Origin of the sequence: Thermoleptolyngbya sp. PKUAC-SCTB121 (genome assembly GCF_016919485.1) — a bacterium.
Taxonomy (GTDB): domain Bacteria; phylum Cyanobacteriota; class Cyanobacteriia; order Elainellales; family Elainellaceae; genus Thermoleptolyngbya; species Thermoleptolyngbya sichuanensis.
In genome coordinates, this window is sequence record NZ_CP070366.1 from 1783287 (window position 1) to 1840957 (window position 57671).

General features: G+C 56.7%; 49 protein-coding genes (1 of these 49 only partly in view). 23 read left to right on the forward strand and 26 right to left on the reverse strand.

Annotated elements, in window-relative coordinates; translation table 11 throughout:
* The 3 genes in view from JTM80_RS07490 to bcsA are tightly spaced (at most 41 nt apart) and all read left to right on the forward strand, a layout consistent with a single transcriptional unit that may run on beyond the window.
* On the forward strand, positions 1-971 hold the 3' portion of the coding sequence (locus JTM80_RS07490) for a glycosyl hydrolase family 8 (RefSeq protein ID WP_205370890.1). The gene continues 331 nt to the left of window position 1, outside the view; the window shows 971 of its 1302 coding nt (coding positions 332-1302); its start codon lies beyond the left edge, outside the window; its stop codon occupies positions 969-971.
* Between the two features lie 41 nt (positions 972-1012).
* The gene (locus JTM80_RS07495) at positions 1013-3565 is read left to right on the forward strand and encodes a cellulose biosynthesis cyclic di-GMP-binding regulatory protein BcsB (protein WP_205370891.1); all 2553 of its coding nucleotides are present in this window, start codon (positions 1013-1015) and stop codon (positions 3563-3565) included.
* 8 nt (positions 3566-3573) lie between these two features.
* Positions 3574-6162: a UDP-forming cellulose synthase catalytic subunit gene (bcsA, locus tag JTM80_RS07500; protein ID WP_205370892.1), complete on the forward strand. Its 2589-nt coding sequence runs from the start codon at positions 3574-3576 to the stop codon at positions 6160-6162.
* A 240-nt stretch (positions 6163-6402) separates the two neighbouring features.
* Here bcsA and JTM80_RS07505 read toward each other — a convergent pair whose 3' ends face one another.
* From JTM80_RS07505 to JTM80_RS07525, 5 genes are all read right to left on the reverse strand, one after another.
* Positions 6403-7068, reverse strand: a complete 666-nt coding sequence (locus JTM80_RS07505; RefSeq protein ID WP_172358644.1) for a ferritin-like domain-containing protein — start codon at positions 7066-7068, stop codon at positions 6403-6405.
* A 351-nt stretch (positions 7069-7419) separates the two neighbouring features.
* Complete coding sequence (locus JTM80_RS07510) at positions 7420-7632, reverse strand: DUF2839 domain-containing protein (RefSeq protein ID WP_172358643.1); 213 nt, start codon at positions 7630-7632, stop codon at positions 7420-7422.
* Positions 7633-7837: 205 nt separating this feature from the next.
* Positions 7838-8929, reverse strand: coding sequence for a redox-regulated ATPase YchF (gene ychF, locus JTM80_RS07515; RefSeq protein WP_172358642.1), 1092 nt, complete (start codon positions 8927-8929; stop codon positions 7838-7840).
* A 165-nt stretch (positions 8930-9094) separates the two neighbouring features.
* Complete coding sequence (locus JTM80_RS07520) at positions 9095-9805, reverse strand: Uma2 family endonuclease (RefSeq protein ID WP_172358641.1); 711 nt, start codon at positions 9803-9805, stop codon at positions 9095-9097.
* A 248-nt stretch (positions 9806-10053) separates the two neighbouring features.
* Positions 10054-10443 (reverse strand): hypothetical protein, encoded by a 390-nt coding sequence (locus tag JTM80_RS07525; RefSeq protein WP_172358640.1) that lies wholly within the window; start codon positions 10441-10443, stop codon positions 10054-10056.
* Between the two features lie 137 nt (positions 10444-10580).
* Between JTM80_RS07525 and queA the strand changes: the two genes are divergently transcribed.
* Positions 10581-11780, forward strand: a complete 1200-nt coding sequence (gene queA / locus JTM80_RS07530; RefSeq protein ID WP_205370893.1) for a tRNA preQ1(34) S-adenosylmethionine ribosyltransferase-isomerase QueA — start codon at positions 10581-10583, stop codon at positions 11778-11780.
* Positions 11781-11800: 20 nt separating this feature from the next.
* On the opposite strand, the gene JTM80_RS07535 is transcribed toward queA, so the two are convergent.
* Positions 11801-12187 (reverse strand): hypothetical protein, encoded by a 387-nt coding sequence (locus JTM80_RS07535; RefSeq protein WP_172358638.1) that lies wholly within the window; start codon positions 12185-12187, stop codon positions 11801-11803.
* A 101-nt stretch (positions 12188-12288) separates the two neighbouring features.
* On the opposite strand from JTM80_RS07535, the gene JTM80_RS07540 reads away from it, so the two are divergent.
* Entirely contained in the window at positions 12289-13170 is an 882-nt protein-coding gene (locus tag JTM80_RS07540; RefSeq protein ID WP_172358637.1) for a Cof-type HAD-IIB family hydrolase, read from the forward strand.
* A 408-nt stretch (positions 13171-13578) separates the two neighbouring features.
* On the opposite strand, the gene JTM80_RS07545 is transcribed toward JTM80_RS07540, so the two are convergent.
* Both JTM80_RS07545 and JTM80_RS07550 read right to left on the reverse strand, forming a co-directional pair.
* Positions 13579-14571 (reverse strand): hypothetical protein, encoded by a 993-nt coding sequence (locus tag JTM80_RS07545; protein WP_172358636.1) that lies wholly within the window; start codon positions 14569-14571, stop codon positions 13579-13581.
* Between the two features lie 55 nt (positions 14572-14626).
* The gene (locus tag JTM80_RS07550; protein ID WP_172358635.1) at positions 14627-15223 is read right to left on the reverse strand and encodes a DUF4126 domain-containing protein; all 597 of its coding nucleotides are present in this window, start codon (positions 15221-15223) and stop codon (positions 14627-14629) included.
* 1140 nt (positions 15224-16363) lie between these two features.
* On the opposite strand from JTM80_RS07550, the gene JTM80_RS07555 reads away from it, so the two are divergent.
* The 5 genes from JTM80_RS07555 (at position 16364) to JTM80_RS07575 (ending at position 23294) form a co-directional block, all read left to right on the forward strand.
* Positions 16364-17965, forward strand: coding sequence for an alkaline phosphatase family protein (locus JTM80_RS07555; RefSeq protein WP_255548891.1), 1602 nt, complete (start codon positions 16364-16366; stop codon positions 17963-17965).
* Between the two features lie 128 nt (positions 17966-18093).
* On the forward strand, positions 18094-19086 hold the full coding sequence (locus tag JTM80_RS07560; protein WP_172358633.1) for a glycosyltransferase family 2 protein: 993 nt from the start codon (positions 18094-18096) through the stop codon (positions 19084-19086).
* Between the two features lie 146 nt (positions 19087-19232).
* Complete coding sequence (locus JTM80_RS07565) at positions 19233-20663, forward strand: oligosaccharide flippase family protein (protein ID WP_205370895.1); 1431 nt, start codon at positions 19233-19235, stop codon at positions 20661-20663.
* A 12-nt stretch (positions 20664-20675) separates the two neighbouring features.
* Positions 20676-21770 (forward strand): glycosyltransferase family 4 protein, encoded by a 1095-nt coding sequence (locus tag JTM80_RS07570; RefSeq protein WP_172358632.1) that lies wholly within the window; start codon positions 20676-20678, stop codon positions 21768-21770.
* 150 nt (positions 21771-21920) lie between these two features.
* A complete protein-coding gene (locus JTM80_RS07575) occupies positions 21921-23294 on the forward strand; it encodes a metallophosphoesterase family protein (RefSeq protein WP_172358631.1) in 1374 nt (457 codons plus the stop codon).
* A gap of 176 nt (positions 23295-23470) precedes the next feature.
* Here JTM80_RS07575 and JTM80_RS07580 read toward each other — a convergent pair whose 3' ends face one another.
* The 6 genes from JTM80_RS07580 to JTM80_RS07605 form a co-directional block, all read right to left on the reverse strand.
* A complete protein-coding gene (locus JTM80_RS07580; protein ID WP_205370896.1) occupies positions 23471-23998 on the reverse strand; it encodes a PEP-CTERM sorting domain-containing protein in 528 nt (175 codons plus the stop codon).
* A gap of 70 nt (positions 23999-24068) precedes the next feature.
* On the reverse strand, positions 24069-26441 hold the full coding sequence (locus tag JTM80_RS07585; protein WP_205370898.1) for a GAF domain-containing protein: 2373 nt from the start codon (positions 26439-26441) through the stop codon (positions 24069-24071).
* Between the two features lie 437 nt (positions 26442-26878).
* Positions 26879-27958, reverse strand: a complete 1080-nt coding sequence (locus tag JTM80_RS07590) for an ABC transporter ATP-binding protein (protein ID WP_172358628.1) — start codon at positions 27956-27958, stop codon at positions 26879-26881.
* A gap of 112 nt (positions 27959-28070) precedes the next feature.
* Positions 28071-28901 carry an ABC transporter permease gene (locus JTM80_RS07595; RefSeq protein ID WP_205370900.1) on the reverse strand — a complete coding sequence of 277 codons (831 nt, stop codon included), beginning with the start codon at positions 28899-28901 and terminating at the stop codon, positions 28071-28073.
* A 293-nt stretch (positions 28902-29194) separates the two neighbouring features.
* Complete coding sequence (locus JTM80_RS07600; RefSeq protein WP_172358627.1) at positions 29195-30109, reverse strand: glycosyltransferase family 2 protein; 915 nt, start codon at positions 30107-30109, stop codon at positions 29195-29197.
* Positions 30110-30293: 184 nt separating this feature from the next.
* Positions 30294-30833 carry a Tfp pilus assembly protein FimT/FimU gene (locus JTM80_RS07605; RefSeq protein ID WP_172358626.1) on the reverse strand — a complete coding sequence of 180 codons (540 nt, stop codon included), beginning with the start codon at positions 30831-30833 and terminating at the stop codon, positions 30294-30296.
* 39 nt (positions 30834-30872) lie between these two features.
* Here JTM80_RS07605 and JTM80_RS22985 point away from each other — a divergent pair, with 39 nt between their 5' ends.
* From JTM80_RS22985 to JTM80_RS07635, 7 genes are all read left to right on the forward strand, one after another.
* The gene (locus JTM80_RS22985) at positions 30873-30995 is read left to right on the forward strand and encodes a hypothetical protein (RefSeq protein WP_255548892.1); all 123 of its coding nucleotides are present in this window, start codon (positions 30873-30875) and stop codon (positions 30993-30995) included.
* A 15-nt stretch (positions 30996-31010) separates the two neighbouring features.
* Positions 31011-31781: a WecB/TagA/CpsF family glycosyltransferase gene (locus JTM80_RS07610; RefSeq protein WP_205371310.1), complete on the forward strand. Its 771-nt coding sequence runs from the start codon at positions 31011-31013 to the stop codon at positions 31779-31781.
* A gap of 321 nt (positions 31782-32102) precedes the next feature.
* Complete coding sequence (locus tag JTM80_RS07615) at positions 32103-33350, forward strand: Zn-dependent hydrolase (RefSeq protein ID WP_172358625.1); 1248 nt, start codon at positions 32103-32105, stop codon at positions 33348-33350.
* Between the two features lie 463 nt (positions 33351-33813).
* The gene (locus tag JTM80_RS07620; RefSeq protein ID WP_172358624.1) at positions 33814-35007 is read left to right on the forward strand and encodes an ABC transporter ATP-binding protein; all 1194 of its coding nucleotides are present in this window, start codon (positions 33814-33816) and stop codon (positions 35005-35007) included.
* Positions 35008-35075: 68 nt separating this feature from the next.
* Positions 35076-36389 (forward strand): PotD/PotF family extracellular solute-binding protein, encoded by a 1314-nt coding sequence (locus tag JTM80_RS07625; protein WP_172358623.1) that lies wholly within the window; start codon positions 35076-35078, stop codon positions 36387-36389.
* Positions 36390-36492: 103 nt separating this feature from the next.
* The gene (locus tag JTM80_RS07630) at positions 36493-37350 is read left to right on the forward strand and encodes an ABC transporter permease (RefSeq protein ID WP_172358622.1); all 858 of its coding nucleotides are present in this window, start codon (positions 36493-36495) and stop codon (positions 37348-37350) included.
* Positions 37347-38162, forward strand: coding sequence for an ABC transporter permease (locus JTM80_RS07635; protein WP_390819705.1), 816 nt, complete (start codon positions 37347-37349; stop codon positions 38160-38162). Before JTM80_RS07630 ends, JTM80_RS07635 begins: the two co-directional genes overlap by 4 nt.
* 4 nt (positions 38163-38166) lie before the next feature.
* Here the strand turns inward: JTM80_RS07635 and JTM80_RS07640 are convergent, their stop codons facing one another.
* Positions 38167-38904, reverse strand: coding sequence for a dienelactone hydrolase family protein (locus JTM80_RS07640; RefSeq protein ID WP_172358620.1), 738 nt, complete (start codon positions 38902-38904; stop codon positions 38167-38169).
* Between the two features lie 139 nt (positions 38905-39043).
* Here JTM80_RS07640 and JTM80_RS07645 point away from each other — a divergent pair, with 139 nt between their 5' ends.
* Positions 39044-42064, forward strand: coding sequence for a CAAX protease (locus JTM80_RS07645; protein ID WP_205370902.1), 3021 nt, complete (start codon positions 39044-39046; stop codon positions 42062-42064).
* Between the two features lie 50 nt (positions 42065-42114).
* Here JTM80_RS07645 and JTM80_RS07650 read toward each other — a convergent pair whose 3' ends face one another.
* On the reverse strand, positions 42115-42564 hold the full coding sequence (locus JTM80_RS07650; protein ID WP_172359127.1) for a cupin domain-containing protein: 450 nt from the start codon (positions 42562-42564) through the stop codon (positions 42115-42117).
* Positions 42565-42795: 231 nt separating this feature from the next.
* On the opposite strand from JTM80_RS07650, the gene JTM80_RS07655 reads away from it, so the two are divergent.
* Positions 42796-43305 (forward strand): hypothetical protein, encoded by a 510-nt coding sequence (locus JTM80_RS07655; protein ID WP_172358619.1) that lies wholly within the window; start codon positions 42796-42798, stop codon positions 43303-43305.
* Between the two features lie 322 nt (positions 43306-43627).
* On the forward strand, positions 43628-44167 hold the full coding sequence (locus JTM80_RS07660) for a late competence development ComFB family protein (protein WP_172358618.1): 540 nt from the start codon (positions 43628-43630) through the stop codon (positions 44165-44167).
* 208 nt (positions 44168-44375) lie between these two features.
* Here JTM80_RS07660 and JTM80_RS07665 read toward each other — a convergent pair whose 3' ends face one another.
* The 4 genes from JTM80_RS07665 to JTM80_RS07680 form a co-directional block, all read right to left on the reverse strand.
* Positions 44376-45023 carry an NUDIX hydrolase gene (locus JTM80_RS07665; RefSeq protein ID WP_172358617.1) on the reverse strand — a complete coding sequence of 216 codons (648 nt, stop codon included), beginning with the start codon at positions 45021-45023 and terminating at the stop codon, positions 44376-44378.
* A 302-nt stretch (positions 45024-45325) separates the two neighbouring features.
* On the reverse strand, positions 45326-46402 hold the full coding sequence (locus JTM80_RS07670) for a DMT family transporter (RefSeq protein ID WP_172358616.1): 1077 nt from the start codon (positions 46400-46402) through the stop codon (positions 45326-45328).
* A 54-nt stretch (positions 46403-46456) separates the two neighbouring features.
* Positions 46457-47479, reverse strand: coding sequence for an XdhC family protein (locus JTM80_RS07675; RefSeq protein ID WP_205370903.1), 1023 nt, complete (start codon positions 47477-47479; stop codon positions 46457-46459).
* Positions 47480-47590: 111 nt separating this feature from the next.
* Positions 47591-49024 carry an NCS2 family permease gene (locus JTM80_RS07680; RefSeq protein ID WP_172358614.1) on the reverse strand — a complete coding sequence of 478 codons (1434 nt, stop codon included), beginning with the start codon at positions 49022-49024 and terminating at the stop codon, positions 47591-47593.
* 727 nt (positions 49025-49751) lie between these two features.
* On the opposite strand from JTM80_RS07680, the gene ebsA reads away from it, so the two are divergent.
* From ebsA to msrB, 3 genes are all read left to right on the forward strand, one after another.
* A complete protein-coding gene (gene ebsA / locus JTM80_RS07685; protein ID WP_068508424.1) occupies positions 49752-50126 on the forward strand; it encodes a type IV pilus biogenesis protein EbsA in 375 nt (124 codons plus the stop codon).
* 119 nt (positions 50127-50245) lie between these two features.
* A complete protein-coding gene (locus JTM80_RS07690) occupies positions 50246-51334 on the forward strand; it encodes a phosphotransacetylase family protein (protein WP_172359126.1) in 1089 nt (362 codons plus the stop codon).
* A 100-nt stretch (positions 51335-51434) separates the two neighbouring features.
* Entirely contained in the window at positions 51435-51836 is a 402-nt protein-coding gene (gene msrB, locus JTM80_RS07695) for a peptide-methionine (R)-S-oxide reductase MsrB (protein ID WP_172358613.1), read from the forward strand.
* A gap of 46 nt (positions 51837-51882) precedes the next feature.
* Here msrB and fni read toward each other — a convergent pair whose 3' ends face one another.
* From fni to der, 6 genes are all read right to left on the reverse strand, one after another.
* A complete protein-coding gene (gene fni, locus JTM80_RS07700; protein ID WP_205370904.1) occupies positions 51883-52986 on the reverse strand; it encodes a type 2 isopentenyl-diphosphate Delta-isomerase in 1104 nt (367 codons plus the stop codon).
* 336 nt (positions 52987-53322) lie between these two features.
* Complete coding sequence (locus tag JTM80_RS07705; protein WP_225906792.1) at positions 53323-54009, reverse strand: YggS family pyridoxal phosphate-dependent enzyme; 687 nt, start codon at positions 54007-54009, stop codon at positions 53323-53325.
* An 81-nt stretch (positions 54010-54090) separates the two neighbouring features.
* Positions 54091-54360 carry a transcriptional coactivator PipX gene (gene pipX / locus JTM80_RS07710; protein WP_068508416.1) on the reverse strand — a complete coding sequence of 90 codons (270 nt, stop codon included), beginning with the start codon at positions 54358-54360 and terminating at the stop codon, positions 54091-54093.
* 379 nt (positions 54361-54739) lie between these two features.
* Positions 54740-55159: a holo-ACP synthase gene (acpS, locus tag JTM80_RS07715; protein WP_228721673.1), complete on the reverse strand. Its 420-nt coding sequence runs from the start codon at positions 55157-55159 to the stop codon at positions 54740-54742.
* 173 nt (positions 55160-55332) lie between these two features.
* The gene (locus tag JTM80_RS07720; protein ID WP_205370906.1) at positions 55333-56268 is read right to left on the reverse strand and encodes an energy-coupling factor transporter transmembrane protein EcfT; all 936 of its coding nucleotides are present in this window, start codon (positions 56266-56268) and stop codon (positions 55333-55335) included.
* A gap of 11 nt (positions 56269-56279) precedes the next feature.
* Positions 56280-57641, reverse strand: a complete 1362-nt coding sequence (gene der / locus JTM80_RS07725; RefSeq protein ID WP_172358608.1) for a ribosome biogenesis GTPase Der — start codon at positions 57639-57641, stop codon at positions 56280-56282.
* Positions 57642-57671 lie beyond the last annotated feature (30 nt).

Sequence of the window (57671 nt, forward strand, 5' to 3'; positions counted from 1 at the left end):
CAGAAACCTTCGCTCAAACCCTGAACTGGGCCGAGGAAAATCTCCAGCGGATGGATGCAAACGGCAAGCGCCGAGACAACCTCTGGGCCTGGAAGTGGGGAAAAGACGCAGACGGCAATTGGACGATTCTGGACGAGAATTTCGCCAGCGATGCCGATATCGACGCAGTAACCGCCCTCATCCTCGCCGCCCGCCGCTGGAACCGTCCGGATTATCTCCAGCTAGCGCGTATAAAGCTGAGAGATCTTTGGACTCTCTCAACAGTGGCTGTCCCTCCCCACTCCGCTCGTGCCTCCGATTCCCAGTCAGCCAGCGAGCAGCGCTATCTGCTGCCGGGGCCCAAGGAAGCGTTTCAGCCCCAGCCAGACCTGCTTCACCTCAATCCCTCCTATCTCGCACCCTACGCCTTCCGCCTGTTTGCCCAGATAGATGGCGATCGCAACTGGCTGAGCCTAGTAGACAGCAGCTACAAGATCCTGCGCGAATCCTCCCAGCTTTCATCCGCCAAACTGCCCAGCGATTGGGTCGCCCTCAACACCACCACAAACAGCTATATTCCGTTGCGTACCCCCAGCCCGATCCGCAGCATCTATGGATTCGATGCGTATCGAGTTTGGTGGCGGGTTGGAATTGATGCCCAGTGGTTTAACGAGCCTGCCGCCTGGGAATACTTGCAGCAGCACTTGCCGTCGCTGGAATCCAAATGGAAAGCCCAGCAAAAGATTCCAGCACAGATTGACCTGCAAGGTCAGCCGCTCGTGCCCTACGAATCTACATCCCAATACGGCATGTTGTTTGCGGCATTTCAATTAACAAACCCTCAAATTGCTGAGCAAATTTATCAGCAAAAGCTTCTTCCTGCTTATCAAAACGGCTTTTGGGATAACGACTCTGCGTACTACGCACAAAATCTGGCTTGGTTTGGGCTACTTGCATCTACTGATGTGGCTGTGAATTGGCTTCAGCCTTAGACCGACCCGTAAACCCCCTTTACTAGTAGAGAGACAGGTCTATGTTTCGTTCGCTGCGTCAATGGTTTCTTACGTTTAATCGAGACCACTCGCCCAACGCCTCTCCCGCTGGTCGGACACGCCGGAAGCGTGTCAAACGAAACCAAATCCTGGCAATTCTGCTCGTTCTATTGGGTCTAGGAGCGGGCCTGAGCCTGCTGCCCAGCGCATCCGCGCAAACCAGCGTGCAGCAGCGAGAAAACACGCTGATCCGGGAGTTGTCCTTGCCAAATCGGCCAGCGACTCCGCCAAACTTTCAGCCTGCGCCCCGCCCCGCCCCTGCCGTGCGCCGGGCCGCGCCTGCCCAGCCGCCCAGCCAGCCGTCTCGTCCGGCCGCTCGTCCTGCGGCCCCGGCCAGCCCAACCCGGCCAGCCGCCACCCCCCAGCCAGCGAACCCGCCCGCTGCCACCGCGTCGCCCGCCGCGCCCAAGCCAGAACCCACCTACCAGCATGTGATTGAGTTCAACCGCAGCCCGGTGGTGGGCAATCGCCTCCGCATGGAAGGCGTATACCCAACGGCTCGACTTGGGTTTAACCGTCCCCGTCAGTGGGATGTCAAAACTGCCAAGCTCGTACTGCGGTTCCAGCACTCGCCGTCGCTGCTGTCTGATCGCTCAAGCCTGACGGTTCGGGTAAACGATACCAGCGTGGGCAGCGTGCCGCTGAATCGTCCCAATTCTCAGATTGGTCAGGTGGTCTTCGAGGTGCCGTCCAATCTAATTCAGGACTACAACGAGATTTCAATTCTGGCAGAGCAGCAGACGAATGAAGACTGCACCGTTGCCACCGACCCGACCTTGTGGACCGAGATTCTACCCGATTCCAAGGTCATTCTGGACTATGCGTTAGAGTCTGTTCCGCTGGATTTCAGCCGCTATCCGTTCCCGTTCATTGACACCCTCAGTCTCGATACCAATCAGATTACGTATCTACGGCCTCGCGCTTACAGCGACACCTGGCTTAATGCAGCAGCCATCTTTCAGGCTGAGGCGGGGCGGCTCGTGGACTTTCGCCCACTCAACACTCGGCTAGTGGGCAGTTTGGATAACCTCCAGTGGAACGATCGCGTGGTCATTCTGGGGACTCCAGCAGAGCAGCCTGTTCTGTCAGACTTATCGCTGCCGCTGCCGATTCGCAACGGTCAGTTGTTGGACGGCAACAACACGCCGCTGCCCGGCGATACAGGCGTTTTAATGTTGACCACACTGGAAGACAACGGTTTACCCGTTCTCGTAGCAACGGGAAATTCAGCAGCAGGTGTGCAGAAGGCGGTGCAGTTCCTAGTGCAGACCAAAGAGGCGCAGATTGGTACGGGTCAGGTGTTGACGGTGACCAATCTGGTGAATGAGCCGTCGCCTGCGCCCCGCGAGTGGCCGGGCTATCTGCCCACGCGCAATAGCTTTACCCTGCGTGATTTAACCACGCTCGGCGGACAGAACTTTGAAGACATTACAGTGCATGGCACGAATGCACCACCCATTGAAATTCCGTTCCGGGCGCTGCCCGATGACCGCTTTTCGCGGGGCAGCCGCATGAGGGTGGATTATAGCTACAGCGCTCAGGTTGATCCACGCACTTCGACGGTGGAGGTACGGCTGGATGATGTGACGATTGGCTCTAAGCGGCTGAATTCTGCAAGGGGCGGTCGCGATTCGCTGGATGTGGATTTGCCCGCAGCGCTGATTCAGCCAGATTCGCAGTTGAATGTGGTGTTTAACCTAAATCCGCGCTCTGCTGAGGTCTGTGGTTTATCCAGAGATCAATCCCTCTGGGGAACGCTGCATGGCGACACGGACTTTAATCTGAAGCGAGACATTTTCACTCGGATGCCGGATTTGAGGCTATTGCAATTTGGCTATCCGTTTACCGCACCGCAGGATTTGTCGGAGACGGCGTTTGTGGTGCCGAGTGCCCCACGGGATGCAGATGTGCGAACCATGCTGGCGGTGAGTGAGCGGCTGGGTCGGCTGAGCCGCGCCAATTCGGTGAACCTGCAAGTTTACACGGGTGGCAATCTGCCTGCTGAGGCGCGGGGTATGAACTTGGTGGGAATTGGGACGCGCGATCGCTTCCCATTGCCCGAAGTGATGGAGTCTGGTGGTTTTGAACTCCGCAATCTGTTTTCGCGGGGCTGGCGCGGTAGCCGGGTGCAGGCTTTGCCCGATGGTCAGGGTGTGGTGAAGCTGATGGTGTCGCCGAATAATGGCGATCGCGCGGTGCTGGCCATCACCGGACAGAGCGAACAGGGCCTCACCGACGCGGCAGAGGTGTTCAAGCGCGACCCGCTGTTTTCTCAACTCAACGGCGACACGGTGCTGATTAGCCGAAACAAGCCCAATCCATCGCCCAATGACCCCTACGCCTACAAGCTCGATATCCTGCGGGAGGAACCGCTCCAGCAGGTGCAAAGAACCGGCTTCCTGAGCCGAATCTCCATCTTTATTCAAGACAACTGGTTCCTGCTGCCGACGGGCATTCTGTTAATCTCACTGCTGCTGTATGGCATTTCTCAGCTCTACGTTAATCGGCTCGCCAAGTCAGGAGAGGTAAAATGACGAGTTCCATGTCTCAAGCCCCCGTCGAACCCGTCTCTCGTCAGCAGCCGTGGATTGCGCGGTGGCTGCTGCGAGTGCCGAACTGGTTTGACCGCTTTTTTCCTAGGGCACGCAGCACGCAGCTCTTTTGGCTGGTCATTGGTCTGATGGTGCTGTCTGCGCCGCTAATCGTTACGCCGCTAAAAATCTGGCAGCAGGGCGTTGTGGCAGTATTCTTGATCTTGCTGGGCTGGGCTGTGGTGAAGCTAGAGCAGTGGCAAACCCAGCGCCAAGCAAGCGAGTATCTGCATTTGTTCCTGGCCTGGCTGAGTATCGTCACGACGATGCGGTACCTCTATTACCGCACGAGCTATACGCTGAACCTGGATGGCTGGCTCAATGCAACCTTCAGTATTGTGTTGTTCATGGCGGAGCTATATGCGATCGCCACGCTGTTTCTGTCCTATTTTCAGACGCTAAAACTGCGCGATCGCCAGCCCGTTGATCTGTCCGGCATTCCCCAAAGTCAATGGTTCAACGTTGACGTATACATTCCCACCTACAACGAGGATGTCGAGATCGTCCGCAAGACGGCCCTCGCGGCTCTGGCGCTGGACTACCCCGAAGAGAAAAAGCGAGTCTATGTGCTAGACGACGGACGGAAATTTCCCGATCGTCGGGAAAAGCTGCGCCGCATGTGCGAAGAGATTGGCTGCACCATGCTGACGCGGGACAACAACGACCACGCCAAAGCAGGCAATATCAATACTGCCATGCGCCGCACGCGAGGCGACCTAGTGCTAATCCTCGACTGCGACCACATTCCATCGCGGCAGTTTCTTCAGGAAACGGTCGGCTTTTTCTACAACGCCAAGGTCGCACTCGTCCAAACCCCGCACTGGTTTTACAACCCCGATCCCTTCGAGCGCAACCTGCTGACTCAGGGGCGAGTCCCCGTCGGCAACGAGCTGTTCTACAAGGTGGTGCAAAAGGGCAACGACTTTTGGAACGCCACCTTCTTCTGCGGTTCTGCGGCAGTGATTCGACGGGACTACGTACTGCGGATCGGCGGCATCGCGGTGGAAACCGTGACCGAAGACTGCCACACCTCGCTGCGGCTACACTCCCTGGGCTATGAGTCGGTCTACTACGACAAAATCATGGTGGCGGGGTTGGCACCAGAGAAATTCTCCTCCTACGTAGGGCAGCAGGTGCGCTGGGCACGAGGCATGGCACAAATCCTGCGGCTAGAGAATCCACTGTTTAACCGCAAACTCAAGCTCACGCTGCCGCAGCGGTTGTGCTACACCTCCGCCACCACCCACTTTTTCTTTGGGTTTCCGCGCATCATGTATGCACTATCGCCAGTGCTGTACCTGCTGTTTGGTATTAACCTGATTCGCGGTCTGGGTGTGGAAACGCTGGTGTATGCATTACCTCACATTGCCCTGGCGCTAAATGCCAACTACATCACCGCCAAAGAAGTCCGCTTTTCGTTCTGGAACGAAGTGTTTGAGTACGCGATGGCGTTTCAGGATGGCATTGTGACCTTTATGGCGCTGATTAACCCCAAGCTAGGCAGCTTCAACGTGACCGACAAGGGCGTAAAGGTCACAAAACGCAGCTTCGATTACGAATCTGCCAAAGCCTCCCTGATTGTTGTGTCGCTACTGGTGCTGTCGCTGCTGGCCGTCCCTTTCTGGCTGGTGCTTCAGCCCGAAGCAAAAGAAGCCGTCATCATCAACGCTGCTTGGTGTGTGTTTAACCTAGTGCTGCTGGTGGCGGCGCTGCTGGTAGCCTATGAACAGCCGCAACTGCGGCGGGCACACCGTCTGGAACGCAAGCTGGGTGCAGTCATCTACGGCAACAACAACGAAACCCTGTCTGGCAAGACGCTGGATGTCAGCGAGAACGGGGCGCGGATTGTGCTGGATAGCTGGCCGAACCTGCCCGATGCGGTTGAAATCGAACTCACTGGCGACTTTGGCAAGCGAGCGTTTTTGGATGCGCGGGTGATTCGAGTTGACCCGATTAGCGAAGACCAAGTCGTTGTGGCAGTGGACTTTGTGAACCTGTCGCAGTCTCAAAATGATGCGCTGGTGCTGGTGCTGTATTCCGACGTGGAGGAATGGTACGCGCAGAAGCGTACCGAAATCGACCGTCCATTCCAATCGCTGGCGTTTTTGGCGACGGGCTTGCTGCGGGCCTTCCGCGATCCCAAACCCGCCGTACCGACTGAAATTCGCAAGCAAATCCACGCTGCTGCTCAGATTTATTGGGAGGGACAGTTTTATCCTGGCATTGCCAAGGAGATTAGTTCGCGCAGCCTGCGGATTGAAATGGACGGCAACCTGCTGCCCAACATCGAGATGTTGCAGCAAGCTCAGCCGCCTGTGGGTTTGCTGCTGAGCCAGCATACGACAGATGACAATCCGAAGCGTCTGGTGGGGCAGATCGAAGACGTGCGGGTTTCCAATGCCCAGTCATCTGACGGTGTGGTGTTTTTGGTGAATCGCTCGGCAGGCGGCGTGACGGCGGATGTCGAGGTCTCTTTTCCTGCACACCTGGATGCACGGCAAGGTTCCAAGATTCGCCAACTGCTGCGCGATTTGGAGTAGGCGTTCTCGCATCAGCCCTGTCTAGAGTTTAGGTTCTAAGAGACTGGCAGAGTTTACGAGTAGGATTTACGCCCTTGCGATAAGCTCTTTGGGTTTTAGACCATTTCTTGCGGGCGCAGCCCGCGAGAAATGGTCTAACTGCGTAAGTCCTAACGAGTTTGAAAACGTTTGAAGACGTTTGAAGACAAAGATGCGCTCCGAACTGCTTCGGGGCGCATCTTTTTGAGGGTATAAATCTACCTAAACCGTTAGAATCCAGGCATTTCGGGTTTCGGCACTGACAAAGGAAGCGGGGACAGGCTGAATATCTACGCCGAGAGATTGAATTGCTGCCCGAATCAGGGTCGCGTGGCTGGCCTCGGTCGAGCCGATGCTGGCTCCAGCGGTGATCAGCGCGGGCGTTTTGAGCATAGCGATTTCCTGGCTATAGGCGATCGCCGCGTCGGTTTCCAGCGCCAGCGCCAGCTTTGCAATATTCACGTCCGAATCCAGGTTTCCTTCGCCCCGCTGGAGATAGGAGGACAAATCGTAGCTGGTCTCTGCCTGAACGGGCGTGCCGCCCAGACTGCGGATGACATTCGCCAGGGCATCGCGGTGCTGCATGTGATCTGCCTGGTTCGCGAGGGCGATCGCCTTTACGGCATTACCCACGTTAGAACCCGTCAGCTTGCCCGCAGCGGCACCGTAGGCCCAGATAGCAGCGTGTTCATAAAACAGGGCCTTGTTGAGGATCTCAATATCATTGCGGCGATCGCTCTCCGTCGAGGCATCGGCCGTTCCTGCAATGAGCGGCACGCTCAGCACACTCGCCGCACCCACGATAGCCCCACCTGTCAGCATTTGGCGACGAGACAAGCCCTGCGCCCGTCGAGCGCGACCCAGCCATTCAGATTTGCGTCGGTTCATTGTTCGAGTTCTCCTACAAAAGTTCTGCAAAAAGGCACCACAAAGCAGCGACCCGTGCCAGTTCAGTCCCAGCCAACTCTGTGCCAAACACCGCACCAGAGTTGCGAGTCCTGAAACTTGCTCAAATCGCCGGATGACTCCAATTCAACCCAAGCACTCCAATGCTTTGGAGCGCAAATTAATGGATGAACTGCGCCCGTCTAGAGGAATATACGGACGTGCCCATTCGCCGGATTTTCATAGGGGAAAAGTTTTTTAGAGAAATCGGTCGCCTCTAGCATCCAACTGGGCCTGCTGCCAGGTCTGCAACTGGGACTGAAACTGGGACGCACAGAGCGCAACCAGAGCCGACTAGCTCAATTCCCACCAGCCCAGACTGGGACCAATAAACCGAACCACGACCCAATACACCACCAACAGGGCGATCCCAATCCACGCGCCCCGCGTTGTGATTTGCGAAAACAGCTTTGCCTGGCTGGGCTTGATGGGAATACCCGGCAGAATGTTGTCTTCCTGCCCGTATTTTTCGCCCAGAGATTCCTTGCGTCGCTTCGAGTCTCCCATTGCGCTTTCCCTCATCAAAATCAAGTCTCAAGACCAAATCAGGACTGACGCACTTTCAATAAGCTTTCTGAGCTTTGGACAATTTCTCGCGGACTGCGCCCGCGAGAAATTGTCCAAATGCGTCAGTCCTACAAATATCAAGATCAAAGACTACAGTCACGGGGCCTAAAAAGCTGATTAACCGTTCCCAACCTGCACGTTAAAACTACACGTTAAAGCGGAACAGCATGACATCCCCTTCCTGCACCAAGTATTCCTTGCCTTCGCTGCGAACCAATCCCTTTTCCTTCGCCGCCGCCATAGAACCTGTGGCTACCAAATCATCATAGGCCACCGTTTCTGCGCGAATGAAGCCGCGCTCGAAGTCAGTGTGAATCACACCTGCTGCCTGGGGAGCCAGCATCCCAGCACGAATCGTCCAGGCGCGAGTTTCCTTGGGGCCCGTGGTGAAGTAGGTGCGGAGTCCCAGCAGATCGTAGGTTGCGCGAATCAGGGATTTCAGCCCGCCTTCTTGCACCCCCAGCGATTCCAGAAAATCGGCCCGCTCCTCCTCCGAAAGTTCGATGAGTTCCGATTCGACCTGGGCTGATACTACGACGACTTGGGCATTTTCTGCGGCGGCGATCGCCCGCACCTGTTCCACCCACTCATTGCCCGTCGCCAGGTCATCTTCCGACACGTTTGCCGCATAGATTACGGGCTTGCGCGTCAGCAGCCCTAGCGGTTTTATAATGGCCTCCTCCTCATCCGTCAGTTCCACCAGTCGCGCCGACTTGCCCTCGTTCAGCACCACCAGCAGTTTGTCTAACACGGCCAACTCTGCCTGAGCATCTTTGCTAGTTTTTGCCTGCTTGCGAGTGCGATCGGCCCGCTTTTCGAGTTGCGACAAATCCGCCAGCGCCAGTTCCAGGTTGATTACCTCAATGTCGCGCACCGGATCGACCGATCCGGCAACATGAATAATATCGTCGTTTTCAAAACAGCGCACGACATGGACGATCGCATCCACCTCGCGGATATTTGCCAGAAACTGATTGCCCAGCCCCTCGCCCTTGCTAGCCCCTTTGACTAGCCCAGCAATATCCACAAACTCTACCCGCGCCGGAATGATTTCGGCAGAGTTGGAAATCTTTGCCAGCACTGCCAGCCGTTCGTCGGGCACGGCGACGACCCCCGTATTAGGTTCAATCGTACAAAAGGGAAAGTTGGCCGCCTGCGCTTTGGCATTGGCCACCACCGCGTTAAAGAGGGTCGATTTGCCCACGTTGGGCAGTCCGACAATTCCAGCTTGAAGCATAGAGCGATTGGGTAAAGGAGGAGAGATAAGCAGGCAGATCTGGGCGCTGGGGCGTGGCGATCGCCAACGGCCGCGCGTTGCGGGAAGCTGACCATCTATCAGCCTATCAACATTCCGCAATATATCAGCGTAGCAGACCAGCCGCGCCGCCGACCGACCTAGCCGCTAGCCTTCCTCTGCGCCTAGCTCTCTCAGGCGCGATCGCAGTCTTTCGACCTCAGCTTCTAGCGCCTGCGCTCGTAGTTCAGATTCCGCCGCCCGCGCTTCAGCGTCCTGGCGGGCCTGGGCCTCGGTTCTCAGGGCTTGCGCCAGTTCGCCGGGAATCAGCAACTTTTCACCCGTATCTTCGCGATAAAAGGCGATCAGGTGTCCATCTACTTCCAGCCGCAGTTTGAGCGGGTCGCTGCGGCCGTCGGTGATGGGTTCGTAGGTATCGTTGTGCAGCCGATAGCCCTGGAGTTGCCCGTCGATCCATTCCCCACGCGGGTCAAACAGCCAATATTCACGCACACCCAGTTGCTCATATAGTGTTCGTTTGAAGACCTGATCCTGAGCCTGCGTGCTTTTCGAGGTCATCTCAAAAATGACAGCTGGCACCTGCCCTTCTTCCCAAATTTTGTAATAGTCGCGCCCGCCCGGAGCTACGTCAAAAATCACCATCACATCTGGGGCAACTCGCAGCCTGGGGTAGCCCTGGGCGTAGTAGAGAAATTGGTTAGACAGCACGGTTGCCTGCTGACCTTCTAGATATTGGCGCAGCACTTCCAAGGTGACGAGCATGGCGTAGAGATGAACATAGGTTTCTGCCACGGGTTCACCATCAGAAGAGGGGTAGAAAATTTCGGTAGGCGAGGCCGTGGGGAGGAGGGAGGTCATGGGTGGCGGAGGGCTGGAAGATTCGAAGGGTTGGGTGCATTTTAGCGCGATCGCCCCTTGCCAATTTTCCGCAATCCGGGACAGGAGTTTGGATCGTTCATCAAAGCTGCCCAACAAAAAACGCCAGCTCATGCCAATGCGGTCTGAGATGGCGTAATAGAGTTCAAGCTGCGTTCAAACTTGGAGGGACGATAAACTTGAGTGGGGCGATCAAGCAGGTCACCTAGCATTGCAATGCGGGTGGCGCACTAGGCCAGAGTTTCGGGGCAATAGCCCAGCCCTTGCACAAACTGCTGACGAAACGCTTCGATTTCTTCGCCATCAGGGCTGCCGTGAGACACCACTGCCACTTGGTAGCGGCGCATCACATCCACGGGCGACTGGCCAGTTTCCAGCCCCCACAGCGCCATCCGTACTCGGATATCCGGTTCGTAGGCAATGCCCAACTCATTCAAAAAAGCGCGAAAGTCACCGTCTCGATCGGCATCCAGGCAGCGCTCCAGTTTAACCTTCACTACCCAACCGTCGATCTGATGAATGACCGTCATGAAGCGAACGGGGAGCCAGGGCGTGTTGTGAAGATATTCAACCACCCGAAGCGTTAAACTGGCATTCGCGAGGTAATAGATGTATTCCATGCGTCCAACCCCAGCAAATGCAATTTCAACTATAGTTTTATTTTCGTAATAAACTCTGACGTTTCATAGGGGAAAGACCCCCTACCTTGGAGGGTGTTTCTCCCCAATCTGCCTGGATTTAGTGGATTTAGTTGAGCATGTCTTTGAATCCGTTGCCGCATGATCACCCTGAGCCATCCCCCTTCCCTCAGGACTCTCCGCCAAGCTCAGAAGAGCCAACTTCCCTCGACCTGCGGCTGGCATCCTATGACTATTATTTGCCTGCTGAGCGCATTGCTCAAAATCCGGTCGTACCGCGCGATCGCGCTCGGCTGCTGGTGGTGGATTCGCCAAGCTCCCATCAGCACTGCATCTTTCGGGATTTGCCTGCGCTGCTGCGGACGGGCGATTTGCTGGTGTTAAACAATACCCGCGTGCTGCCTGCGCGACTGTTTGGGCGCAAGGTAGGCGGCGCAAAGGTAGAGGTGCTGCTGCTGGAAGAGCAGTCGGAAAATCGCTGGCTGGCGCTGGTGCGACCTGGGCGACGGCTGAAGGTGGGCGCAATGATTGAATTTTTTCAGCCGGATCAGCCGGAAGGCGGGAAACCCCTGCTGACGGCGACTGTGCTGGCGGTGGATGCAGCCACTTCTGGCAGGATTCTGGAATTTCAGGTTGCAGAAAACAAGCCCTTTTTGTCGGTGCTGCACCTGTTGGGTCAGGTGCCCCTGCCGCCCTATATCGAGAATTCCCACGCCGATCCAGAGCAGTATCAAACGGTGTATGGCGATCGCCCCGGGTCGGCTGCTGCCCCCACTGCCGGACTGCACTTTACCCCAGAGTTGCTCGATCGCTTGGAAGAGCAGGGCATCCGACGCACCTTTATTACGCTGCATGTAGGCGTAGGCACCTTTCGCCCGGTCGAGGCGGAAACCATCACCGATCACAAAATGCACGGCGAATGGCTAGAAGTGTCGTCGGAAACCGTCGAGGCAATCGCCACAACCCAAGCCAGCGGCGGCCGAGTAATTGCCGTCGGCACCACCGTAACCCGCGCCCTCGAAGGCGCATCCCACAGCGGGCAACTCCAGCCCTACTGCGGCAAAACAGAGCTATTTATTTATCCCGGCTATCGGTGGCGCGTGGTGGATGGGCTGATCACCAACTTCCATTTGCCCAGGTCCAGCCTAATGATGCTGGTCAGCGCCCTCACGGGACGAGAACGGCTGCTGGCGCTGTATCAAGAGGCGATCGCCCAGGGATATCGCTTCTATTCCTTCGGCGATGCCATGCTGATTTTGCCGGAGGCAAAGGTTGAGGCGACAGCAGGGGAGAAGGAGCAGGTTGCTGCTGATTTGTAATCCCTACTGATTGGTGATCCCTACTTCAGATCAATTCCCAGATAGGTTTTGCTGAGAAACTGGGCCAGACGCTTCACCTGAGACTGCACTTTGCCGGGGCTGTTGGTAAACGAGGTTCCCAAAATCCGGGCAAACTCTTCGTCCGACAGGGTGCCATCTTGGTGTTGCTGAAAGGCGCTGACCACAGCGATTAGCTCATCGGCAGAGAACTGGAAGCCGTTTTGAGCCGCGAAGGCCGCCACATCTGGAGCGCGATCGCCCGTCAGAGCCGCAGTTTCGGCGGGGTCTAGCTCCGCTTCGCTGCTGATGTTGCCATCGCCCACACCGAGCAGGGCTTCTAGCTGTTGCCGCAGGGTATCGTCGGCGGCAGTGCGATGCATAAATTCCAGCACAGTTGCAGTAGTCATGGTCGGATGAACTCAACTCGCCACTTCGGCTCAAATCATAACAAGCGCTAATTGCTGACCCGGCTTGGCTTAATGAAAACTGAAGCTTGCGGTAAGCTGGGATGGGAAATTTAGCGCCAGGGACAGCGCAAGGGGCATTTGTGGAAAACTCGGCAGCCCAAGCGGGAGAGATTCGCCTGCTAGTAGTGGATCTGGACGGGACGGTGGTGGGTGTATCGAACCAAATTTCGGCACGAGTAAAGCAGGCCGTGCAGGCGGTGCAGGCGCAGGGCATTCCCGTGGCGATCGCCACCGGGCGGATGTATCAATCAGCCCGCCGGTTTCATGCCGATCTTGGCTCTACCCTGCCGCTGATGAGCTATCAGGGCGCACTGATCAAAGACCCCGCCGATGACACGCTGCATCGCCACTGGCACCTACCCAGGGTCTACGCGCAGCAACTTCTGGAGTTTTACGAACAGCCTTCAATCCGGGGCGAAGTATCGGTGCATTTCTACATCAATGACCAGCTCTACGTCCGCGAGATCACTGCTGAAACCGAAGCCTATGCAGAACGCTCCAGCATTGAGCCGATTGCCGTTGGCGACCTGCGAACCCTGCTCGATGCCGACCTGACCAAAATCCTCGCCCAAAGCAGCAACGTGGCACTGATTGACGATCTGCTAGAAAAACTGCGGCAACGCTACGCCCCAACCGAGCTATACCTGACCAAATCCGTGGATATTTTCCTGGAAGCAACCCATCCAGAGGTGAATAAGGGCAACGCGGTTCGCTACCTAGCAGAGAACATTTTGGGACTCCGCGCCGACCAAGTGATGGCAATCGGCGATAACTTCAATGACTTTGAGATGCTGCAATATGCAGGTATTGGCGTGGCCATGGGCAACGCGCCGGAGGGCGTGCAGGCGATCGCCAATTGGGTTGCCCCTTCCGTAGAAGAAGACGGAGCGGCGATCGCCATCGAAAAGTTCATCCTGGGATAGGGCGCGATCTCCGCAGCATGGGGTAATACAGGCCGCCTATCCTTACCCCAAGCACCAGCGCAACGCAGCGCGACCCACAAGTCACAAATTACAAGCAAAAATCACCAAGCTGAGATTGCCTCTGAGAAGAGAGATAACAAGAGGCATCGCTCGGTGATATCCAAACTATTCAAAATTCCAAAAGCCTTAGCAGGTAATATCGAGCTTCTCATCTAGAGAAGCTGAAGCTTAGAAATCAGGAAGGGCACCGGCGACTGACCGTGTTTCGTCTCGATGCCCTTGCTGGTTCGCTCCTCACACTGAAGAAAATATATCAGACCCTTCCCGGTCTTGTCAGCGCCTCAGTGCCAATGATTAACAATTCCTATGATTGTCACAGTCTACACTTTCCTTTCTACAAAAAAATCCCTACAGGGAGGGTGGAGCCGCTACCTGCAACGGCCTTTCCAGCAGCCAGCGCAACGTCTGCTGTGCGGCTCGCACCAGCCCCAGCCGCGCCTGCGCCAGTTCTAGTTGGTGAACCGCTACGTCGCCAAAGATGCGGCAGCTTGCATCAAAGTCATACACGCAGCGGCTGAGGGACTGAGCCAGGGCGATCGCCGAACCATGCTGGATTGAACCCAGCGCATCTACGCTGTCCAGCAAGTGCCCGATTAGCCGCTGCTCGGCGGGCGCTTGGGTGCGGAGCGTTCCTTCCGCCGTGAGCCAGGGCATGGACATGGGCCACGCCAGTTCACCCTCGATTGCTCCTGACACCTCAAAGCGAACCAGTCCGACCCGCTCTGCCAGGGCCAAGAGGTTGCAGCATCGGGCATGGGCCGCCTGCATTTCAAAACATTGGTCTTGAGGCAATTTGTCTTGAAGAAATTGGGCTTGAGGCCTTTCGTCTTGAAGTCTTTCGTCTTGAAACCGTCCTGGAGACCGTTGGACATGGGTCAGCGGGGCTGAGTTCCAGATAGCGAGGTCTGCCTCAGGCTCAGGGAAAGGCTTGGGCGGCTGGCACTCGGCAGGTCTAGTAAATTGCTGCAACCATGCTGCCAGCAGGCGATCGCCCAGGTGAACCTGCACCAGATGCTTTTGGACAACCCGGAGCGGGCTATCGGCCCAGTCTGCCATGTCCGCAGTCGATGCTGGCCAGCTTTGAGCCAGCCGGATGGCAAGGTCTTCGGCCGGAATGCCCAGGTTCGCCGCCAGTCGGGGGGCGATCGCCGAACTGTAGACCACCCCCATCGGCGCGTCTACCCGGCGCAGGGCGATTTGGCTCTGCAAGTCCGGCACATTGGGAAGCGCGGGGTGGACAATTGCTGCTTGCCAACAGGTCGCTAGCGCAGTTTCTAGGCGCGATCGCACACTCCACATGCCCGCCAGCCCAGTCTGCCCCTGGTTCAATTCATGCTGCATGGCACATTCTATCTGGCACATTCTATTCAGCTAACCCATGTAGCTAAATATGTGGCTAATCTGGGTCTTGTTTGCCGCGTCGGGGAAACCGGCGATCGCCCGCGTTGGCCTGGGCTTGATACCACTGCCGCCACTCTGCCGTGCTGCGAATCGCCAGCCACAGCAACAGCAGCGCAATCAGCCCCCCTTGGCGCGGCGCATCAAAGGCAAATAGCACCAGCAGCACACAGAGAAAATCTTGCAGAAAAATGGCCCAGAGCGGCAGCCCCCGCAGCCGATAAAACCAGCCCACCTGCACCAACTGAAACACCAGCGCCAGCAGCCCGCTAACCAGCGCCGCCACGGGCACTAGCTCTTGGCTCGTTTGCATGAGGCGGGCGACTGTTATTCCGGCGATCGCCCCCACCACCGGGCTACACGCCAGTTCCACAATTTGCAACAGTCGTTGGGCAAGTCGGTCTTTAGAAAACAGCAGTTCCACAAGCGACCAGCTCACCAAAACTCCCAACACCAGCGGCGGTGGCACCTGCGACAGCAGCGGCACCGATGACCAGAGCGACTCGCGCTGCAACAGCCCAATCAACAGCAGCGGCAACGCAATCCGCATCCCTGTGGCGGCTGAAATCGAAAGGATAGCCAAAACTTCAAGCATGACGAGCCATCACAGGCATTGAATCGCGTTGAGTCGCGTTGAGTCGGGTGGGCATACGTTGAATTGTTACGTAGTTCTCTCGTTCGCACAATTGCCATGCTAGCGCTGTGCGGATGCGTAAGCCCTGGGAAGGGCGATCGCCCACAGATTTGTGAACTTTGTGAACGCTGGCCTGAGAACCAAGCTATGAAGTCGGATTTCAACAAAACCAACTTTATACAGCCAGTCTGTACGCAGATTACATAGTGGTTTTGTTTTGAAGTTTGAGTCTAATCGCAAGAAAGTGTGATTGTCGTATAAAAAGAAACCTTGTCCGCCTCAAAATACAGACAATGGAGTTGCGCTAGATGCATGTGTTTGAAGAGTCTTTAAAGACCGTTTAAAGACTCTCTAAAGAATCATCCTGGAGAAAAAACTGGTTTATCAATTCCTCCTATCAGTTTAGGTTTGTTGTCCTTCAAAAAATTAATCAAGACATTACAATCAACACCTGTAAATAACCCGGATCTCGCTCTGAAAGGCAAACCCAATCTGGCTGTCCATGAATTCACGAACTGCTATGTGTGACTCCAAAACTATGTCTAAAGCGGTATAAGTCAGAAACTTACTGAATCGAGAGCTTCACTATCCCTTACAAAAAAGGAGAGAATTTCAGATTCTAGACAAAGTTTCCATAAAGTTCTCAGTGAAGGCTAGAAGCCCGTCCGTAATTTGACTATGATTTCGAGCAACACAGTATAAAGCTCCGTGATTTCACATAGTTTTAGACTGGGATTGGTTTTGGCTTGCGAGTTTTTCTCACAAAGTTTTTGCATCGCGCTTAAGGCGTGCGCTTGAGCAGTTTCCGAATCTTTCGGATGGGTGTTGGGGCAGATCGCCAAGTCTTTAGGCAAGCGTTCTTGGAACGGGCGATCGCCAGGGAATCAGTCTGCACTAAGTTCACAGCACTCGTTCATGCATTGCCAGTTCCCGACGGTGGGCAGTAGCTTTCGTTATCTGCTCTCGGTTTCCCAAGGCTGGGCACGTCTTCGCCTGATTTCAGTTCATTAGTTGTGCATTGTTTTGTCGGAGGATAGTGTGAAAACTCCCGTAGTTGCGATTGGATTAGATGCTGCTGACCCAGTGGTTCTCGAGGAGTGGATGTCTCAGGGGCATCTCAAGAATCTCAGTCGTGTCCGTGAGCAGGGGGTCTACGGTCGCCTAGAAAACATGGTGAACTATTGCGGTGTGCCGACACCCGCTGCTTCGACTGAGCGGCTGTGGGCGATGACCTGGACAGGCTGTATGCCTGACAAGACAGGCTTTTGGGGCACGTCCAAGTTTTATCCCGAAAGCTACGGCATTGACCGAGACATTCTCAAGGTCGGCTGCGATTTTGAGCAGAATCCTCCCTTTTATGCCCTTGGCGAAGACTATCGCGTATTCGTGCTAGACCCGCCGACTTCGGGACTGTCGAGCCAGGTCAACGGGCTTCAGGTTCTCGCATGGGGCGGACATTATCCCTTCACTCCCAGTGTGTCTGTTCCCGCAGAGGTGCTGCCGGAAATGAATCGGGAATATGGGGAAAATCCGGTTCTCTACAAAGACGATGGCATCTGGTGGGACAAGGCTTACGAAAAGTGGGTTCCCGGCGCAATTCAAGAGAGCGTAGAGAAGCGTGCCCAGGTTTGCCGCGACTATCTCAAGAAAGAGGATTGGGATTTCTTCTTTGTTGGGTTTGGAGAAGCGCATACCGCTGGGCATGACCTCTGGTATACCCATCCCGATCATCCCGTATACGAATTCCACGGCAAGCCTGCGGGCCTGCTGATGCTGGAGGCGTTTGAGCATATCGACCGGGCAGTCGGCGAGATTTTGGATGCTGCACCAGAAAATGCTTACATTACGCTCTTTTCGCCCCACGGCATGGGCGCAAACTACACGGACTTGCTAAGCATGGCCGTGCTGCCGGAGATGATGTATCGCTTTAACTTTGGCAAGGCGGCGATCGCCCCAGGAAACCCCAGCGAAGAGCCAGGCCCGGTCATCAGCCATCCGTTCCGCAAGTCTTGGATGGGTGAAATGTGGGCGCGGAACCATGAGCAAAATCCGCTTAAGCGGGCGCTGCGTCCTTATCTGCCCAGCAAGCTTCTGCGCGATCGCCTGAATGGGTTGGAATCGCCCTACGTGCTAATGGAGCAAAACGCGCCGCTGTTCTGGATGCCGGCCATGTGGTATCGCCCGCTGTGGTCGCAGATGCGGGCCTTCGCGCTGCCCTACTTTGCCGATGGCCACGTTCGCATCAACGTCCAGGGGCGCGAGGGCAGTGGCATTGTGCCGCCGTCTGAATATGATGCCGTCTGTGAAGAGGTGATCGAAAAGCTGTGGAAGCTCAAAGATGCCAGAACCGGCAAGTCCATCGTGCGGCAAATTTCTCGCACTCGCCGCACGCCGTTTGACGAGGGCAATCTCTCGGATGCAGATATTGTGGTGGTCTGGGAAGAAGTGATTACCGATGTGGTAGACAGCCCCGACTTTGGGCGAATTGGCCCCATTCCCCACTTCCGGGCAGGTGGGCATCGGTCTAGAGGATTCTTCATGGCTCAGGGGCCGGGTATTGCTCCTAATTCCAGCATTGAGCGCGGTCAGGCACTCGATATTGCGCCGACGATTTTGGGTCTGCTGGGTGCGCCCATTCCCGATCGCCTGGATGGAACGCCGCTGCTGGAAGTGTCCTCCGTCCGATCAGCGGCTATTCGGTAACAGGCTTCCATCATCCAGACTTCCACATTCATGAATCGAGGCGCGGGCTGTGGAGGCGATATCGTCGCACTTGCAGCCCGTTCTGCCTCATAAGCAATCGATTTTGCAGATCTACCCCAGTGCTTCCTATGAATCCCGAAGTCTCTGTTATCATCCCTGCTTACAACACTGAGGCGTATATCGCACGGGCGATCGCCTCAGCCCTCGACCAAACCTTGCACAACATCGAGGTTCTCGTAGTAGACGATGCCTCGACCGATAGCACAGCAGAGGTCGCCAGACGCTTTCAAGATGAGCGGGTTCGGGTCTTTGTGAATGACCGAAATATGGGGGCAGCGGGCGCTCGCAATCGCGCTTTGCGAGAAGCCCGAGGCAACTGGATCGCCGTGCTAGACTCTGATGATTGGTACGCCCCGGAGCGCCTAGAACGTCTTCTCCAGGTTGCCCAAGCAGAGCAGGCAGATATGGTAGCCGACGATCTTTACTATGTGCAGGATGGCAGTGACACCCCTTTAAGCACGCTAATTCAAGGAAGCGGACACACAATTACAGACATCCGCCGAGTTGATCCAGTTTTCTTTGTGGAAACCGATGTCTACGGACAGCAGGGGCTACATCTAGGCTTGAGCAAGCCACTCATGCGCCGTCAGTTCTTGATTAAACACGGCATTGAGTATGACCTCTCGCTGCGCCTTGGGCAAGACTTCTGGCTGTATATGAACTGCCTGATCAATGGCGCACGCTATTTTCTCGTGCCAGAGCCATATTACTATTACCGCTTCCGCCCCAACTCCTTGGTCAAGCAGAGCAAAATTGCTCGACTAGACGGCTACTGCCGCGCAGCACAAAGCTTCTTGCAAAAGGAGCAGGTCAGGAGTAATCCTCGTCTTGTGCGATCGCTCTCTCACAATCTTGCTGTCTTCAAGCGCAACCGAGCCTACTATCGGGTCGTTGAACCACTGAAGCAACAGCAGTATTTCAAAGCCTTGCTTGCCGCAGTGCAAAATCCCTATTTCTTTGTGCATTTTGCAGGGCAGATTAGCAACATTCTGCAAAGACGCTGGCGCTACTATTTCCAAAAAAATACGCTGGCCTACGAAACTCGCTTATCCAATCAATAGTTCTCAATAATTCTCAATAGTTTCAATCACTCAGCCAATCGCGATCCTGGCCAAAGCCTTCTATCTAAGGAATCTCAGTAGGGAGATTGGAAGGGCGATCGCAGCAAAGATTCAATTTCGATATATCCAAAAGAGGATCGCTCTTGATGATGGGAAAGCGACTGCTTGGGAATTCATTCTCCATTTTCGTCACGCGCCTAACTCAAAGTATTACAACGTTCGCGCTCAGCGCTTTCATTGCCCGTTTATTAGGTGCATACGAGCTGGGTCAATACCTCCTTGCTTTTGGATATTATTTTATCTTCATGAGCCTCGCCTCGCAGGGGGTCAAAGTTTTATTCACGCGAGAGCTTTCCCGCCATCCAGAACAAACGTCTACCTACCTAGTTAGCGGCACGCTCCTGCAACTTTTATTCAGCACCATTGCCTACGCGGTTTTGGTGCTTATTGTGTATTTCCTGCCCTATCAAGACAACACAACGCTGGTGTGTTACGTCATGGGGCTAACCATTTTCCCATTCTCTTTGTCAAACATATCAGAGGCTATCTTCCAGTCCAAAGAGAAGATGTATCTGATTACTGCTACTACGGTTCCGGTTTACATTTTGCGGCTGCCCGTGATGATTTGGGCAATGCAGGCAGGGTACGGGGTTGTTGGGCTGAGCTTGGTGATGTTTTTCTCGGAAATACTCATCTTATTTTTTCAGTGGGGGTTGTTGCTGAGATCGGTCATGCCCTGCTGGAAGATTGATCGAGCATTTATCCGACAATCGGTGCAGTCGGTGCGGACGTTTGTTGCAATTGAAGGCGTTTCAGTGATCAACGCTCGGATGCAAATCCTGATTCTTTCGGTGCTAGGCGGAGAGGTTATCGTTGGTCTTTACGGGGCCATTATGCAATTAATGCAGCCCTTCGATATTTTATCGACTAGCCTCACGGTCGGCGTTTTTCCGAGCATATCAAAGGCGGTGGATCTTGGGCAACACAAGCAGCGACAGCTTGCTGAAATGAGCATGGAGATGCTGCTGATGGTGTCTTTGCCCTTGGTCACGGCGCTGATCTTTTTTGGCAAAGAGTTGCTAAACCTGGTTTATCACAGACCTGATTTTGGAAATGCTGCAGTTCCCCTAGCTATTGTTTCGCTGGGGCTGATTGCATCTTCATATATTCGCCCTCTGAGCTATCTTCTGGTTGCCAATCGCCTCGAACATATCAATATGCGCGAGGTGATGGTAACCACCACGCTAACAGGTATCACGGGCATTATTTTGATTTCCCAGTTTCAACTAATGGGGGCGGCAGTTTGCGTTTTGCTCATGCGATTCATCAGTCTTGGACAGTATGTCTATGGCGTTTCGTTTAACTTATTCTCAGTTCGATTTTGGAAGTCCCTCAAGCGTCCCCTTTTGATTACAGCGCTGATGACGCTAGTATTTTGGGTTCTCGAAAGCCATGTTCAAGAAATTTTGAAGATTACCACTATTTCAACTGTGGTTTATCTTTTGCTTGTGGGTGCGATGGTGACGTTTCAGGCGGGTGGAGTCAGAGTAGTTTACACAAAGCTGTTGCAGAAATAGGCAGGGTCACTGATGAAGGTTGTTCTATTACACTTTTGTTTTACGGAATATACCGTTGGGCTGGCCAATGGATTGGCGAATTATGTTGATTTAACGTTGATTCATCCAGAAAAGATTTCTGCGGACTGTCGAAAAGCGCTCGATCCGCGCGTCAAGGTGCGGACGTTTGCCAAGCCTCGGATTCGCAATCCGCGCAATGTGTTTGCAATGGCGGAGATGATGCGGCTGATTCGGGAGGCTCAACCCGATGTGCTGCATGTGCAGGAGACAAACGACTTTTGGTATGACCTGACGCTGTTCTTCAACTCGATGCCGCCGCTGGTGACCACGATTCACGATGTGTTTCGACATCCGGGCGATCGCGACAATGTGTGGGGGTCTGAACATACCCGCCGCATCGCGTTCTACAAGTCGCAGGCGCTGATCGTCCATGCCAATCCGCTCAAAGAAGCCTTGGTGAACCAGTTTCGAGTGCCGGGCGATCGCATCTCGGTATTGCCCCACGGCGAGATTGGCAGCTTTTTCCAAAAATGGGCGGATGGCGTGCATCTGCCGCGCGAACCCTACACCCTGCTGTTTTTTGGTCGCATCTGGCCTTATAAGGGCTTGAAGTATCTGGTGGAAGCCATGCCGCTGGTGGCAGAGCGTTTCCCCGATGTGCGGCTGATTGTTGCGGGGCGGGGGGAAAACCTGAGCCAGTATTTTTCTGGGGAACCGGACCCCCGCCAGTTTGAAATTTTGAACGAGTTTATTCCCCTCAAGGCGGTGGCAGGGCTATTTCAGCGCAGCACTGTGGCGGTTTTGCCCTATGTCGAGTCTTCCCAAAGTGGCGTGGCGGCTGTGGCGTTTGCGATGGGAACCCCTGTGATCGCCTCTAATATTGGCGGGCTGGCAGAAATGGTCAACCAGGGGCAAGACGGGCTGCTGGTTCCCCCCGGAGACAGCCGCGCCCTAGCAGACGCAATTATTCGCCTGTTGGGCGATCGCGCATTACAAGAGCGCTTTGCCACCGCCGGTCTGGCCCGCTGCCAGGCTGACCTGAACTGGTCCAATATTGCGGCAAGCACCGTGGAAATCTATCAACGGGCGATCGCCGCAAAACGATAGACCAATAGACTACACTCAACAGCCCCGAAACTAGTGTTCTCAGTGCTTTTCTAGAGACTGACCTCACACACGCTATCGGGTCGTTTTTCTCCCAATTGCGAAAGCTCTGGATTCTGCAAACCCTTGTAAAATCTCTCTACCGAAACCATCATGGCTCGTCATCGAACTCCATCGGTTCCACGCTGGCGGTTTGTCAGCAAGTCCCTTCCCAAATGGCTCATTGCGCTGGGGCTGGCGCTGCTGTTTCTCTTCTTCAGCGCAACGGTTGCCTACTCTGCCTACAAAGCACACCGCCGTCGCCCACCTGATCAGGTGCATCTCGCTTGGATTAAAGATCCAGCGACGACCATGACCATCGTTTGGCGCACCTACCGGGGCTACACCCCCTCCTACGTGCAATATCGTCCAAAGGGCACTGAGGCATGGCAAGAGTGGGTAGGAGTCCACCGTCCTTCTGGCACAGGGGGCACGTTGCACGAAGTTACCCTTGAAGACCTTTCCCCCAACACCGAATACGAATACCGAGTGAAAGGTGACTACTGGTCAGTCTGGAGCGACCCCTACACGTTCCGAACCGCTCCAGCGGGGGGCGCAAGTGAGTTTGACGTAGTATACGTTGCCGACACGGGGCTGGTGGGGCGCAAAGACGGACTCTCGACCGGAACCCAGCAGATTATCGACGAAATTGCCAAGCTGAATCCTTTGCTTGTGCTGGGTGGCGGTGATTACGCCTACTACGATGGCGACAAACGCTATCGGCCGCTCGATCGGGCGATCGATGCCTGGTTTAACCAAATGATGCCTGTGGCCAGCAAAGCAGCGCTGATGCCAACCTATGGCAATCACGAAGCCATGTTGCAGGAAAGCGTCGATCTTTGGTCGCAGCGCTTTCCCACGCCCGCTGGGTTTGACCACAACCTCAACTACTCTTTTGATGTGGGCAACGTCCACTTTATCTCTCTGTTCACGATTTTTGAGGAGCAGGGCGTTTCCAACGGAACCCTGAAGTGGCTGGAGGAAGACATTCAGGCCGCGCAAGCCGCGGGCAAACGGTGGATTATTCCGTTTACCCATGTGTCGGCCTTTGCCGAGGGCAAGAGCCACCCATCCAACCTGGCGCTGCGGGCGCAGCTTGGGCCACTGCTGGAAAAGTACGGCGTGAAGCTGATTGTCTCTTCCCATGACCAGGCCTATGAGCGAACCTACCCGCTGGTCAATGTGCCCCAGTCCATCACCGCAACCTCTACTTCCAAATCTTGCTACACCCTGGAAGATGGCGTGACTTGGCTAAAGGTCAGTCCTGGAGGCAAAGAGAGCAACAAGAGCGGTTCGTTTTCAATCTTTCAAAGCGACACTGCGCCCCCCTGGACTGCCTACCGCAACAACACGATGCATGTGTTTACGCAGCTTCACTTTACGCCGGATCAGCGATTGCAGGTCAAGACTTACGGCTTGAAAGGCGATGGAAAGCCGCCCGTGGTGCTGGATGCGTTTGAGTACACGACGGGGCGCTGTGGCGCGTGATGGTTTAGCGGTCTATTTAGCTATCTAAGTAGATAGACCAGATTAAAAAACAGATCCTGAACCCTGCGCCGCCCGCGCAGCGGGCGGCGCAGGGTCTTTGGGTTTTATGTTTATTAATGTCCACCTACTTAACTCTGTTTTAGCTGTCTACACTGTTGGCGCTGGATTCGCGAGGTCTATTGCTGTCGCTTGCGGCGCAGGCCAACCCCCAACACGCCTGCGCCGACCAGCCCCAGCAGGCTGGAGGGTTCAGGAGTAGGGGCGATCGCCACGTCCAGATCCTTAAAGGACACGCGAGTCTGCCCCAGTCCATCGACTCCAGAGAAGCCCTCCGCTCCCAGCCCCTTGGTTAGGGCAACGCCGTAGGTCGGGTCGGATTCTAGGCTGGTGCCCGTGGCCATGGTGCTGCCAAACAGGGCGATCGCCGTGTTGGTAAAGGCTCGCTGGTTGGTCCAGTTGCCCAGATCGTCGTCAAAATAGCTAAAGGCGTTTTCCGTGTTGGGAATTTCGCCCGGAACCTCGCTGCCCTTGAGCGAGGTTTTGCCGCCAAAGGTTGCCGTTTTCATCAGCGGGTCGTAGGTGTCGCCTTCAGTTAGGTAGGTGGCTTTTACGCCAGAAATCGTCCAGTTGCCGCTCTTCTCATCCGGCTCCGCGCCAGTCAGGTTAGCAATGAACACGCCATTCTGACCCAGTGCAATTGACATCCTCCATGTCGGTGTCTGTCACCACCAGCGCTGTGTTTTCGTCCACCCCAAAGGCAGTGTCAATCAGCGTTTATGCGTTGGCGTGGGTGTCGCGGATAGCGGTGATGACATCGTGGGGCTGCCCAGCCAGCGGTAACGCTAGCACAAAAGTCGTCTGCCCCGAGGCGCTCTTGACCGACAACTGTCCGCCGATGAGAACAGCCAGTTTTCGAGCCAGCGCCAGGCCCAGCCCCGTGCCGCCATATTTCCAGGGGTCGTTGTTGGGAATGCGATAGAACTTTTCAAAGATGCGATCGCGCTCCTCGGCAGGAATTTCTACCCCCGTATTCGTCACGCAAATCCGCAGTTGCCTGGGAACCGATATCGCTTCAGCCCCGCCCCCAGTCTGTTCAGCTTTAATATCCTCAATATCCTGTTCGATGCGGACTTGAATCTCGCCGCCCGCAGGCGTGTACTTGCAGGCATTGTGCAGCAGTTCCGAAAGAATGCGCTCTAGGTAGCTGAGGTCGGTGGTCAATGGCTTCAGGTCGTTTGGAACCTGAATTTCCAGGTGTTGCTGCTGGTTGTGGACATATTGCAGAAATGGCTCCGCAATGTGAGGCAGAATATCCCGCAGGTTTACCGTCGTCCACAGAAGCGGCTCCGTTTCTGAGTCTACGCGGGCCAGTTCAAGCAGATCGTTAATTAAACTAGTCTCCCGGAGGCTTTCTTCTTTCAGAATTTGCACAAAGGGGGCGGCGTGTTGGAGCAGTTGCACGGCTAGCGGCTCGGTCACGCTGTTGGTCATGTCGCGCAAGGTGATTTCGAGCATCTGCGTCGCCATCGAGATATTCGACAAGGGCGTTCGCAGCTCATGAGACACCGTATTGAGAAAGTCGTCCTTAAGCTGGTTGAGGCGTTCTAGCTCGGCGACCTGAGCTTGGGCAGCCTGAAACAGACGGGCCTGACGAATGGCGATCGCACACTGAATGGCGACCTGTTCTGCCAGACGGATGTCTTGCTCCGTAAACACACGCTCCGCCGGACACACCAGCGTCAAAATGCCCAGGTTGCCCTGCTCATCGGCAATGGGGCAGCGAAACAGGCCGACCCAGTCCGCCAGCGGGTGCTGGCCGCAGATATGGGTATAGGATTGGGCATCGATGCAAGCCTGTAGGTCGTGATGGTCTTCGCAGCGAAACTCTAGACCTCGAACCGGGGGCAAATGAATCGGAAACTCGTAGGCGATCTGATAGGTTTTATCATCATCACTAAAGAAGCCGACTTCACAGCTAGACAGATGAAGTTGCTCGGCAAGTTCTTGCACCGCCGTTTGCAAAATCTGATGCTCGTCGAGGCTGTCGCGCAGGCGATCGCTAATGCGGCGCAGCATGGCTTCATAGTTGAGCGATCGCTCCAGTTCTGCCGTGCGCTGCTGCACCTTGTCTTCCAGGTTCAGGTTTAGCTGCCGCACCTGGTTATAAAGTTCTGCCTGCTGGAGGGCGATCGCCAACTGATCAGCAATATGCTGGAGCAGATCTGCCTCGCTGGTCTGCCACTGGCGATGCGTCTCGCAGCTATGCACAATCAGCAGCCCCCAGAGCATGGGCATCTCTGGAACATTGCCTGCATCGCCAACACCCTCAGCCGCATTTCCACCATTGGTTGTCTGATCTGGGGACTGGAGAGAGCGGCGCTGCAAAATCGCCGCCACCATTTTGGACTTGACGCGAAACTGCTGCATATAGTCCGCCAGACACCCAGCCCAGGCATCCTGATACACATCGGGAACCAACCGCGTCTTGTGCTGCTGATAAAAGGCACGACAACTGCCCCCAAAGCACCGATCTTCCAGCTTCATCTCTAGGGTCGGCGGATAGGCCGGATTTACCGATTCCTGGATCACTACGCCCGCTTCAGCGCTGATCAGCCGAAAGATCAGCGCTCGATCAACCCGTAGCACCCGCCGCACCTCCTCTACGGCCGTAGACAAGATCGTTTCCACACTCAGCGATTGGCGGATGCGCTGAGTAATGTCCCGCAGGACGCGTTCGCGCTGGGCTTGCTGGCGCAGCAGTTCCTCTATCTGCTGGCAGTTTTCAGGAAAATTCGCCCCGGCGTGACCGACTTCGCGCAGTGTGACCAAGCTTAGGTCGGGCAGCGCATGACTTGCGATTCCGTAGGCCACCTGTCGAGCGGTGCCGTCTTCGGCAAACAGATCCAGCTTGCCCTGGAGCGGTTCCGTCGAAGCCTGTCGGGACGCTTGACTCCGCTGCAAATCGAGGCATAGAGAGGCAGGCAGCACGTTTGCAGCAGGTTGCCCGACCAACATCTCGCGCGATCGCCCCAACAGCCCGCAAGCCGATGCATTGCAGCCCACGACACAGCCCGTGGCATCAATCGCCACAACCCCGTCTAGAGACTCATCAAACAGGGCCCAAAAGGGCTGAACATCAAATGGCATAAGCGCGTTAACAACCATCTTGCAGCCAGAACCCCTCAGGAGCAGGCTTGCTTTAATGAATTCGAAAAGATCCCAAAAAGCCCGAAAACGTTACCCTCGCCGAGAAGGTCAATACTTTTAGTAACTTTTTAAAGATTAGTAACTTTTTGGAAGAATAAAGTAAAAAATGCTGTAGCCCTGAAAATTCTGGACATGTCTGGCATGAAGTCCTCTTCGTAAAGCTTGTAGAGTCTATATAGATTAAGACTGATGGAGTCTATGGCTGATAGAGCCTAAAGCTTATAAAGTTGGATAGAGTTTGTGTTTCCAATCCTATCTCAGGAGAGGAAGTGTCTATGGGGTGCGTCTGTGTGTCTCAATCCTATTAAGCGCCTGATCTAAATAGATCTAAACAGGCTAAGTAGTGTCGCTCTGGATCGCCCTAGCGATCGCCCCTGCTAATGTGGCAGCACAATGCACGCGCCCTCTTCCCAAACCACCCCACAGGCATCGCCCTCAGCCGGGGCGACTTGTCCTCCAAGCTGCGTCGCCATCAGGGGCCCCAGCGGCGTGTCTAGCCTGCATTCCCAGACCTGGCCGATGTAGGTGACCTGGCGAATCGTCGCGGCGATCGCCCCCGGTGCATCCGTCGCCACCAGTCGCACCCGCTCTGGCCGCAGCATGATAGTCGCCGCATCGCCCACGGTCAGCCCGGTTCCGGTGACCAGCGCTCGAAGCGGAAAGCCATTGAGGGCGATCGCCGCTTGGTCGCCCTCGATCGCCTGCACCATGCCTTGCAGAAAATTTGCCTTGCCAATGAACTGCGCCACAAAATGCGAGGCGGGTCGATTGTAAATGTCCTTTGGGCTGCCCAACTGCTGCACCTGGCCGCTGTGCATCACGGCGATGCGATCGCTCAGGGCCAGCGCCTCTTCCTGGTCATGCGTCACGTAGATAAACGTCAGCCCCGTCTCGCGCTGAAGCTCCCGCAGTTCTTGCCGCACCTCCTCTCGGATCTTGGCATCCAGCGCCGACAGCGGCTCATCTAGCAGCAGCACCTTGGGCCGGCTAATCAGCGCCCGCGCCAGCGCCACCCGCTGCTGTTGCCCGCCCGAAAGCTGCGACGGACGGCGATCGCCCAGCCCCTCAATCCGAAACATCCGCATCGCCTCTGCCACTCGCGGTTCTGCCTCCGCCCGCGCCACGCTTGCAATTTGCAGCGGATAGGCAATATTCTCCGCCACCGTCATGTGGGGAAACAGCGCATAGCTCTGAAACACCGTATGCACGGCCCGTCGGTAGGGCGGCAGGGTGGTCACGTCCTCGCCACCGAGGCAAACCTGCCCATACTCCGGAATCTCGAACCCGCCAATCAGCCGCAGCGTTGTCGTTTTGCCCGACCCGCTCGACCCCAGCAGCGAAAAAAACTCCCCCGGCTGCACCGCCAGCGTCACGTCTTTCACCGCGTAGACTTCCTTTTGTCCACTGCCGTAGATTTTGCTGACGCGATCGAGAGACACAATGGGTTGGGAAGGCATGGAGAGGGGTTAGGCATGGAGGAGTTGAAGAGTTGGAAAGGGAACGGGCTGCTGGGGATCAGGGTTGCTGGGGATCAGGGTTGCTGGGGAGATAGACGGCTGCTTCACGCCATCACCCGTCCCGCTGCGCTTGTTGACTCAGCAGCACCAGGACGGTACTCACCGTGAGGATCAGTGTGGCGATCGCCGCAATTTCTGGCGTGATGTTGGTGCGGAGGCGACCCCAAATCTCCATCGGCAGGGTGTTGTCGCGGCCGGTGAGGAAAATGGTGACGACGACTTCATCAAAGGATAGCGTGAAGGCGAGCAAGGCTCCGGCAACCACAGCGCTGCGAAGGTAGGGAAATAGCACGTCTCGAAACACCTGAACGGGCGTGGCTCCCAGGTCGTAGGCGGCTTCTTCCAGGCTGCGGGGAAACTGGCCCAGGCGCGTTAGCATCGGCCCCAACGCTACAGGCAGCCCAAAGATGGCATGTCCCAAAATCACGGTCCACAGCGACAGCGGCAGGCCGAGATCCGAGAAATAGGCCAGCATTGCCACACCCGTCACGATTCCCGGCAGCAAGATGGGCAGATTCAGCGCGATGCGAAAGGCGTTTTTGCCCCAAAACTGGTAGCGATAGATGGCAAAGGCCGCCAGCAGCGCAAAGATAGATGCCAGCACCGTCGCCACCGCCGCCACCCGAATCGAGTTGCCCAGCGCCACGCGCATCGCTGCATCTTCCAGGGCCATGCGATACCAGCGCAGGGTAAAGCCCTGAAACGGCAGCGATAGGATGCGCGAGTTGTTGAAGCTCATCAGCACCAGCACGCCGATGGGCAAGTACAAAAAGCCAAACACTAGCATTGCCCACAGCCCCAAGGCCCAAGGGCGGCGCTGCGTTTGGCGGGGGGCGATCGCCCCGGTATCTATCGCCCCGGTATCCATTGCTCCAGTATCCATCAACGGGTCGTCAAGTGCTATAACGTGAGTGCCATCACCATTCGCGCCATACCAAACTTATATTGATTTTGGATTTTGGATTGGCAATTTTAGATTGGCGATTTTGGATTACGGGTCGAGTCTCTGTGAGGCGTGCAGCGTTTTCACCTGTAGCGCGGTTTGCGGGAATGAGATTAGCCCTGTGCTAACCTTAGCGCCCTATTCATAAGGCTGTATGACTACAGCTACGTCATTATTATTATTGTTGGCGCTTGGCACTGTGTTACTAGCGCCGGACTATTAGCGACGGATTACTAGCGCCAGACTAAGTGTCGGAGTGCTAGCCCCAGATAGCTCAGTTGTCCGTAAGCGTAGACCAAATTATCGAACCGCAGGGCGGGGTCATTGCCGTATCGCAGCGAGTGGTATAGTCCCCGCAGGAGGCGATCGCCCCCCCGCCGCACCTGCCCCAGTCCGGCTTTTCCGGTCAGGCGTTCCCGCTGATATTCGCTCACGCCCTGCCACCAGCTTCGTTCCAGAAACCACCCCTGGTGGCGGCGTTCGGGCGCGACCCGGTGAGTAACTTCGGCATCGGGCAAGTATTGAACCGTTCTGCCCTGACGCAGCGCCAGTTCTGTCAGGTGCAGTTCTTCGTTGGATAGGAGCGTGTTGCCCACGCGCCCAAGCTGCTCCGAAAAGCCGCCGACTGATTCCCAAAAGTCGCGCCGGAGGGCATAGTTCACGCCGCGTGGCGTTTGCCCCGGCTGCTGAATCTTGACTGGCGCATTGCCCAGGTCGTATGCGCCGAGGCTGCTGGCCAGGTTTGCCGAAAGCCAGCGGGGGGGCAGCCGCCCTTCCCAATCCAGCAAGACGCGCCCGCCTGCGATCGCCAGGTTCTCGTCTGCCTGAAACGCTTCGGACAGCACTCGCAGCCATTGTGGAGAGGCGATCGCATCGTCATCCAAATAGGCCAGCAGGGGCGCGGCGGCGTGGGTGGCTCCAGTGTTGCGGGCGACGGATAGCCCCAGCGTCGGCTCTGGCACATAGCGCAGCCGAGAATCCTGCAAAAACGGCTCCACTATAGTCCGCGTGTCATCGGTGGAGGCGTTGTCTACCACCAAAACCTCGTAGGGTTCTCTGAACTCCTGACGCAGCAGACTGGCGATCGCCCCAGCCAAATAACCAGCCCGATTATGCGTACAGATAATGGCAGAAATACGCGGCGACATTTGGCAAACCTCAAAAGCACGTTCCAAGGCTCCAAGACAGGTTTCGTTCAATTCTGCGAGGACTGACGCAGTTGGATGATTTCTCGCGGGCGCAGCCCGCGAGAAATCATCCAAAACCTAGAAAACTGATCGCAAGTGCGTAGGCCCTGTCTGCGTTTAACCCTGCATCTAGCCATGCGCCCGACTATGGCTGGGGGCAACCTTTGCGAACGACTCCGATCAATGTAGATACCGTAACGCATCGTTTCATCTGGAGGTTGTTCTGCCGGATCAGCGTCACCCGCCCCAATTGCCCAAGGACTCGACCCTGATGATTAAACTGAACGCGATACAACCCACCCGTTTGATACAGCGTCATTTCTGTGGGATGAAGCTGAATACTGGGGTCGAGGTCGCGCCACAAAATCTGTTCAATGGGGGTGTTGATCGGATGGGCAGCAACTTGCACAAAGCCGTAGGAGTCTGTCCGCAGGCTGACCTGCCAGGTGGAACGGGTCTGCTCTGCCCGAAACTGGGCCAGCCGCATGGTTTGAAAGATTTCATCCTGGGCTGCGTTGAGACTGCGGGCGCTAAAGAAAGTAATCCAGCTAGGGGCGGCGATCGCCATCAGAACCGCAACGATCGCCACGACCGCAATTTTCTCGATCAGCGTAAACCCCATCGCCACGTCGCGCTCGAACCGGAGGGGCAAAGACTCTGCCCCAAAACGAGTTAAAGCTTTCATAGAGATTTATCAGAGTGTGAGAGATGCACCAGCCAACCTGTGCTTAAAATAAAATTCCCTACGGTGGCGATCGCCTATCGACACATTCCCTCTGATGCGCCCTCCCAGGAGAAAACCATCAGGGCCGACCCGTTGGGGCATAATAATCAGCGGTGGTTTTGAGGAAACATGCTCAACATGCCTGACGTAATCGACGCGCTGCCAGACAATCTGCAACCTGCAATGGCAGACGTGCTGGGGCTGCCGATTCACCTGCTGCCGGACTATGGCGACTGGCTGCTGGCGCAACTCGCACAGGGCAATCGCGGCGTGCATGTGGTCACGCTAAATGCCGAAATGGCCATGCAGGCAGAGCAAAACGACGCGCTGGCAGCAGTAATCCGGCAAGCAGAATTGGTGATTCCCGATGGTGCAGGCGTGGTGCTGTATCTGCGCTTGCGGGGATATCGCGTCAACCGCTGTCCGGGCATTGAGCTATCGGAGTGCGTGATTCGAGCGTCTGCCGACCCAGCCTTGCCCGGCGCGCCCTACTCGCTATTTTTCTTTGGCGGTGCGCCTGGGGTCGCAGATGAAGCGGCGCGGGTGTGGCAAGAAAACGTGCCAGGACTGGCGATCGCCGGGGTGCAGCACGGCTACCTCCCGCCCGAAGAGCAAGCCCCGCTGCTGGAACGGCTCCGAGAACTCCAGCCGCGCCTAATTTTGGTGGGGTTGGGGGTTCCTCGACAAGAATTTTGGATTGCCCAACACCGCCATGTTTGCCCCAATGCAATTTGGATCGGCGTGGGCGGCAGCTTCGATATCTGGTCGGGCACCAAAACCCGCGCCCCGGGCTGGCTCCGCAACAACAACCTAGAGTGGGTCTATCGACTCTATCAAGAACCGTGGCGCTGGCGACGAATGCTGGCGCTGCCGCAGTTTGCATGGCGGGCAGTGGTGTATAGAGGGTGACGGGGAAAGGGGGAAATCGGCAGAGCGCTGCGGGTTTGTTGCAGGTTCACTGCCGGATCACTGCTACCTCTGAACAGTTGCCTCTTAGCGCCTTTTAGTGATGGCGGCAATAACCCGCGACTCCAAGAGTTTGCGATTTCCGCATCTTTGTATACAGTATGCATATGAGAACCGATTTATGCTGGATAACTTGGGGGGTGTGCTGATTCGCCGATCTTCCAGGACGCAACGCCACCGACAGGATCAAACCTGGGATGGAAATTCGCCTCAGTGACCCGTGTTGACGCTGAAATCACAGAAAATCAATGTTTGGGGGATGGAATGGTAGTTCTTTCTAAACAGCTTGCAGTCAATGGCGATCGCCTCATGCAGTCCATTGATCGACTGGCCAAAATCGGACGGCAGCCCAACGGCGACATCTGCCGCCTGGCCTTCTCGCCAGAAGATTTGCAGGCCCGCTATCTGGTGCAGCAGTGGATGATCGAGGCTGGTATGACCGTGCGGACGGACGCTGCCGGAAACCTGATCGGCCGCTACGAGGGCACCGACCCCAACGCACCCGCCCTGGCCACGGGTTCCCACATCGACACCGTGCCCTCTGGCGGCCCGTTTGATGGTGCGCTGGGCGTGCTGGGCGGCATTGAAGTCGTGCGGACGCTGAAGGAGAACGGCCTGCGGCTGCGGCATCCCATTGAGGTCATTGTATTTACCGATGAGGAGAGCAGCATGATCGGCGGGCAGGCGATCGCCGGGACGGTGTTGCTAGATCAGCCAGAGCGCTATTTGCCCAAGATCGACCAGCCGATTGAGTCGTGCCTAGAGAAAATTGGCGGCGACTGGAGCCAACTGCCCAGCGCCCGCCGCACCCGCGCCGACATTGCCGCCTTTGTGGAACTGCATGTGGAGCAGGGCTGCGTGCTGGAGCGCAAGGGCCAGGCGATTGGCGTGGTGCAGGGCGTAGTGGGGATGCAGCGGCATCTGATCACGATTCATGGCCAGCCCAACCATGCAGGCACCACCCCCATGGACATGCGCCAAGACGCGCTGATTGCCGCCGCAAAGGTCATTCTGTCGGTGCAGGCGATCGCTCTAGAGCAGCCCAGCCAGCCCGTCGCCACTGTCGGCTATCTCACCGTCGCCCCCAACGCGATGAACATTGTGCCGGGAACCGTAGAACTGTCGGTCGATATGCGCGACCTGTCGCAGGTGGTGCTAGAACAAATGCTGGAGAAGCTGAAGCAGACCCTGTGCGAGATTGCGATCGCCACCCACACCCGCATCGACATCGCGCCCGTCCTTACGGTGGAGCCGACGCTGGCCTCTCTCAATGTCCAGGCAGCGATTGAAGCCGTCTCGCAAGACCTTAACCTGAGCTACCTCTACATGCCCAGCCGCGCCGGCCACGACGCAATGGAGATGGGCCGCTTTACCGACATGGGCATGATCTTCGTGCCCAGCCAAGAGGGACTCAGCCACTCCGGCATGGAATACACCTCGCCAGAGCAATGCACCCAGGGCGCGGACGTGCTGCTGCATACGCTGATCAAGCTCGACCCGATCTATGCCTAAAAGGCCTCAAAAAGGCCTATAGAGAGCCTTAGTAGAACCCGTTCAGCGGCCGTGGAAAGTCTTTCGCGGCCATTTTTGCAGGCCCAATTGGGATAAAGAGTCGCAAACCACCGGAAAATTCAATGAAATTCCAGGAATCGACATTTTTCTAAAATTTTCCATGACTTGCGCCTAAAAGCTCTAGGGTTTGCGGAGGGTTATGAATGTAGCGTCAGATACAACGTGTAGATCTTTAAAGCCTTTTGATAGATGACATTCCTTCGGCATTAAGGCATCTGGCATCTGAATTGCAAATCTGAACCACAGGGCCGCCAAGTGCAAAGCCGCCAAGTGCGACTTTAATCCCGTAGAACCTTTCAGATAAATCCTTTCAGAATCGCTTGCTGAATCCGGGGGATCACCTGACTCACGTCGCCGCCGTCCAGGCTGCAAGGCTTTTTCAAGGCTTTTTGGGGATGTTTTAATGACTCACTCATCTGTCTCAGCGTCAGCTTCGCCGACCGTCGATGGGGGCGGAGTTGCACCAATTCCCTATGACATTCCATCCACGACCGTAGGCGTATCTCTCCGCTCGGTCACCAAAAAATACGGCCCCGTGACGGCAGTTGAAAATATTACCCTCGACATCCCGCCCGGTTCCTACTGCTGTTTGCTGGGGCCGAGCGGCTGCGGCAAAACCACCACGATGCGAATGATTGCAGGGCATGAGGACATTACTCAGGGCGACGTATACATTGGCGACCTGCGGGTGAATGACCTGCCGCCTGCCCAGCGCAGCACCGCCATGATGTTCCAAAACTACGCCCTGTTCCCCCACAAGACGGTCTGGCAAAACGTCGAGTTTGGGCTGCGGATGCGCGATATTCCCAAGCCCGAACGCGACCAGCGCGTCGGCGAAATCCTGGAAATCGTCGGGCTGAGCCAGTTTGCCAGCCGCAAACCCGCCCAGTTGAGCGGTGGACAGCAGCAGCGGGTGGCCCTAGCGCGATCGCTCGTCACTCGTCCCCAGGTGCTAATGCTAGACGAACCCCTCAGCGCCCTCGATGAAAACCTGCGGGTAAAAACGCGGGGCGAACTGCGCCGTCTGCAAAAGCAGTTTGGCATGACCTTCATCCAGGTAACGCACAATCAGGACGAAGCCTATTCCCTATCAGACATGATCGTGGTCATGGATCACGGGCGGATTGATCAGGTAGGCACGCCCCAGGAAATCTTCGTCAAGCCAATTTCCCAGTTCGTTGCAAAATTCACAGGCGACAACAACATCTTCAAAGGAACCGTCTGCCGCGCCGACCAAGATGCCGAGGGCTATCGGGTGCAGATGGAGGTGCCAAAGCTGGGAACGCTCCTCTGCCGGGGCGACTATGCCCAGGTTGGCGCAGAGGCCGCTTGCTCGGTGCGGGCAGACCGGGTGAAGGTGGAGCCGCTGTCGGCTGCGGACACGTCGCCCCGCGCTCTGGTGAATCAGGTGACGGCACGAATTGTAGCCATTGAATTCACAGGCTATGTCACTCGCGTCACCCTGGCGCTAGAGAAAACCGGACAGGAGGTGCTGTACAAAGTCCGCAGCACCGATTGGGTGAGCCAAGCGCTCCAGGAAGGGCAAGTCGTGGCGCTAAGCTGGCTGGCTGATGACTGTGTGTTCTTGTCGCATTAACGTCGCGTTAGCAGCGAGTCAAACAGCACCGCAACGTTTACCTACTATTTTCTACACATCTAGGCACTATGGCTAAAATCTCTCGTCGTCAGGTCATCCGCACTGGACTCGCCGCCGGAGCCGCGCTGGCTGCGACCCGCTGCGCCCGCAGCGAAGCCCCCGTCGGCACCCCCAACAACCCGGCTACGGGCCCAGAGGTGAACATTAACCAGACCAAGGACGTGACTCTGCGGCTAATTGGTACTGGCGTATCGCAAATCAATGAAATTCGCGATAAAGCCCAGCAAGATCTCGGCTTTAAGCTGGACATGCGCGCCCTCAGCACCGAAGAAAACAACCAGATTGCCATTACCCAACCCAGGCAGTACGACATCTTTGACGGGGAATATTTCAGCCTGCCGCTGGTGGTGCCGTCGGGCAACCTCCAGCCCATCGATGTCAACAAAGTGAAAGACTACGACAAGATTGTGCCCTTCTTTACTCAGGGCAAGTTTGAGGGAATGCCCGTAGAGCAGTCCCAAGGCACTGCGCCCTACAAGGTGCAATACGTCACCGGGCCCGACTCCAAGGAGTTTTCACCAACCCCCACCGACTACGCCACGCTAATTCCGTTCCAGTACAACGCAGACACGCTGGGCTACCGTCCTGACCTCGTGGGCCGCAAGATCGAAACCTGGGGCGAACTGTTTAATCCTGAATTCAAAGGCAAGACCTCGATTCTGGACATTCCCCAAATCGGCATTATGGACGCGGCGATGGTGGCCGAGTCGCTGGGGCTGATGAAATTTGCCGACAAGGGCAACATGACCCGCGAAGAAATCGACCAGATTACCAACATTCTTAAGGAACAGAAGCGGGCGGGTCAGTTCCGGGCTTTCTGGAAGACCTTTGATGAATCGGTGAACCTGATGAATGCGGGCGAGGTGGTGCTGCAATCTATGTGGTCGCCTGCGGTGACGGCGGTGAAGGCCAAGGGAACGCAGTGTATCTATGCGCCGCTGAAGGAGGGCTATCGCGGCTGGGGCGGCGGCATCGGCCTGTCCAAGAATCTGTCGGGCATTCAGCTTGATGCAGCCTACGAATACATCAACTGGATGCTGGAGGGCTGGGTCGGTTCCTTCCTGGGTCGCCAGGGCTACTACAGCGCTGCACCAGAAAACGCCAAGAAGTACATGTCTCAGGCAGAGTGGGACTTCTGGTATGAAGGCAAGCCCGCCGCCGAAGACATGGTAGACCCCTTCGGCAAGACGCTAGAGAAGAAGGGCGCAGTGCGGGATGGCGGCTCCTTCAAGGATCGCTTCGGCAACATTGTGTGCTGGAACTCCACAATGAAGGAGAACGTGTACCTGGTGCAAAAGTGGAATGAGTTTATTGCGTCGTAGCGATCGCCCCCTTATCTCGTCCCGTTCCCATTCATGCTCTAACCATTGCGGCTTTTTGAGCGCCAATCCCCTCAAAAAGCCGCGCCTATTCAGGTAACTTGCAATGCTGAAATCCTGGAAAAGCATTCAGCCCTACGCACTGGTGACCCCCCAAACGTTCGTGCTGCTGCTATTTTTGGTGCTGCCAATCCTCATGATCTTTATTGTCAGCTTTTGGCAGTTCGACGGCATTCAGATGATTCCCGGCTTTACGCTGGATAACTACAAAAGTATCTTCACGTCCGATGTGACGCTGAGAACCTACCTGAACACGTTCAAGTATGTGTTCCTGGTGTGGTTCTTTTGCCTGGCGATCGCCTTTCCCGTGGCATACTTTCTAGCGTTCTTCATCGAAGACCAAAAGTGGCAAATCATCCTCTTCTTAGTGTGTACAGTGCCATTCTGGACTTCAAACATTATCCGGATGATTTCCTGGGTGCCCGTGCTGGGGCGGGAGGGTCTGGTAAACAGCACGCTGATGCGCCTGGGGCTAATCAATCAACCGCTGGAGTGGCTGCTGTTTTCAGATTTTGCCATCGTGCTGGGCATGGTGCATTTGTACAACTTTTTTATGATTGCGCCTATTTTCAATAGCCTCATGCGGATCGATCGCAGCTTGATCACTGCCGCACGAGACATGGGCGCATCCGGGTTTCAAATTCTCAAAGAAATCATTCTGCCGCTAGCGGCTCCGGGTATTGCCATCGGCTCTATTTTTGTGGTGACGCTGGTGATGGGCGAGTTCGTCACTGTGCGGATGATGGGCGGCGGGCAGGCGGCCTCCGTCGGCAAGATGATTCAGACCCAAATCGGCAGCTTGCAGTATCCGCTGGCGGCGGCAAACGCGGTGATTTTGCTGCTGGTGACGCTGCTGCTGGTCATGGCAATTTTGCGCGTGGTCGATATCCGCAAGGAGTTGTGATGCAACAGAAACGCTCCCTGACTTACTACCTGCTGGCAGGCTTCTTTGGGCTATTTGTCCTGTTTCTCTACGGCCCCATGCTGGCGATCTTTATCCTGTCGCTGCAAGGCGAAGAGGGCACGCTGACGTTTCCGATGAAAGGCTTTAGCTTCTACTGGCTGGGGCAGGTCTTCCAGGAACAGCGCGTGGGCAACTTTACGGATGCCTTCTGGCGATCGCTCCTGTTGGGGCTGCTGGTGACCCTGCTGTCGGTGATTGTCACGGTCATGTCTGCCCTGGCTTTCCGGCAGCGGTTCAAAGGGGCTGGGACCCTGTTCTATCTGACGATTGCCAGCCTGATCGTGCCCAGCGTGCTGATCTCTCTAGGCATCGGCATTGTGTTTCAGGTGCTGGATCTGGAAACGAACTGGTTCTCGTCGGGTCTGGGCGCACACCTGACCTGGACGGTTCCCTTTGCCTTTCTGATCATGCTGGGCATTTTCAACCGATTTAACCCGTCCTACGAAGAGGCCTCCCGCGACCTAGGCGCAAACGACACCAAAACCTTCTGGGAGATTGTGTTTCCGCTGATTCTGCCCGCGCTGATCGGCATTGGGCTATTGGGCTTTACGCTGTCCTATGACGAATTTACGCGCACGTCGCTGGTGTCGGGGCAAAAGAACACGCTGCCGCTGGAAATCTTCGGCATGACCACCAACGTTACCTCGCCTGCGCTCTATGCCTTGGGCACGCTGACGACGTTGTTTTCCTTTGCCATGATTCTGCTAGCGATCGCCGCCTACAACTACACCTCGCGCCGCCAGTCGCAGTGAGGCGCTAACCAATTACCCGCTTCAGGAACGAGATGAGTTCATTCCAGGCAGCATCAGTGGCGGCGGGGTCGTAGCGGGGGCCATCGTCGCGCATGAATGTGTGGTCGGCCTCGTAGATCAAGATCTGATGCCTTACGCCAGTCTTTTCCAGGGTTTGGGCGAGGGTGTGGCGATCGGGTTCTTTCACATGCGGGTCGAGCGTGCCAAAGACGAGCAGCAGTTCACCGTGGATTTCGCCCGTGCGCTGGAGCGTGTCAGCCACGCCTTTGCCCAGTTTGCCGATGGGGATGCCCGTGGGATAGCAACTGACGGTGGCTTTCACCTCTGGCTGGAAGGCGGCGCGGTAGGCCAGGTGTCCGCCGATGCAAAAGCCCATGCTGCCCAGTTTGTTGGGCAACACGCTGCTTTCAGACTTGAGAAAATCGAGGACGGCACGGGTGTCGGCATCGTAGTGGGCGATCGCCGTTCGTCGAGCATCATCATTCCCCTGCATCCGTCCCAGGTCGCTAGGTTCGATCACCGTGCCCACAGGTTCCAGCCGATGAAAAATTTCTGGCGCGGCCACCACATAGCCATAGCCTGCCAGCCGATCCGCCAGCCGCGTAATCGGGCCACCCAGTTGATAAATATCTGAAAAGAAGACGATGCCGGGATATCGACCCTCTGGCTTGGGCGCGGCCACGTACACCCGCATCAGGCTATCGTCCACCCGCAGTTCCACATTCCGCTTGATAATTTGCATCTGCCCATCCTGCCATGCTGTTTGCCCCTAGCGTAGCCATCCCGCCAAGGGGATTCAAGCTTGCTGAGACACCTCACCGGGCCGTAATCTTGGACGATAGAGCCAGAACGCCAACCCTGAGTTTCAGCCCTGAGAGTCTATGGAACAGCCCAGCCCGACCGAGACCCGTGCTGCCAAACGAGGGCGATCGCCCTGGAAAGCGCCCTGGAGAGTCGCCAGTATCGCAGGCACGGTTTTGGCCGCAGTTCTAGCCGCATCGTCCACGCTGATTCCGGCGTTCAGCGGCTGGCTCTCGCACACGCTGCTGGTGCTGGCGGCCACCCTCAGCATTACCAAAGATCTGCTGCTGGTGGGCGGCATCGCGGTCTTGGTTGCCAGTTTGCTGGCCCCGCTGGAGGCCCTGGGCTGGTGGGCAGGCTGGTATGGTGAGGATCTGCAAACCCTGGAAGCACCGGGAACACTGGCAGAACCGCTGCCCGAACCCAGCACCATCACTCGCTACGTCATTTATCTGGATGGCATTGCCCAGGGAAAGTATACCTACCTGCCCGACGTAGAGGAATTCCTGGCCACGCTGGCAGCCGACATGCCCGATGACATCGTGCTGATCCAGGGCATCATGTCCTACTCCGTGATGAATCGATCGCTCACCGAACGGCGGATGCTGGCATTTTTCTGGCGCATCGTCGATCGGCTGCAAATGTCGCCCTCCAGCGGCATCTTTGGGCTGTTGCTCTCGTTTTTGATTAACATCCGCAACGTGCTGGTAGTCGCCGTGACTGCCGATCAGCGCTACGGCCCGATTTACGGCCAGGGCACAGCGCAGGTCATCTTCAACAGCCTGACCCACTACGGCTATCAGCCTAATAGCGGGGTTCCGGTGACGCTGCTGGGCTATAGCGGCGGGGCGCAGGTGGCGCTGCGGGCGGCGCTGACGCTAAAGCAACTGCTGAAAGCGCCTATCGACGTGATCTCGCTAGCGGGCGTGGTCAGCGGCAATCACAACCTGTTGGAACTGGAGCATCTCTATCATCTGGTGGGCGATCGCGACTGGGTTGAAAAAGAAGGTGCAGTCCTGTTTCCCCAGCGCTGGCGGCTGTTTCCGCTGTCGCACTGGAACCGCGCCCGCCAGCGCTGCAAGATCACCATTTCTTCCCTCGGCTCGATGGGGCACAACGGAGCCGACGGCCCCTACAGCGTCACTAAGCGCTTGCCCGACGGCCGCACGCACCTAGAGGCAACTGTCCGCGCTGTGTCCGATATTTTGCAGGGCAAGTCGGCGCTGGTGAGCAAAATGCAAGTCGCCAAACCTAGCAACTACGAGCGCTATTGGCAAGCCGAGTTTAACCGACCCGACTATTATCCGCTGGATCAAACCGTAGACTCAGACCTGTATCGGGCGATCGCCCCCTGGATGGGCCGGCTGATCTTGCCCAAACCGAACGAGCGGCGGCAGGTGCGCGGCGTGTGGTTTGAGGTGCATCACGCGCCGCCAGAATATGCCCATCTGGTGGGTCAGGTGGCTGTGCTGCGCTGGCAGCAAACGCCGGGGATTCAGTTCTTTTTGCAGCAGACCACCCGCGATGTCTTTTTTAGCGAAGAGACGGAATACAGCATTTGCCAGGGCTTGGTGCATCCGCTGCGAATTGACCGCTGGCAGCGGGTCGATCCGCTAGAGTCGCTGGCAGGCAGCCGCCCCTACGACGATGTGCTGGTGATGCTGGACGAGCCGCAGGTGAAAGATGTCCAGATCGGCGGCGAAGGGCGATCGCTCCTCGCCATCACGCGAGAACCTGTGCAGATCACGGGTCGCTATTATGCCTTGGCCAGGCTTCTGGAACCCGTCGATGCCGAGGGATTGCCCCTGCCCGCTTCCGACGAGTCTGCGCCAGAATTTTTCCGCATTCAGCATTTCAACCGCGCCACGCGCCAGTTTGACGGGCCCACAGAAATTGCGCGGTTTCCCCCGGTTATTCCCGATGCAAACAACCTGCCGCCTGCCGGGAATCGGGGACTGGAGCTGTCTCCTGCGGGGCGCGATGGCTGGTATCTCTATGGCGCAAAGGACGCAGCGGGTCGGTTTGTGGTGCAGGCGATCGCCCCCCGTGCGCTCCTGCGCTTGCAGCCGGATCAAACCATTGGCGATCGCCGCGAGGCGGGGCAGTTCCTCCGGCGCGGTATCTGGGAAGACATTGCCACGCTGAAGGGCAACGTCCGCTCGACGCTGCTCCTAAATGCCCTAAACGAGAACTTGGCTGATTCTCCGAATGCTCCCCCGGATGCCCCTGCGCCCGCCAATGCCCCACCCTTTGCCGAAGGCTCCCGGGCGCTGGTGATTCACCTCTACGGCGGCATCGGCGGCGCAATGGCAGAACCCCAGGCGCAGGGCCCGCTATACTTTGGGCATTTTGCCTACGGCGTGGCGACCGTGGTGCGCGAACCACTGGCCGACGAGCTAATCTTCGACATTCACTACCACCAGGTCTATACCCACAACACCGACGGGGTGATTGCGGGAACGCTATCCTGGCAGCGATTTTTGGGCGATCGCCAGTTTGGCTGGCTGGGTGTGCGACCAGTGTGCGACCTACTGATTCAATACGATCCGTTCACCAGCCCCTTCGACTTTGGCGGCGTAAAAGCCTCGGCGCTAGACGGACTCGTGACCCAGCTTGAAATCATGACCGCCCGCTACCGCATTGGCGACGGCACAGGCGGAACCTACGTCGGCCCAGCCCACAACTGTTCGCAAGACTCCAATCAGGCCTTCTACGCAGCGGTGAAAAATCTGGGCGACGCGCTCAACCGGATGCCGGAACTCAAAGCCTGGCTGGATGAACAGCCCGACCAAGCAGCCCGGTTTGACCAACTGGTGCAGTTGGGGCGCTTTATTAAACGCGAGATGCTGCCGCTGGGCACGGCCCGCGCCGACTGGAAAACGAACGACAGCACTCTCGGCGTTAGCCCCGAAAGCGAAATTCTCTATAATCTCACCGTCGGGCTGATTAGCTGGCGGACGCTGCTGCCCCGCCTCGCCTGCGAAACCATTGCCCGCCAGTTTCTCAACCAGGGCGCACAGATTTGGGTGCTGCAAACTTGCCAGGTGGGGGGCGATCGCCCAGAGATTGCGCCCGTCGCGCCAACGCCGTTGGGCTGGTGAACGAAAAACGAAGAGGGAAGAACGAAGAGGGAAGAACGAAGAGAATGCTTTTATTCTGGTGCGTCACTCGCGGGAGTATCACCTGTCGGGTTGTAGAGGACGGCGTTTTCTTGCTCGTTGGGGTCGTTGCGGGAAACTAGGGCGCGGGCGGGTTCGGTCTGGCTGAGGTTGTGAGGCTGGTGGGGAACGCCAGGGGGAATAAATAGGAAATCGCCTGTTTCGTTGATGACCGACTGCCGAAGTCCCAGCCCATAGCGGGTTTCGACGCGCCCCTCTAGGATGTAGATGGCGGTTTCGTAGTCGCGGTGGAAATGCGGCTCGGCAGAGGCTCCCGGCGGAATAATCACCAGGTTCATGGAGATGCCCTGCGTCCCTGCGGTGTTGCCAGAAATGCCGACGAAATAGGGCAACCGCTGGCGCGTCAGGGTTTCTGCATCGGGACGCACGGTAATGATTTCGCCGTCGTTGGGCTGGGGAGCGGTGGTGTCTGCCCCGCTCATGCCCTCATCGCTCACCTGCTCTGCCTGGGCTGCTTGGCGTGAATCTTGTTGCAATGCCATCGAACCGTGTCCTCCGAGCCAGCATCTAAATTTCTCTATCTTCATCCTAATCGGCAGATTTGCACCTGACCCTGCGAACGACGCTTGCGCCGCCATCTCAGCCGATAATGGAACCAGCAGTTGGAAACCTTGCAAGTCAACGTTGCAGACAAGGCACGGAGTGCGATCGTCATGAATTATGTTGTAGCAATTCTTCCTGACCGCATTCAGGCAGAGGCGGCCTATTCGGCGCTGGAGGCGGCAAACCTACCCATGAGCCAGGTCAGCATTTTGGGGCGCGGCTACAAAAGTGCCGACGAATATGGCTTCCTCGACCCTAAAAAGCCTGCCCGCAAGCAGGCGTTGCTCATGGCGACGTGGCTGGTGCCGTTTGGCTTTATTGCAGGGGTGGCGTTTAACCTGGCGACCGCGTATCAACTGGTGCCCTCGGCGGGCGTGCTGGGCAATCAGATCATCGGTGGCGTTTTGGGGGCGATCGCCGGAGCAATGGGCAGCTTCTTTGTTGGCGGCGGCACGGGGCTGGTCTTTGGCGGGGGCGATGCCCTCCCCTATCGGAATCGCCTCAAGGCGGGGAAGTATCTGGTCGTGGTGAAGGGACAGCCCAACCTGACGAATCAGGCCACGAAGATTTTGAAACAATTTGACCCAGAAAATATCCAGGGCTACGTCGAGCCAGATTAAGCCTTGCCAGGTTGAGCCTTGCCAGATTAAGCCTTGCCAGATTAAGCCTTAACAGGCTGGTTGTGTCGCCAAGGGCGGTCTGGAACGGGCAGGTTCCGTAATTTTTCTTAACGTGCCTGAATCGTTTGCAAGTCCATTATGAAACCCAGAGATTGCACCCTTGGTCAGTCCAGATCCGTGCCGCTATCCGGATAGATCTTCACACAATCGTTAAATGGGGTTGGTGCAGTTGTGGAATTCCGGGGCACACTAAACCAGATGGGTATAAGCCTAGTGGACTCCAGTGACCCGTTCCGTTTTGCCGTGAAGATTTGAGGGCAACATGAGCATTGAGAAAATCGTCGAGCAAGCGCTTCAAGATGGCTACCTCACCCCCGCGATGGAAGCTGAGGTTGGGCGCATTTGCGATACGGCTTCCGAATTGTCTATCGAAGAGTATATGGCCCTCGATCGGCTCATGGGGGCGCTATTGACCGGCGAGGTGGTCGCGGTGCCCCGCAAGCAGTTCATCAACGTGATGGAAGAAATGGTGCTGACAGAGGCGATCGCCCGCGTTGCCGAAATCGAAGCCACCAGCGATTGCACGCTAGATTTGGGCGACATTGCTGCCTATGCGCTGAACCGACTGCCGCCCATGTATGCCACGACTGAGGAAGGCGCAGACTATCAGCGCAGCCGTGCCCGCGAAGACCTGCAACCGCTGATTGCAGAACAGGTTGCAGAGGCGATCGCCCGCAGCGTCAACCGCCCCGACTTCTATCCCGAACGCCAGGCCTTGGGCAAGAGCGCCAGCGACGAGGTGTTGGGTCAGGTCAGTACGCTGCTCAAAGCCTACGCCCACAAGTTTGAAGCACACGCCTAGAGACACACGCCTAGAAAAGGGTGAAAATTGGCGATCGGGGAATCGGCTTGCTCTCAATTCTCGATTTTGGCTTTGTGATTTGGCTTTGTGATTTGGGTCTGCGCTTTGGGTTGGCCTATGCAGTGAACTCAGGGCTTCCTGTGAAAGTTGCAAGCCAGCCCTGAGCGGTCACCCGGTGCTGCTGTGGGCGCTGTAGCGCAACACCCCCTTAACCCTCAACTGCCAAGCCCCAACCCCTCGCGCCCTGATGCGTCAAAAAAGCCGCCGTGCCGTGGGGAACACACACCACGTCTGGGCTGAGCCGGATGCCCGGTTGCAGGTCGATTTTTGCACCCGTGCTGAGCAGGTGTCCGAGGGTGGGGCGATCGCCCGTCTGCATTTGCAGCAAATGCTCGTCACTGAGGTATAGAAGTGCTGCGATTTCGCTGCTGGGCTGGGGCTTTGCCCGCAGAGATGCGTCAAAGGCAAGCAAATAGTAGGTCTGCGGACTGCTGGCCAGGCTGCCGTAGCTGGAGTGGGCCCGCTTTTCTAAAATCAGCCGGGGGCGCAGGCCCGATTCCAGCAGGCGCACCGTGATCACGTCCCCTTCAGCACTCAGAAAATAGGTCTGCTCGGCGCTGTGAATCGCAGAAACCACCGCGCCGATTTCTTCAGCGCTTTCTCGCAGGGCGCAGTCTGTCCAAGACTCGTCGGGCGATCGCCGCTTGCCGCCTACCCCAAAAAACCGCAGGCGATCGCCGCCGTGAGTCAGTTCTCTCCGGGGAATCGAAAAGACGTGATACCCTTCCCACCGCAGAAACAGTGCCGCGCCCGTAGGGGTCGTTCGAGAGATGAAATCAGACAGTGAAATGAGCATTGACCGACTCAGAACTATCAAAACAGAACGATCAAAAAGGGAGACAAAATGGAGACGTTTTTAGGAAGTTGCGTTCAGGAAGCGATAGCCACCAGCGCCTCCCCTATTTAAGCCTGCAAAAAGTTAAGACAGGGTAAAGCGACACAAAACGATCCCTCTTTGGGGATCACCACCGATTTATTCGTCAGGATTACGAAGCAAAATTACGATAAGACTTACGCAGTTGGACGATTTCTCGCGGGTGCAGCCCGCGAGAAATCGTCCAAAACCCAAAAAGTTTAATTGCAAGTGCGTAAGTCCTATTACGAATCGGAGTGGGGCGGAGGATTAACCGACGGATTGACTGAGGGATGAACCGAGGAGTTGACCGTGGCAGCTTCTACTGCTCCCTCTCGGAGGGCGACAACGACTGGGCTAGACCCTGCAAATTTTGCTGCCAGCTCATGGCGCTGATTCACCAGATACACGCTTACCAGCGTCAGCACTACACCAATCCATTCTTGTCGGGTCAACTGTTCCCCTAGCGTCAGATTGCTAAAGAGAAGAGCAAAAACAGGGGTCAGGAAAATCAACGCGCTGACGCTGGTGACATTGCCCGTCGCCGCCAGGTAGAAAAACATGCCGTAAGTAATCGCCGTGCCGAAAATCGTCGTGTAGCCCAGTCCGGCCCAGTCGCCCAGATTCAGCCCCGACACCTGACCTGCCTCAGTCAGCGCTGACAAGAGCAGCAGGGGAACCGCGCCGATAATCATGTGCCAGCCTGTGCCCACAATGGGATCGGCGTGTTTGCGGACGTAGGTGACGATGATTGTGCCAAAGGACATGGCCAGCGCCGCTAGGATCATCAGCAGTTCGCCACTTTGCATCAGCGTCGCCCAGCTAAAGGCTCCGCTTGGCAGGCTGAGGTTGCCCTGGAGGGTGGACTGGATCGCCGCCTCTGGTAGACCGCACAGCGCTACGCCCAGCACCCCGATCGCCAGCCCAATCCAGCCCCAAAGCCCAATCACGTCGTTCAGAAGGAACCGCGACAGCACTGCCACAATCATCGGCTGCGCGTCGATTAGCACGGCTCCCAGGCCTGCGCCCGTATGCACCAGCCCTTCGCTCAGGAAGCCCTGAAACAGTGCGCCATCCACTAGACCGAACAGCGCAATCCAACTCCACGCTTTCCAGCCCTGAGGCTGCGGCAGTTTGGCGATCGCCCCCACCAGCAGCACCAGCAGCCCCGCAGGCAGGAGCCGAAATCCTGCTAGAAACAGCGGCGTGGTGTGGGGCAGAACAAATTTCATCACCACCATCGCCGTCCCCAAAAAGAAGAAGGGTGCAACCAGGACAATGGGCGATTTGGCGAGGGCGGGCGTAGATGGGTTGAAAGACATTAGGACACGAGGGGGTGACAGGGTGGCAGAGGGACGGAATCGTAAACGCGAACGCTAAAGAGGGTTGGCGGACTGGCGGAGGGATGCGGAGAGCGATCGCCCTGTGCCGCCGCGCCGCACCAGGATTAGCTCAGCGGCGATGCTGACGGCAATCTCTTCTGGAGTGAGGGCACCGATGTCTAGCCCAATGGGGGCGTAGATGGTTTGCAATTTGCCAGGATCAATGCCGCGCTGGGCGATCGCCTGATAGACCTGGCGCACACGCTTTTCGCTGCCAATCATACCCAGGTAGAAACAGGGCAAATTGCGGCTTAGCAAACAGTCCAGCGCCTCTAGGTCATATTGGTAGCCGCGAGTCAACAGGGCGGCATAAAGCTGGGGATAAGGCTCTAGCTGGCGCAGAGCGCTGGCAATCGGCTCGGCAAAGATGCGCGTCGCCTGGGGGTAGCGGTCGGCGTTGGCCCACTCCGGGCGATCGTCCTGCACCATGACCTGAAAGCCAATGAGAGCAGCGACTTTGGCCAACTGTTCGCCAACGTGACCTGCACCGACGATGAGCAGAGCAGGTGGCGGCTGTAGCGTTTCGACAAAGGCAGATTCGCTGAGGGCGATCGCCTGTCTATTCCCCAACTCATCGGCCAGGTAGGGCGACTGATCAGGAGCAAGGTCAGTAGCAGGGTCAATCGCAAAGGGCGTGACCAGGGTGGCGGGCTGTCCCGACTGGAGGCGATCGCAGATGGACTGGGCCAGGGCGATCGCTCCCTCCCCCTGCCAGCGCTCCACCCAAACCTGCATCCAGCCGCCGCACACGCCCTGAATTTCGCGGTTTGGCGCACCCGACAGGTCAATCTGCACCCGCTGCTTTTCGCCCGATTTCAGGACGGCTTGCGCGGCGCGAATCACCTTTGCCTCACCCGCCCCGCCGCCAATCGTGCCCCAGAGTTGTCCATCTCCCCAAACCAGCATCCGCGCCCCCACCTCCCGTGGCACCGATCCCCGCACCTGGATGACCGTTGCCAGGACAACCGGATGATGCTGTAAAAGGATCGCGAGTTGAGAAAAGCATTGGATAGACATCGGAGCAGTGCTGGAAGGGGTGGAGTCATGGAGTCATGGAGTCACCGGGGGCTAGGGAGTGCTAGAAAGCCATCGTCCCACTCCCCCTTCGCCCATTCCTCCATCACCCGATTACTCCGCTGAGCCAAAGCGCAGCGTCATGAAGATAAACCGTGCTACGAAAACCGCCGCCAAAATCCAGGTGGCCAGGCTCACTTCATGGGCTTTGCCCTGGAAGGTCTTGGCCAGGGGATAGGCAATGAAGCCCAGGGAAAGGCCCGTGGCAATGGAGAAGGACAGCGGGATGAAGAAGATCGTGAGGAAGGCGGGAACGGCTTCGGCAGGGTCGGCCCAGCGAATGTCTGCCGCGCCTGCCATCATCAGCACACCCGTAATCACCAGGGCCGGAGTCGTGGCGTAGGCAGGAATCGCCTCAAACAGCGGCACCAGGAAAATCGCCAGGGCAAACAGAAGACCCGTCACCAGGGCCGTAAAGCCCGTACGGCCACCTTCGGCCACACCTGCCGCCGATTCCACGTAGCTGGTGACGGTCGAAGTGCCGACGATCGCCCCGGCCGTTGTGCCCACGGCATCCGCCAATAGCGCCTGATTTGTGCGGGGCAGTTCGCCAGTCTCTGTCAAGAAGCCAGCCCGCTTGCCCACGCCCGACAGCGTGCCTACGGTGTCAAACATATCCACAAATAGAAACACCAGCAGCACCGCCAGGAAATCAATCCAGTTGTTGCCCGTGACCATGCCCAGCCCGCTAAATGCCTTACCGAACAGATCGACGGGAAACTGGGGTGCGCCAACGATGCCCTTGGGCCAGGGAGACACGCCCAAAATCCAGCCCAGCACCGCCGTTGCCAAAATGCCCCAGAGCAGTGCCCCGCGTACCCGCCGCACCAGGAAGGCCGTCGTCAGGGCAATGCCAAACAGAGCCAGCAGTGCATTGGGATTGCCCAGGGTACCCAGCGTGGTTTTGGTGACGGGACTGGCAGCGATCAGCCCTGCGCCGCCCGTGGCCGGGTCGCCGGCTAGCCCAATGTAGGCGATAAAAAAGCCGATGCCCACAGAGGTCGCTGTTTTCAGCGTCATCGGGATAGCATCGACAATCTGCTTGCGGATGTTGGTAAAGGTCAGAATGATAAAGATGATGCCTTCCACTAGCACTGCCGCCAGGGCCAGCCGCCAGTCAAAACCCAGCGTCAGCACGACGGAGTAGGCAAAGAAGGCGTTCAGACCCATGCCAGGAGCCAGGGCAAAGGGATAGTTGGCCACCAGCGCCATGACTAGCGTGGCGATCGCCGCTGAGATTGCCGTTGCAAACACCTGTTCGCCAAACAGATCTCGCGGTTCTTGCAGGAAAATCGCGTCCGACAGGATCAGCGGGTTGACGACCAGGATGTAGGCCATGGTCATAAAAATGGTGAACCCCGCCAGCGTCTCAGTCCGAAAATTCGTGCCGTATTGGTCGAACCGAAAAAAGTTTGCCAGTTTTGCCCATATGCCGCTGTATTGCGGTGTGGGCAGTCTGGGTTCCGACTGGAGAACCTCAGGCTCCATAGTTGATACTCCCTATCGTTAACGATGTGCTAATTGGTTGCAATTTCGCCGGTTGAGAAATTGGTTGGATAGCGCAAGGGTGAAGGAGAAACGGAGAGGCGATCGCCCCATAGAACCTCACAGAAGAGCCTCCTAGAAAGTGAAGGAATCGAGAGAAAGCGCACGTGCCTCAGCCCCTTCACTTCAGCTCATTGCGTTCAGCCCAGAACCAAGCTCAGACAAAACGTGCCCTATGCTACAAATAGGGCTGCTTCAAAATCACGAATGCTGGCAAAAAGCCTTGCGCTAATCCGGGTCATGAAGCCCTCATGCTAAAGTTGTCGCCCAGGGTTCATTGTGATTTATAATACATTTTTACTTTTTTTTAGTCTGCCAAGAGTTTTGGTTTGCCTTGGGATTATTGCGCTTTATCGATTCCTGTCCCTTGAGCGATCCCATCTTGACTTGAGCTGCTGAAAAGGGCGTAGCTGGAGAGTCGCTGATTGAGGGCGCGGTGTGGTTTCTCTGCGATTTTTCTCGCAGGCGGTGCTAGCAAACCGGGGGAACAGGGCATACTGAATCAGTAGTGAATCATTAGTCGTGATCCATTACTCGTTATCCATCTATAGCCGCTGGGGAAGGTGCAAATCTTGGCTAGATCCTAGCGATCGCCCAGCCTGCTATCCCCACGCTGCTGGTTTGCAACGCTTCACCTGCTAACTATTGAGACTCCAAGGACGATTTGAGCATGTCCATCGAGACCCTTCAACCTGCAAATCCTCGCGACGTGAACGTGTACGCACCCTACTATCAGGGCCGCAAGCGCAACGCCCTGCCCCTCGCCATCAGCCTTTATCAAAAGGGCAGCCTCGAAGGGTCTCGCAAGATCGAGGGAGGAGAGAGCATTCCGTTTGTGGCCAGCTGGAGCGTGTCGTCGCTGCCTGCTGACCTAACGCGCTGCCGGATGCAGTTCGATGGCAACGCCGAGCTAAGCTATGAAGTCACGCTGGCAAACTTTGAGTTTGTCGATTTTTTAATCGATGTCATTTTTTACTTCAAATCCAACCGGATAGCAGACTTTTCGCAGGGTTTCTACCGCAAGCTGCTGCGTTTGGATGAATAAGCAGGGTTTCTGAACTCGCCTCCCCCCCTTGTGAAAGCAGAGACCTCCTCTACAATGAGGAGAAGTCCGCAGCGGCGGATGGGTCTTGCAGAATACCTGTGTCTTTCAAAATAAGGTGGGTGGGTGAGTCTGTGCAGTATTTACTCGTTGGGTCTCCCGAAGCGTATAGTGGCAAATCTGCGATTATTCTGGGGCTGGCGCACCTGTTTCAAGAGAAAGGGGTAGATATTGCCTACGGCAAGCCAATGGGGACTTGCCTGAGCGAGTCTGAGGCAGACACGTTAGATGAAGACGTGCGGTTTATTGCCGCGACGCTGAACCTGCCAGAAAGCCGATTGCGCCCCACGCTGCTCTCGCTCGATCCCAATACCATCGCCCGCCGCATTAAGGGTGAAGACTCTACCCACTATCAGCAGGCGCTGGCCGCCTACGGACGAATGCAGGGTGGCAGTTTGGCGCTGCTGGAGGGGCCAGGAACGCTGGACGAAGGCTCTTTGTTTGACCTGACGCTGCCGCAGATGGCGGAGGTGCTGGGTGCGCCTGTGCTGCTGGTGTCTCGCTATCACTCTGACCTGGTGGTGGATTCGCTGCTGGCCTCGAAGCGGGTGCTGGGCGATCGCCTCCAGGGGGTGCTGCTAAACGACGTGCCGCTGGATCAGGTAGACGCAGTAGATGCCAACGTCCGCTCATTTCTGGAAAGCAAGGGAATTCCAGTGCTGGCGGTGTTGCCCCGGAGCGACTTGCTGCGGAGCGTCAGCGTGGCGGAACTGGTGCATCAGCTGAATGCGGAAGTGCTATGTCGCCCGGATCGGCTGGATCTAATGGTGGAAAGCTTGAAGATCGGCGCGATGAACGTCAACGCTGCGCTGAAATATTTCCGCAAGTCGCGCAATATGGCGGTGGTCACTGGGGGCGATCGCCCGGATATTCAGCTTGCAGCGCTAGAAACCTCGACCCACTGCCTGATCCTGACGGGGCAAATTCCGCCCACGCCTGCCGTCCTCAGCCGTGCCGAAGACCTAGAGGTGCCCATTCTCTCGGTGGATCTGGACACGCTGACCACGGTGGAAATTATCGATCGCACCTTTGGCCAGGTGCGCCTGCACGAATCCATCAAGGTGCAGCATATTCGCCAGTTGATGCAGAGCCACTTTGATCTGGAGCGGCTGATGCGATCGCTCGGTCTGGAGCCAGTAGCCACGGCCTAGGGTTTCCCGTCACATTCGGTTTGCCCTGGTTCGATGCAGCCAGTCCTGCTCCGAAAGCTTTACACAGCTTTACAATAGAAGCAGGATTGAGGGAATCGCTATGGCAGAAAAAATCGTCAAGTCTGACGCTGAGTGGAAAGCGCAGCTTACGCCGGAGCAGTATCACGTCACTCGCAAAAAGGGCACCGAACGCGCCTTTACCGGGGCCTATCACAACAACAAGGCTCCCGGCATTTACAAGTGCGTCTGCTGTGGCACGCCGCTGTTTAGCTCCGAAACCAAGTTTGACTCTGGCACGGGCTGGCCGAGCTATTGGGCCCCACTGGCGGCCGAAAACGTAGGCTACGAAGAAGACAACAGCTTCTTTATGCGCCGGGTCGAGGTCCACTGCGAAACCTGTGGCGCACATCTCGGCCATGTCTTCAACGACGGCCCCGCGCCCACGGGAATGCGCTATTGCATCAACTCCGCTTCGCTGACCTTTGAAGAAAAGCCGGAGTAGGTTCGCGGCGTGGGAATGGGGAACCGCGGAATTGAGGGGGATTGCATCACTCCATGCCCGCCCCCGCTTTGACCAAGATCCCCGGCTCCCGCAAATCCCGCAATGCAGCGCTGCCCGTGCAAAGTAGGACGGTGTTGAGTTCTGCAATCAGGGCTTTGATCAGTTCATCTAAGGCTGCGTCGGAGTCGGCGGCGGCTTGCAGGAAGGGGAGGGCAAGTCCGCCCAGGTCTGCCCCCAGAGCGATCGCTTTGGCTACGTCCAGCCCGTTTCGCAGGCCGCCAGAGGCGATCAGGGGAACCTGGGGGGCGATCGCCCGGATTGAGGTAATGCAGTCGGCGGTGGGGATGCCCCAGTTTGCAAAGGTATTGCCCAGCCGCCGCTGGAGCGGGTCTTGGGCGCGTTCGCTCTCCACCCGGGCCCAAGAGGTTCCTCCTGCCCCCGCCACGTCGATTGCCCCAACGCCACAGTCCACAAGCCGTTGCGCCATTCGCGCAGAGATGCCGTTGCCCACTTCTTTGGCAATCACGGGCACGGGCAGGGCGTTGCACAGCGCCGCGATTTTGTCGAACAGGCCCCGAAAGTTGCGATCGCCCCGCGTTTGCACACACTCTTGCAGCGGGTTCAGGTGTAGCACCAGCGCGTCTGCCCGGAGCCAGTCCACCACGCGCAGACACTCCTCCACACCATAGGTATAGTTCAACTGCACCGCGCCCAAGTTGGCAAATAGCAGAATATCCGGCGCGACGGAGCGCACGGCAAAGGTAGACACCACCTCTGGATTTTCGATGGCCACGCGCTGCGACCCCACGCCCATCGCCAGCCCGTGCCGCTGTGCCGCCGCCGCCAGCCGCAGGTTGATCACTCGCGCCAGATCCGTGCCGCCCGTCATGGAGGAAATCAGCAGCGGAGCCGCCAGCGCTTTGCCCAAAAAGGTTGTATGCAAGTTCAAATCAGCCGGAGCCAGTTCCGGCAAACAGCAGTGGGTAAACCGATAGCGCTCTAGCCCAGTGGTGACGTGCGACTGCACGTTTTCTTCCAGGCAGACGCGGATGTGTTCGGCTTTGCGGGCTTGAGTGGCGATCGCCTGCTCGGAAAGGGCACTGAGGGCTTGGGCAGGGGCAGGAGAAAGGGAATCAATCGGTCGCGTCATGCTGAATGGAATGCGGCTTTTGCATTAGCTAGTGTGCCATGCGATCGCCCTTCCACTGGCATCTTCATGAAAAACGAAATATGATCGCTCGCTGGGTAAGAAACTGCTCTGGGGGCATCGATTGAGACGGACTGTTTTGTCTACGGCGTTTGTCTACGGCTTGCAGACGGTTTCTCACACAAGGAGCTATGCCCTATGCCCCAGTTTTTGCTAAAGCGGGCGATCGCTCTGTGGCTGATCGTATCAGCCGCCCTCCTAGCGCTCACGCTCAGCTAATCTTCCTATGTATTGAGACACCGACCCAGTTTCATTGCGAGGATTGATGCAGCACAATGCTCAAATTGCGGTTCGTTCGCCAAACAAGACCCGACCCAGCCGGATGATGGTAGCTCCGGCTTCGACCGCTAGGGGATAGTCTTCTGACATTCCCATCGACAGTTCTTCCATTCGGATCGTTTTGAGGGTTTGATGGCGAATTTTTTCGGCCAGTTCGCGAGTTTGCAAAAACACCGATTTTGTCACGTCTGGATTGAGTCCGTAGGGCGGAATTGTCATCAGCCCCACGATGTCCAAATGCTGACAGTCGTCGAGCAGGGGCAAGTCAGCTAGCAGTTCTGGAACTGCCCAGCCAAATTTATTAGGGTCAGGGAGAATTTTAACCTGGAGGCAGATACGCGGGCGGGTGGGGCGATCGCCCGCTAGCTGATTGAGGCGCTGGGCCAGCTTGAGGCTGTCTACGGAGTGAATCCAGTGAAAATGGTCGAGGACTTTGGCGGCTTTGTTGCTTTGCAAATGCCCGATGAGGTGCCAGGTTACATCGCTCAGGTCTTGCAGTTCGGCTTGTTTGGCGATCGCCTCTTGCAGCCGACTTTCGCCAAAGTCGCGGATGCCTGCGGCATAGGCCGCCCGCATTGCATCGGGAGACACTTGCTTGGTAACTGCCATCAGCCGCACCCGATCGGGCAGCGTTTGACGAATTTGATGAATCGTTTGGGCGATCGCCTCAGGCGCAGCAGCACTCATGCCCATCTCTTCTAACGTGGACTCAAGGAATCATCAAATCTGCAAATTTGCAGGGGTTCCGCACAGGGTTAACGGAGCGAATTACTGAAAGGTCTGTTTATAAACCAGTTGCAATGCCGCATACTCCGCTTCACTGCCGCTGCGTCGCAGCCCCCGCAGACGATTCTCCAGCAAAATGCGGGCATCTGAGCGACCTATCGGCTCAAACTGTAAGCCCTCTGACGAGGCTGTCACCAAAAAGAACAGCCGCTGCGCGTAGAGCGTCGCGAACAGATCTTGGTTTGCGGTAACTTCGCAAACTTGATAGAGCAGCCCAAAGGTTGGGTGATTCAGGTAGGATTCGCGACTCATTCGAGTTGCATTGGCTCCTGATGGCGGGGCGGATAGCGATTGAGCGAATTTCATAAATTGTTAAATGATGACAGCAGAGTAGCAGAGTGCGGAACGACAGAGAAGCGCAACTTTCAGGAGGTTTTGGATGGCTGCTAAGAGCCTTGGCTGAGAGTCTTGGCTAAGACTTTTAGCTTAAGGGATTCGGTAAAAATCCTGCCTCAAACGCTCAACCGAAAAGCCTCATCAACAGTCTTGTCTTACAGGTGATGCAGACAGCAGGTGATGCAGACAGCCCAACTGCACGGTTTCGCTGCTGACGACAAGACCCAAGTGAAGACTTTTGGCTCAGTAAACCCGCCCAGGTAATGTTAACCAGGTAGCGTTGACCCGATGCCCCTTATTTCGCCCTATGGCCCAGAAACATTGCCGTGGCGATCGCATACTCTCCATCATGGCTCAGGCTGAGTTGCCAGTTGCCGCCACCCACACAAGCCGCCCATTGGGCTGCCGTGCCGTGTAGACAAACCGTTGGCGCACCGTTTCCTTGCCGCTGAATTTCGACATCGGTATAGCGAATTCCTCGCCAGCCCGTGCCCATTGCTTTGACGACTGCCTCTTTTGCTGCCCATCGTCCCGCCAGTCTGGCAATGCCAACCTGATTTTCGATGGCTTGGGCGCAGGCTTGCCAATAGTCTTGCTGCTCGATAGCAGTGTAGACCTTCTTCAAAAAGCGATCGCCAAAACGGTCAATTAACGCCCTGATTCGAGGAATATGGACAATGTCCGTCCCTAGAGAGATGTTTGGAGAGATGTTCAATCGTGCCTCAAAATGCATTCACAGTAATACTGTATGCTAGTTTGTATAGTACTGCTACAAAAACAAGTTTTCTTTAAGTTTTTATCGGCAGGTTAAGACATTTCTCACGGGGTTAGCAAACGGGATCGCAAGAGCTTGGCGACCTGTCTTAACGTTTCGGCGCTCTGCCCCTGTTAGCTGCCCCCGCGGATGCGGGCAAAGATAAATAGCACCAACGCAGCGATCGCCAGCCAGTCGAGCCAAAACACGCGAAACTGATGCCACTTCACCTGATGGCGGTTGGGACTGGTAAAGCCTCGCACCTGCATGGCGCTGGCAATCTGCGTAGCGCGAACCAGCAGGTTGTCCACTAGGCGTTCTGCGACGGTGAGGGCGACTTGGGAACTGCCCCGAAACCCCAGCTTTCGCCAGTTGATGGCGCGGGTTCGCACGGAGCGGATTAGGTTTTGAATTTCCTCTAGCACCAGCGGAATAAAGCGCAGCGAGAGCGTCAGCGTCAGCACGATTTCGGTGACGGGAATGCCAAACCGCCCTAGCGGTCTTAGCAAACTCTCCAGCCCAGCGGTAATTTCTTCTGGCGCGGTGGTCAGCAAAAATAGATTCGTACTGACCAGCAGCGTGAAGACCAGCGTGCCGACTCGGATGCCCAAATTGAGCGATCGCCGCGTGACGCGCAGCGGCCCTGCCTGAAGCAGCACATACTGATAGCCATTGCCCAGGTTCAGCGTTATAGGGGCATCCTCCCCGACGGACGGAGTTGCAGATGAGGGCGACGGAGGCACCGTGATGCTTAGCTCGTCCGCAGGGGTGCGCGGCTGATGAGTAACCGTCAACCCGTCAGGCACGACCAGCGTCACCAAAAACAGCAGCAGGCTAAATCCCGCCGCCAGCCCGACCTGTCGCTTCCAGACGCGCAGCGGCAGCAGCGTACTCACCATCAGCGCCAGCAGCCAGCCCACCAGCGACAGCCGCCAGTAGGGGGTTGCGGCGATCGGGGTTAGCACAAACGCCATCAGCCAGGCCGCCTTGACACGGGGATCAAGCCGATGCAGCCAGGTGACGGGTTGCTCCAGATATAGCCCGATGGGGAGCGATCGCAGCAGATCCATAGCCGTTCCGCTTACACCTTCGTCGCTCTGTTTGCAGAGCCGCGCTCCACTTCTCGCAGCTTTTTGCCTCGCCAAAAGAAGCGAACTGGCGTACCCACAAAGCCGAGCGACTGGCGAAACTGGCGCTCGATATAGCGGCGATAGTTGTCGTTAAACAGGTTGGGATCGTTGACAAACAGGGCGATCGCCGGAGGTTGCGTACTCACCTGCGTACCGTAGTAAATCTTGCCCTGGCGACCCTGGCGCGTGGTCGGCGGCGAGTGCCAGTTGCCCGCTTCCTCCAGCACTTCGTTAATCACCGAGGTCGAAACGCGGCGGCGATGCTGCTCGGCAGCCCGGTTCACCAGTTCCAAAATCTTCTCCACCCGCTGCCCGGTCATCGCGCTAACAAAAATCGTCTCTGCCCAGTTGGTAAAGTGCAGCCGATCTTCCAGGTGCCGCTGGTATTCGTAAATCGTGTGGGAATCTTTTTCGATCGCGTCCCATTTGTTGATCACTACAACGCAGGCTCGCCCATCATCGGCAATGCGTCCAGCCAGTTTCTGATCCTGCTCGGTCACGCCGTCGATTGCGTCGATCACCAGCAGCACCACATCTGCCCGCCGAATTGCCTTAAAGGCCCGGTTGATCCCAAAGAATTCTGGGCCATATTCCACCTGCTTTTTCTTGCGGATGCCTGCGGTGTCGATGAGTCGATAGCGCTGTCCGTTGCGCTCGACCTGCATGTCGATCGCGTCGCGAGTGGTGCCTGAAATGGGGCTGACGATCGCCCGCTTTTCTCCCACAAATGCATTCAGCAGACTGGATTTGCCGACATTTGGCCGCCCCACAATCGCCACCCGAATCTCATCGGTTTCTTCAATCTGCTCCGTCGGCGGCAAAAAAGTAATGAGTTTATCCAGCAGATCCCCCGTGCCGCTGCCATGAATCGCCGACACAGGATGAGGCTCGCCCAGCCCCAGGCTCCAAAATTCCGCTGCCTGAATCAGCCCTTGCTCCACCGACTCGCATTTGTTGACCGCCAGCAGCACAGGAACGGACTGTTGCCGTAGCCAGGTGGCGATCGCTTCGTCGGCCGCCGTCACGCCTGCCTGCCCGTCTACCACCATCACCGCCACGCTCGCTTCGGCCAGCGCCGCCATGGCCTGCTCTCGAATCAGCGGCAAAAATTCTGTATCATCATCAAACACCAGCCCGCCGGTATCCACCACCAGAAAATCGCGGTCATTCCAAAAGGCTGGCTTGTACGTGCGATCGCGCGTTACTCCTGGCTCATCATGCACAATCGCATCCCGCACCTCCGCCAGTCGGTTGACAAAGGTAGACTTGCCCACATTTGGGCGGCCAATAATGGCGACAATCGGGAGTGACATGGGAAGGAGCAGGGTTGGCAGTTAGGGACT

Bases quoted from the DNA above. Each gene is read 5' to 3' on its own strand.
- JTM80_RS07495 (WP_205370891.1), top strand. From the start codon at position 1,013: ATGTTTCGTTCGCTGCGTCAATGGTTTCTTACGTTTAATCGAGACCAC.
- bcsA (WP_205370892.1), top strand. From the start codon at position 3,574: ATGTCTCAAGCCCCCGTCGAACCCGTCTCTCGTCAGCAGCCGTGGATT.
- JTM80_RS07505 (WP_172358644.1), bottom strand. From the start codon at position 7,068: ATGAACCGACGCAAATCTGAATGGCTGGGTCGCGCTCGACGGGCGCAG.
- JTM80_RS07510 (WP_172358643.1), bottom strand. From the start codon at position 7,632: ATGGGAGACTCGAAGCGACGCAAGGAATCTCTGGGCGAAAAATACGGG.
- ychF (WP_172358642.1), bottom strand. From the start codon at position 8,929: ATGCTTCAAGCTGGAATTGTCGGACTGCCCAACGTGGGCAAATCGACC.
- JTM80_RS07520 (WP_172358641.1), bottom strand. From the start codon at position 9,805: ATGACCTCCCTCCTCCCCACGGCCTCGCCTACCGAAATTTTCTACCCC.
- JTM80_RS07525 (WP_172358640.1), bottom strand. From the start codon at position 10,443: ATGGAATACATCTATTACCTCGCGAATGCCAGTTTAACGCTTCGGGTG.
- queA (WP_205370893.1), top strand. From the start codon at position 10,581: ATGTCTTTGAATCCGTTGCCGCATGATCACCCTGAGCCATCCCCCTTC.
- JTM80_RS07535 (WP_172358638.1), bottom strand. From the start codon at position 12,187: ATGACTACTGCAACTGTGCTGGAATTTATGCATCGCACTGCCGCCGAC.
- JTM80_RS07540 (WP_172358637.1), top strand. From the start codon at position 12,289: ATGGGAAATTTAGCGCCAGGGACAGCGCAAGGGGCATTTGTGGAAAAC.
- JTM80_RS07545 (WP_172358636.1), bottom strand. From the start codon at position 14,571: ATGCAGCATGAATTGAACCAGGGGCAGACTGGGCTGGCGGGCATGTGG.
- JTM80_RS07550 (WP_172358635.1), bottom strand. From the start codon at position 15,223: ATGCTTGAAGTTTTGGCTATCCTTTCGATTTCAGCCGCCACAGGGATG.
- JTM80_RS07555 (WP_255548891.1), top strand. From the start codon at position 16,364: ATGTCTCAGGGGCATCTCAAGAATCTCAGTCGTGTCCGTGAGCAGGGG.
- JTM80_RS07560 (WP_172358633.1), top strand. From the start codon at position 18,094: ATGAATCCCGAAGTCTCTGTTATCATCCCTGCTTACAACACTGAGGCG.
- JTM80_RS07565 (WP_205370895.1), top strand. From the start codon at position 19,233: ATGATGGGAAAGCGACTGCTTGGGAATTCATTCTCCATTTTCGTCACG.
- JTM80_RS07570 (WP_172358632.1), top strand. From the start codon at position 20,676: ATGAAGGTTGTTCTATTACACTTTTGTTTTACGGAATATACCGTTGGG.
- JTM80_RS07575 (WP_172358631.1), top strand. From the start codon at position 21,921: ATGGCTCGTCATCGAACTCCATCGGTTCCACGCTGGCGGTTTGTCAGC.
- JTM80_RS07580 (WP_205370896.1), bottom strand. From the start codon at position 23,998: ATGTCAATTGCACTGGGTCAGAATGGCGTGTTCATTGCTAACCTGACT.
- JTM80_RS07585 (WP_205370898.1), bottom strand. From the start codon at position 26,441: ATGCCATTTGATGTTCAGCCCTTTTGGGCCCTGTTTGATGAGTCTCTA.
- JTM80_RS07590 (WP_172358628.1), bottom strand. From the start codon at position 27,958: ATGCCTTCCCAACCCATTGTGTCTCTCGATCGCGTCAGCAAAATCTAC.
- JTM80_RS07595 (WP_205370900.1), bottom strand. From the start codon at position 28,901: ATGGATACTGGAGCAATGGATACCGGGGCGATAGATACCGGGGCGATC.
- JTM80_RS07600 (WP_172358627.1), bottom strand. From the start codon at position 30,109: ATGTCGCCGCGTATTTCTGCCATTATCTGTACGCATAATCGGGCTGGT.
- JTM80_RS07605 (WP_172358626.1), bottom strand. From the start codon at position 30,833: ATGAAAGCTTTAACTCGTTTTGGGGCAGAGTCTTTGCCCCTCCGGTTC.
- JTM80_RS07610 (WP_205371310.1), top strand. From the start codon at position 31,011: ATGCCTGACGTAATCGACGCGCTGCCAGACAATCTGCAACCTGCAATG.
- JTM80_RS07615 (WP_172358625.1), top strand. From the start codon at position 32,103: ATGGTAGTTCTTTCTAAACAGCTTGCAGTCAATGGCGATCGCCTCATG.
- JTM80_RS07620 (WP_172358624.1), top strand. From the start codon at position 33,814: ATGACTCACTCATCTGTCTCAGCGTCAGCTTCGCCGACCGTCGATGGG.
- JTM80_RS07625 (WP_172358623.1), top strand. From the start codon at position 35,076: ATGGCTAAAATCTCTCGTCGTCAGGTCATCCGCACTGGACTCGCCGCC.
- JTM80_RS07630 (WP_172358622.1), top strand. From the start codon at position 36,493: ATGCTGAAATCCTGGAAAAGCATTCAGCCCTACGCACTGGTGACCCCC.
- JTM80_RS07640 (WP_172358620.1), bottom strand. From the start codon at position 38,904: ATGCAAATTATCAAGCGGAATGTGGAACTGCGGGTGGACGATAGCCTG.
- JTM80_RS07645 (WP_205370902.1), top strand. From the start codon at position 39,044: ATGGAACAGCCCAGCCCGACCGAGACCCGTGCTGCCAAACGAGGGCGA.
- JTM80_RS07650 (WP_172359127.1), bottom strand. From the start codon at position 42,564: ATGAGCGGGGCAGACACCACCGCTCCCCAGCCCAACGACGGCGAAATC.
- JTM80_RS07655 (WP_172358619.1), top strand. From the start codon at position 42,796: ATGAATTATGTTGTAGCAATTCTTCCTGACCGCATTCAGGCAGAGGCG.
- JTM80_RS07660 (WP_172358618.1), top strand. From the start codon at position 43,628: ATGAGCATTGAGAAAATCGTCGAGCAAGCGCTTCAAGATGGCTACCTC.
- JTM80_RS07665 (WP_172358617.1), bottom strand. From the start codon at position 45,023: ATGCTCATTTCACTGTCTGATTTCATCTCTCGAACGACCCCTACGGGC.
- JTM80_RS07670 (WP_172358616.1), bottom strand. From the start codon at position 46,402: ATGTCTTTCAACCCATCTACGCCCGCCCTCGCCAAATCGCCCATTGTC.
- JTM80_RS07675 (WP_205370903.1), bottom strand. From the start codon at position 47,479: ATGTCTATCCAATGCTTTTCTCAACTCGCGATCCTTTTACAGCATCAT.
- JTM80_RS07680 (WP_172358614.1), bottom strand. From the start codon at position 49,024: ATGGAGCCTGAGGTTCTCCAGTCGGAACCCAGACTGCCCACACCGCAA.
- ebsA (WP_068508424.1), top strand. From the start codon at position 49,752: ATGTCCATCGAGACCCTTCAACCTGCAAATCCTCGCGACGTGAACGTG.
- msrB (WP_172358613.1), top strand. From the start codon at position 51,435: ATGGCAGAAAAAATCGTCAAGTCTGACGCTGAGTGGAAAGCGCAGCTT.
- fni (WP_205370904.1), bottom strand. From the start codon at position 52,986: ATGACGCGACCGATTGATTCCCTTTCTCCTGCCCCTGCCCAAGCCCTC.
- JTM80_RS07705 (WP_225906792.1), bottom strand. From the start codon at position 54,009: ATGAGTGCTGCTGCGCCTGAGGCGATCGCCCAAACGATTCATCAAATT.
- pipX (WP_068508416.1), bottom strand. From the start codon at position 54,360: ATGAGTCGCGAATCCTACCTGAATCACCCAACCTTTGGGCTGCTCTAT.
- JTM80_RS07720 (WP_205370906.1), bottom strand. From the start codon at position 56,268: ATGGATCTGCTGCGATCGCTCCCCATCGGGCTATATCTGGAGCAACCC.
- der (WP_172358608.1), bottom strand. From the start codon at position 57,641: ATGTCACTCCCGATTGTCGCCATTATTGGCCGCCCAAATGTGGGCAAG.